43 protein-coding genes and 1 pseudogene are annotated in these 46,009 nt (G+C 68.0%); 21 read left to right on the top strand and 23 right to left on the bottom strand.

Going from position 1 to position 46,009, the window contains the following annotated elements:
- On the top strand, positions 1–221 hold a 221-nt coding region (locus tag AC1DWP_RS05365; RefSeq protein WP_477613400.1), incomplete at its 5' end, for a hypothetical protein.
- Positions 222–467: 246 nt separating this feature from the next.
- Entirely contained in the window at positions 468–926 is a 459-nt protein-coding gene (locus AC1DWP_RS05360) for an SRPBCC family protein (protein ID WP_477613399.1), read from the top strand.
- A 174-nt stretch (positions 927–1,100) separates the two neighbouring features.
- Here AC1DWP_RS05360 and AC1DWP_RS05355 read toward each other — a convergent pair whose 3' ends face one another.
- From AC1DWP_RS05355 to AC1DWP_RS05345, 3 genes are all read right to left on the bottom strand, one after another.
- Entirely contained in the window at positions 1,101–2,012 is a 912-nt protein-coding gene (locus AC1DWP_RS05355; protein WP_477613398.1) for an ATP-binding protein, read from the bottom strand.
- Positions 2,013–2,774: 762 nt separating this feature from the next.
- Entirely contained in the window at positions 2,775–3,527 is a 753-nt protein-coding gene (locus AC1DWP_RS05350; protein WP_477613397.1) for an AraC family transcriptional regulator, read from the bottom strand.
- Positions 3,528–3,568: 41 nt separating this feature from the next.
- Complete coding sequence (locus tag AC1DWP_RS05345) at positions 3,569–3,871, bottom strand: putative quinol monooxygenase (protein ID WP_477613396.1); 303 nt, start codon at positions 3,869–3,871, stop codon at positions 3,569–3,571.
- A gap of 556 nt (positions 3,872–4,427) precedes the next feature.
- On the opposite strand from AC1DWP_RS05345, the gene AC1DWP_RS05340 reads away from it, so the two are divergent.
- Both AC1DWP_RS05340 and AC1DWP_RS05335 read left to right on the top strand, forming a co-directional pair.
- A complete protein-coding gene (locus AC1DWP_RS05340; RefSeq protein ID WP_477613395.1) occupies positions 4,428–5,429 on the top strand; it encodes a serine hydrolase domain-containing protein in 1,002 nt (333 codons plus the stop codon).
- A 91-nt stretch (positions 5,430–5,520) separates the two neighbouring features.
- Positions 5,521–6,633 carry a TIR domain-containing protein gene (locus AC1DWP_RS05335; protein WP_477613394.1) on the top strand — a complete coding sequence of 371 codons (1,113 nt, stop codon included), beginning with the start codon at positions 5,521–5,523 and terminating at the stop codon, positions 6,631–6,633.
- 229 nt (positions 6,634–6,862) lie between these two features.
- On the opposite strand, the gene AC1DWP_RS05330 is transcribed toward AC1DWP_RS05335, so the two are convergent.
- Positions 6,863–7,159: an antibiotic biosynthesis monooxygenase gene (locus AC1DWP_RS05330; protein ID WP_477613393.1), complete on the bottom strand. Its 297-nt coding sequence runs from the start codon at positions 7,157–7,159 to the stop codon at positions 6,863–6,865.
- Positions 7,160–7,509: 350 nt separating this feature from the next.
- Between AC1DWP_RS05330 and AC1DWP_RS05325 the strand changes: the two genes are divergently transcribed.
- Positions 7,510–7,929, top strand: coding sequence for a Cif family virulence factor (locus tag AC1DWP_RS05325; protein WP_477613392.1), 420 nt, complete (start codon positions 7,510–7,512; stop codon positions 7,927–7,929).
- 155 nt (positions 7,930–8,084) lie between these two features.
- On the opposite strand, the gene AC1DWP_RS05320 is transcribed toward AC1DWP_RS05325, so the two are convergent.
- Positions 8,085–8,747 (bottom strand): ArsR/SmtB family transcription factor, encoded by a 663-nt coding sequence (locus AC1DWP_RS05320; RefSeq protein ID WP_477613391.1) that lies wholly within the window; start codon positions 8,745–8,747, stop codon positions 8,085–8,087.
- A gap of 108 nt (positions 8,748–8,855) precedes the next feature.
- Between AC1DWP_RS05320 and AC1DWP_RS05315 the strand changes: the two are divergent.
- The 4 genes and pseudogenes from AC1DWP_RS05315 to AC1DWP_RS05300 all read left to right on the top strand — a co-directional run bounded on the left by AC1DWP_RS05315 (position 8,856) and on the right by AC1DWP_RS05300 (position 12,659).
- Positions 8,856–9,628, top strand: a pseudogene (locus AC1DWP_RS05315) (methyltransferase domain-containing protein).
- Positions 9,629–9,649: 21 nt separating this feature from the next.
- Positions 9,650–10,003, top strand: a complete 354-nt coding sequence (locus tag AC1DWP_RS05310) for a cupin domain-containing protein (protein ID WP_057378039.1) — start codon at positions 9,650–9,652, stop codon at positions 10,001–10,003.
- A 32-nt stretch (positions 10,004–10,035) separates the two neighbouring features.
- Positions 10,036–11,409: an MBL fold metallo-hydrolase gene (locus tag AC1DWP_RS05305; protein WP_477613390.1), complete on the top strand. Its 1,374-nt coding sequence runs from the start codon at positions 10,036–10,038 to the stop codon at positions 11,407–11,409.
- Positions 11,367–12,659 (top strand): MFS transporter, encoded by a 1,293-nt coding sequence (locus AC1DWP_RS05300; RefSeq protein ID WP_477613389.1) that lies wholly within the window; start codon positions 11,367–11,369, stop codon positions 12,657–12,659. The genes AC1DWP_RS05305 and AC1DWP_RS05300 overlap by 43 nt, the downstream gene beginning before the upstream one ends.
- A 253-nt stretch (positions 12,660–12,912) precedes the next feature.
- On the opposite strand, the gene AC1DWP_RS05295 is transcribed toward AC1DWP_RS05300, so the two are convergent.
- The 6 genes from AC1DWP_RS05295 to AC1DWP_RS05270 all read right to left on the bottom strand — a co-directional run bounded on the left by AC1DWP_RS05295 (position 12,913) and on the right by AC1DWP_RS05270 (position 21,402).
- On the bottom strand, positions 12,913–13,137 hold the full coding sequence (locus AC1DWP_RS05295) for a hypothetical protein (RefSeq protein WP_477613388.1): 225 nt from the start codon (positions 13,135–13,137) through the stop codon (positions 12,913–12,915).
- A 372-nt stretch (positions 13,138–13,509) separates the two neighbouring features.
- A complete protein-coding gene (locus tag AC1DWP_RS05290; RefSeq protein WP_477613387.1) occupies positions 13,510–13,902 on the bottom strand; it encodes a cupin domain-containing protein in 393 nt (130 codons plus the stop codon).
- A 328-nt stretch (positions 13,903–14,230) separates the two neighbouring features.
- Positions 14,231–14,956 (bottom strand): maleylpyruvate isomerase family mycothiol-dependent enzyme, encoded by a 726-nt coding sequence (locus AC1DWP_RS05285; RefSeq protein WP_477613386.1) that lies wholly within the window; start codon positions 14,954–14,956, stop codon positions 14,231–14,233.
- 47 nt (positions 14,957–15,003) lie between these two features.
- Entirely contained in the window at positions 15,004–15,621 is a 618-nt protein-coding gene (locus AC1DWP_RS05280) for a TetR/AcrR family transcriptional regulator (RefSeq protein ID WP_477613385.1), read from the bottom strand.
- Positions 15,622–15,936: 315 nt separating this feature from the next.
- Positions 15,937–19,029: a DEAD/DEAH box helicase gene (locus AC1DWP_RS05275; RefSeq protein WP_477613440.1), complete on the bottom strand. Its 3,093-nt coding sequence runs from the start codon at positions 19,027–19,029 to the stop codon at positions 15,937–15,939.
- Positions 19,030–19,170: 141 nt separating this feature from the next.
- Complete coding sequence (locus tag AC1DWP_RS05270; RefSeq protein ID WP_477613384.1) at positions 19,171–21,402, bottom strand: FG-GAP-like repeat-containing protein; 2,232 nt, start codon at positions 21,400–21,402, stop codon at positions 19,171–19,173.
- 301 nt (positions 21,403–21,703) lie between these two features.
- Between AC1DWP_RS05270 and AC1DWP_RS05265 the strand changes: the two genes are divergently transcribed.
- From AC1DWP_RS05265 to AC1DWP_RS05255, 3 genes are all read left to right on the top strand, one after another.
- A complete protein-coding gene (locus AC1DWP_RS05265) occupies positions 21,704–22,252 on the top strand; it encodes an excalibur calcium-binding domain-containing protein (RefSeq protein WP_477613383.1) in 549 nt (182 codons plus the stop codon).
- Entirely contained in the window at positions 22,230–23,660 is a 1,431-nt protein-coding gene (locus AC1DWP_RS05260; protein WP_477613382.1) for a nuclease-related domain-containing protein, read from the top strand. The genes AC1DWP_RS05265 and AC1DWP_RS05260 overlap by 23 nt, the downstream gene beginning before the upstream one ends.
- Positions 23,661–23,728: 68 nt before the next feature.
- Positions 23,729–24,415 carry a DUF4230 domain-containing protein gene (locus tag AC1DWP_RS05255; protein WP_477613381.1) on the top strand — a complete coding sequence of 229 codons (687 nt, stop codon included), beginning with the start codon at positions 23,729–23,731 and terminating at the stop codon, positions 24,413–24,415.
- Between the two features lie 18 nt (positions 24,416–24,433).
- Here AC1DWP_RS05255 and AC1DWP_RS05250 read toward each other — a convergent pair whose 3' ends face one another.
- Entirely contained in the window at positions 24,434–25,186 is a 753-nt protein-coding gene (locus AC1DWP_RS05250) for a DUF5995 family protein (RefSeq protein WP_477613380.1), read from the bottom strand.
- Between the two features lie 151 nt (positions 25,187–25,337).
- On the opposite strand from AC1DWP_RS05250, the gene AC1DWP_RS05245 reads away from it, so the two are divergent.
- A complete protein-coding gene (locus tag AC1DWP_RS05245; protein WP_477613379.1) occupies positions 25,338–25,949 on the top strand; it encodes a hypothetical protein in 612 nt (203 codons plus the stop codon).
- Positions 25,946–26,812, top strand: coding sequence for a hypothetical protein (locus AC1DWP_RS05240; protein WP_477613378.1), 867 nt, complete (start codon positions 25,946–25,948; stop codon positions 26,810–26,812). Before AC1DWP_RS05245 ends, AC1DWP_RS05240 begins: the two co-directional genes overlap by 4 nt.
- Positions 26,813–26,829: 17 nt before the next feature.
- Here AC1DWP_RS05240 and AC1DWP_RS05235 read toward each other — a convergent pair whose 3' ends face one another.
- Complete coding sequence (locus AC1DWP_RS05235; RefSeq protein WP_477613377.1) at positions 26,830–27,594, bottom strand: hypothetical protein; 765 nt, start codon at positions 27,592–27,594, stop codon at positions 26,830–26,832.
- Positions 27,595–27,846: 252 nt separating this feature from the next.
- Here AC1DWP_RS05235 and AC1DWP_RS05230 point away from each other — a divergent pair, with 252 nt between their 5' ends.
- The 3 genes from AC1DWP_RS05230 (at position 27,847) to AC1DWP_RS05220 (ending at position 33,707) form a co-directional block, all read left to right on the top strand.
- On the top strand, positions 27,847–29,991 hold the full coding sequence (locus AC1DWP_RS05230) for an MMPL family transporter (protein ID WP_477613376.1): 2,145 nt from the start codon (positions 27,847–27,849) through the stop codon (positions 29,989–29,991).
- A gap of 148 nt (positions 29,992–30,139) precedes the next feature.
- Positions 30,140–32,029: a S8 family peptidase gene (locus AC1DWP_RS05225; protein ID WP_477613375.1), complete on the top strand. Its 1,890-nt coding sequence runs from the start codon at positions 30,140–30,142 to the stop codon at positions 32,027–32,029.
- 301 nt (positions 32,030–32,330) lie between these two features.
- The gene (locus AC1DWP_RS05220; RefSeq protein ID WP_477613374.1) at positions 32,331–33,707 is read left to right on the top strand and encodes an HNH endonuclease signature motif containing protein; all 1,377 of its coding nucleotides are present in this window, start codon (positions 32,331–32,333) and stop codon (positions 33,705–33,707) included.
- A 65-nt stretch (positions 33,708–33,772) separates the two neighbouring features.
- Here the strand turns inward: AC1DWP_RS05220 and AC1DWP_RS05215 are convergent, their stop codons facing one another.
- The 7 genes from AC1DWP_RS05215 to AC1DWP_RS05185 all read right to left on the bottom strand — a co-directional run bounded on the left by AC1DWP_RS05215 (position 33,773) and on the right by AC1DWP_RS05185 (position 38,970).
- Complete coding sequence (locus AC1DWP_RS05215; RefSeq protein ID WP_477613373.1) at positions 33,773–34,108, bottom strand: YciI family protein; 336 nt, start codon at positions 34,106–34,108, stop codon at positions 33,773–33,775.
- Between the two features lie 98 nt (positions 34,109–34,206).
- Positions 34,207–35,184: a TIGR03086 family metal-binding protein gene (locus AC1DWP_RS05210; RefSeq protein ID WP_477613372.1), complete on the bottom strand. Its 978-nt coding sequence runs from the start codon at positions 35,182–35,184 to the stop codon at positions 34,207–34,209.
- Positions 35,181–35,486: an ArsR/SmtB family transcription factor gene (locus tag AC1DWP_RS05205; RefSeq protein WP_477613371.1), complete on the bottom strand. Its 306-nt coding sequence runs from the start codon at positions 35,484–35,486 to the stop codon at positions 35,181–35,183. The genes AC1DWP_RS05210 and AC1DWP_RS05205 overlap by 4 nt, the downstream gene beginning before the upstream one ends.
- A gap of 151 nt (positions 35,487–35,637) precedes the next feature.
- On the bottom strand, positions 35,638–36,435 hold the full coding sequence (locus tag AC1DWP_RS05200) for a trypsin-like serine protease (protein ID WP_477613370.1): 798 nt from the start codon (positions 36,433–36,435) through the stop codon (positions 35,638–35,640).
- Positions 36,436–36,636: 201 nt separating this feature from the next.
- On the bottom strand, positions 36,637–37,554 hold the full coding sequence (locus AC1DWP_RS05195) for an RNA polymerase sigma-70 factor (protein ID WP_477613369.1): 918 nt from the start codon (positions 37,552–37,554) through the stop codon (positions 36,637–36,639).
- 14 nt (positions 37,555–37,568) lie between these two features.
- The gene (locus AC1DWP_RS05190; protein WP_477613368.1) at positions 37,569–38,534 is read right to left on the bottom strand and encodes an NAD-dependent epimerase/dehydratase family protein; all 966 of its coding nucleotides are present in this window, start codon (positions 38,532–38,534) and stop codon (positions 37,569–37,571) included.
- A 76-nt stretch (positions 38,535–38,610) separates the two neighbouring features.
- The gene (locus AC1DWP_RS05185) at positions 38,611–38,970 is read right to left on the bottom strand and encodes a MerR family transcriptional regulator (RefSeq protein ID WP_477613367.1); all 360 of its coding nucleotides are present in this window, start codon (positions 38,968–38,970) and stop codon (positions 38,611–38,613) included.
- 132 nt (positions 38,971–39,102) lie between these two features.
- Between AC1DWP_RS05185 and AC1DWP_RS05180 the strand changes: the two genes are divergently transcribed.
- Positions 39,103–39,525 (top strand): Hsp20/alpha crystallin family protein, encoded by a 423-nt coding sequence (locus tag AC1DWP_RS05180; RefSeq protein WP_477613366.1) that lies wholly within the window; start codon positions 39,103–39,105, stop codon positions 39,523–39,525.
- Positions 39,526–39,616: 91 nt separating this feature from the next.
- Here the strand turns inward: AC1DWP_RS05180 and AC1DWP_RS05175 are convergent, their stop codons facing one another.
- Positions 39,617–40,615: a hypothetical protein gene (locus AC1DWP_RS05175; protein ID WP_477613365.1), complete on the bottom strand. Its 999-nt coding sequence runs from the start codon at positions 40,613–40,615 to the stop codon at positions 39,617–39,619.
- Between the two features lie 305 nt (positions 40,616–40,920).
- Here AC1DWP_RS05175 and AC1DWP_RS05170 point away from each other — a divergent pair, with 305 nt between their 5' ends.
- From AC1DWP_RS05170 to AC1DWP_RS05160, 3 genes are all read left to right on the top strand, one after another.
- Positions 40,921–41,433, top strand: coding sequence for a hypothetical protein (locus AC1DWP_RS05170; RefSeq protein ID WP_477613364.1), 513 nt, complete (start codon positions 40,921–40,923; stop codon positions 41,431–41,433).
- 167 nt (positions 41,434–41,600) lie between these two features.
- On the top strand, positions 41,601–42,611 hold the full coding sequence (locus tag AC1DWP_RS05165; RefSeq protein ID WP_477613363.1) for an aldo/keto reductase family protein: 1,011 nt from the start codon (positions 41,601–41,603) through the stop codon (positions 42,609–42,611).
- Positions 42,612–42,687: 76 nt separating this feature from the next.
- Entirely contained in the window at positions 42,688–42,966 is a 279-nt protein-coding gene (locus AC1DWP_RS05160; protein ID WP_477613362.1) for a hypothetical protein, read from the top strand.
- Between the two features lie 10 nt (positions 42,967–42,976).
- Here AC1DWP_RS05160 and AC1DWP_RS05155 read toward each other — a convergent pair whose 3' ends face one another.
- Together AC1DWP_RS05155 and AC1DWP_RS05150 are read right to left on the bottom strand one after the other, a co-directional pair.
- Positions 42,977–44,659: an ABC1 kinase family protein gene (locus AC1DWP_RS05155; protein ID WP_477613361.1), complete on the bottom strand. Its 1,683-nt coding sequence runs from the start codon at positions 44,657–44,659 to the stop codon at positions 42,977–42,979.
- Between the two features lie 84 nt (positions 44,660–44,743).
- Positions 44,744–45,973 (bottom strand): matrixin family metalloprotease, encoded by a 1,230-nt coding sequence (locus tag AC1DWP_RS05150; protein WP_477613360.1) that lies wholly within the window; start codon positions 45,971–45,973, stop codon positions 44,744–44,746.
- Between the last annotated feature and the right edge of the window lie 36 nt (positions 45,974–46,009).

The following is a 46,009-nucleotide window of genomic DNA, read 5'->3' as shown; positions in this document are numbered from 1 at the left end:
TCGAGGGCAAGGCACTCGACGCCGACTCGGTGAAGTCCGGCGCCGGCGCAGCCAGCGCCCGCGAGGTCTCGGTCGAGGTCCACTCGTCCGCCGAGCTCCTTGAGAAGTTCCAGGGCATCTCCGCCGACGCCCCGATGTGCCTCACCTGCGGCACCAAGATGCGCCCCGCCGGCTCCTGCTACGTCTGCGAAGGCTGCGGAAGCACCAGCGGCTGCAGCTAACCCCCAGCCAGTCAAACAACGGTGGGCCCGGAGCGAGATCGCTCCGGGCCCACCGTGTGGGCCTGCCTCCCGCCTGGTCTGAGACGCATAGGAGCCGGTATGACGTACGAGTTGCCAGGCCCCAAAGTGCATTCCGTGCTCTGCTCCAGCGGCAGGAGACCTTCGCCTTCACTCCACCAGCGGGTAGCGTTGGGGTTGTGGATGGCGCTTGTCTTACGGCGTCCTTCCTGTTGTAAGGAGGCCGGGATGCCGAAGGTCGAACTGGACGTGGAGACGAGCGCCCCGCCTGAAGCCGTGCGGGCAGCCCTACTGGACTTCTCCGATCGACGGCCGGAGCTCTGGCCGGGCATAGAGCCCAGCCTCTACGAGGTCTACACGGTTGGCGATACCTTCGCCGACGTGCAGGAAGGCAGCAAGATGCCCGGGGCGACCATCTGGGCCAAGGAGCACTACGACTGGTCGGCGGGTGAGCTGGTCACGTGGACCGTTCGGGAGAGCAATTTCTGCGCTCCAGGCAGCTACGTTGCAGCCGCAATCGCGCCCCGAGGGGACGGCGGCACCCGCATACACGTGACGTGGAACCGTAGGCCAACCTCGATGGTCGGCCGGCTGGCCACCGTGCTGATCCAGCTCACCGGCGGCAAGCCAATCGCTGCTTCCATGCGCAGGGCGCTGGCCAGACTCGAGCGGCCACCGACGCCCTGACCGCTGTGCACGCGTTCGCCCCCGTCGAGTTCAGGTCGCCTACGGCTGAAGATTGAGAGCGCGCAGAGGCCGTTCGCAGATCCGCTAACACGTTCGCAAGCTGCTTGACCGCTTGGCGGCGGATTGACGCGGCTGGTCAGGGCGCAATTGCGGGGTGACGGGTGGACACGGCACTCACTGGGATGGCTGCGCCGGCTCGAGTACGAACCACACAGCCATCCCGCCTGCGTCCAATTGGGACCCCCACCTCGAGGAGAACGCGTCTACGAGCTGCAGCCCCCGGCCGTGGACGGCCAGCGGGTCCTGACTGACGTGGCTGGGGTCGATGACGACGTTCGAGCCGCTATCACGGACGGTCGTGGTAAGGACATCTTCGTCGAGGACGATGCGAAGCTCGCAGCCGGCATCGGTGTGGATCACGGCGTTGGTGACCAACTCGCTCAGGCACAGGAGGGCGTTGTCGATCGTGGCTCCATCGATGCCCCATGCGGTGAGAGTTCTGGACGCGAAGTGGCGCACGTGAGCGACTGCTCGGGGGTCGGCAGCCACGGAGTAGGTGGCTGCGTGTGCGCCCTCGGGCACCGGCTCCGTCTCCAGGGACATGCTGGCACGGGTGGTGGCCCGCTGGATTCGGCGGAGCTCCCCGCCAAGCCGCGCCCCCAGGTTCTCCAGGTCCATCAGCTGTGGCTGGTCGAAGGGCTGCGAAGTGTCGAAGAACAACGCGAAACCGCCCAGCATGTGACCGGCCGCGACGATGGGGACCGTTGCCACCCCTCGCGTGTTCGGAGGCTGGCGGTCGGCGAACCGCACATAACGGCCAGCCAGTTCGGCCAGTGAACCCAGCACAGCCTCCCCGGTGCGCACGGTGTGCGTCAGCGGGACCTCCTCATAGGCGTCGATCTCGCACCACGGGACGCTGCTTCCACCATCGCGGTCACTCGCGGTGAACAGCAGCCGCCGCCCACCGCCTTCCGCGAGTGCCAGCCCCGCCCGGTAGGCGCCCGGCACGTCGGCCAGCTGGGCGAGCGCGGACCGCGCCCACGTCTCCCCTTCAGGGACGGGTCTGCCTGCGACGTAAGGCGCCACTCCCGCAGGCTACCGACGTCCCACCCAAGCCCGAAACCCTGCGCCAGTACCTATGGTTCTACGTCACAACCGTCGTGGAGGGACGTTGATGAGGGCATAGGCCAAGAATCCTCCTCGGGAAGCCCAAAGCGTCCTAGCCAGGTCAGGTCCGCACCATCGGTCTGCTGGACACTTTCAGCGGCGGAGCAAGACGAGAACTCCCCCGTCAGCCCGGGCCGGCCGGGCCTCCACCCGAAGGAATGTGCTGGGCGCGCCAATCGGGCCCGTCGTTGTGACCGAACTCGATGAGGCCATACCTGCGGCAGGTGGATTTGACTGCGTTATCCGGGGACCGGTGGTGGTGCCATCGGTGACCAACAAGACGACACATCGCGCGCTTGACGTCCATGCCCCCAGTGTGAGGGCGTCGGCCCACCTGCACCAGCAGACGGGGAAACAGATCTACCCGATGGTCCCTGGACGCACGATGCCCAACTCTCGTCTTGGGATTGCCATGACGGAGACGTCAGCGTCCTCACCGTCCCACTTGAGATCACTGACGCCACACGGTGCCGGAACAAGCCGGCACCCAGCCGCGGGGACACCGCTTGTCGGCTCCATGAAGGCATATTCACCGCTCACATCGCGGCGGACAGACCTTTGGCTGCGCGTTCCTGACCGTGTCGACCGGACCCTGGAGCGTGGCCGTCGGCGTGGCCGCATGGTCTTGGTTGCCCCCAAGCTTGGAGCGGTCGGTTCGGCGAGGTGCGCTCGTTGCAGGGTTCAGCGGGTGAACGTGGCGCGGTACTCCGATGGTGTGCTCCCGGTGAGCTCGCGAAAGGCGGCGTTGAATCCCGACAGTGAGCCGTAGCCCACCTCGTGGGCGATCGTGGTGACTGGGGTGTCGTCGGCTGCGAGCCGTTCGACTGCCCGCAGGACCCGCATCCGTCGGAGGGTGGCACGCCAGGTCATCCCGACCTCGGCTTCGAAGCGGCGCGCCAGGGAGCGCGGTACGAGCCCGACCAAAGCCGCGACGGCCTCGAACCGGACCTCATCTGCGAGCCGTTCCTCGGTCAGCCGCAACGCGGTCCGCACCTCGGTCGAGCGCCCGGCCGGCATGACGACGGGGCTGGGTCGCTCGGCCAGCCGCCACACCACCGCAGCCAGCGCAGCGAACATGGTCCGGGCGTACAGGGGCAGCGGCTCGTCCGCCTCCGGCCACCCGCCGCACTCGGCAACGAGTGCCCGAGCCAGCGGGTCGAGGTCGAAGACCGTGAGGTCCTGCGGCGGTGGTGGCACGAAGTCGACATGGAAGAGGACCGACGCAGTCGTCGCCGGCTGCGGGATAGTGACCGTGGCCGGCCGCTCGGCGCGTAGCAGGGCGGCCCGGGCCGGGGGCAGCAACCAACGCTGCCCCTGGGCCTCGAGCCGCAGTGCGCCCTTGGAAGCACACAACAAGTAGTGCCGGTCGACGACCAGCTCGGTTGGCCCGGTCGGCGCGAAGGACCGGGTGAACGCAAACGCCTCACGGGTCACGGGTGGACTCCCACGCACCGATCGTAGGGACGCAGTACCCGTCAGGCGACGGACTCGACGAGTTCGGCGCGGAACCGACGGCTCACCGGCCCCTCGGTGACCAACGGTCGCAGGACGGCGTTGGACCGGGTGAAGGCGTCGGAGGCCAGGTAGGCGACGAACGACGGCTGGTCAGTCCACTCATGAACGACGGTCACGATGCGGTCGTCCTCGCGCGACTCGTAGACGCGAAAGGCAAGGTTGCCCGGCATCGAGCGGACCAGGGGCCGCTCGCTTTCGAGCTGGTCCAAGGCGAGGGGGCGGTCTGCTGCGGAGGTCCCGAAATCCAGGATGGCGATGAACACTTTGTCTCCTAAATGCTGCTGGTGTGGATGGCTGCTCCAGCCTCGCCTGCAGGACCCCGGGTCCGCCTCCGTACAGCGGACCCATACACACGGCTAACGGACACACCCACCCATCACCGCGAATACCGCCATCGGCGGACTAGTCGACATGCGGCGAAAGACCAACCCGGATCTCGCTCTGATGCGGCTGAGTGGCCGACGCACTAGGACGTGCCGCAAACTCGTGGACCCGCCACCAGTGGCGACGGCGCGCCGCCTCCACAACGCTCTGCGACCTCAAGATCCTGATGTCGGTACAGGCTGGCGGCCCTTCACGACGGCCCACGTCAGCGGGACACTTGGTGATCTGGAGGCGCGAATGATCTCAGCCAATCAAATATCCGCCGCACCGCCCATGCCGGCTCGGCAAAGGTCGGGCCGGTCGGTCATCGCCTGGCTGGTGGGGGTGGTCCTGGTCAGCGGCTGCGCAGGGACGGGTCCGGCCACAGACGTCAGGACGTCGGTCAGCGCAGGCCGGGCGTCCACCGCAAGGCCCGCGATACCGCACCCTGAGAAGTTGACCGCAGCCACTGAAAAATACCTGTCGAACATCCTGTCCCCAGCGACCTCCACTGTCCGCGCCGTTCTGGTCACCGTGGACAACCGCCCAATCGTGCAGCTCTACCGCTCCAGCACGCCGGCGCAGTCGCACGACGTGCACTCGGTCACCAAGAGCGTCATGGCAACCCTCGTTGGAATCGCCCTATCCGAAGGACGGCTGCACTCCCTCAACGACACGTTGGCAACGTTGCTTCCCCAGCACGCCGCTGACATGGATCCGACCGTGTCGGCCATCACCTTGCGCCAACTCCTCACGATGACAGCCGGACTGCCGCCGGACCTGCCCAACGGGGACCCACCCGCCTCAATGTCCGGGCCAGACTGGGTGGCCAATATCTTGCGGACCGGCACCGTCACGCCACCCGGCACAGCATTCGCCTACTCATCCGCTGGATCGCACCTGCTCTCCGCCATCCTCACCGACGCAGTGGGCGCATCCGCGCTGGAGTACGCCAGACCGCGACTCTTCGAACCACTCGGCATCGACACCCGCAACGCCTTCGAGCCGAACATCGAGGACCACGCAGCCATCGCGGCATACGACAAGGCGAACTTCGCGTGGCCGAAAGACCCCACCGGTATCCAGATCGGCTTTGGCGCCCTGAAAATGGCGCCACGAGACCTGGCCAAGCTCGGCCAGCTCTACCTCGACGGTGGCCAGTGGAACGGCCGCCAACTCGTCCCCAAGGCGTGGGTGAAGGACTCAACCACCGCGCAAGTCGCCACTCAAGGAACGAGTTTCACATTCTCGGAGAACTACGGGTACCAATGGTGGGTCACCAAGGAGAACGGCCGTCACGCATATGCCGCCGTCGGATTCGCAGGACAGCTCGTCGAAGTCGTCCCCGACCTGCGCCTGGTCGTGGTGACCGCCACCGAAGCTGGCGAAAACAACCTTCGTTTCGAGCACCTCCGCGGACTGGTGGCGGACGCGATCCTGCCTGCTGTTGGCGGTTAACCCGGAAGCGCCAACAGAACGCGAGCAGGACTGCCGACATGCGGCGATACGACGCAACAGGTCGCGCCATCAGCTGACGATCGCTGAGAAGGTGGCAGCTCGCCAATCCAGAGGGTCCAGTTCATTGGCGTTGAGCAGGACACGGACATGGCCATGCCACGACGCTGGGCGCAGGCAGTGCAGCTGGCCAACCGCCCGGCCCCGTGCCCGAGGCTGCTTCGGTGCGCTGATCGGTAGAGAGCCGGTCGACGTGAGAAGTGGGAGTACCCATGGCCAAGCCCCGCATCTTCCTGGGCTCGTCGGGCAGTCAGGCCAGACGCTCAAGGCTCTGACCCGTGGCCTCAAGGACGTAGCGAACGTCGAGCCGTGGACCGCGACCTTCAATCCTGGTACCACGACCCCTCGGACGGCTGGTCGAGCTGACTCGCGAGGTCGACTTCGCGGCCTTCGTCTTCGCCCAGGACGACTGGACCCGCGCCGAACCAACGCTCCCGACGCCGATGCAGCAGCCCAGGGGAAGGCCTCCCCACGCGACAACGTCGTCTTCGAGGCGGGCCTTTTTGGCGGTGTCCTTGGTATGGAGCGAACGTTTATCCTGCACGCCAATGGGGCAAAGTTGCCGACCGAACTGCTTGGGCTTGCCTGCGTCCGGTATGGCGACGCGACCAAGGCGGCCGAGGTCAAGTCCGTCAACCAGAAGTTGCGGAAGGCGATCGAGGATATCGGTGGACTGTCCCGGATCGTGGGTCTGTGGTGGCAGTTCTCGATGACCGAGCGAAGCACGTTGGAGCCCTCTGCGGTAAGCCTGTTGCAGATCTCACGGGACCGCGAACGCCTGCTAGAAGTGAACGGCCGCACCTGGCAGGAGGACGGCACCCTATCCGCTCGCTACTGGAGCGAGGCGACCAAGGAGATGAAGGACCCCGGCGGCATTTTCTACGCCTGGAAGGGCGAGCGCCCGCGTCACCCGAACGCACCGGCAATCCATGGAACGGGCGAGATCAAGCTTGAGACGGAAGACCGCGCCGTCGGCTTCTGGACCACCCGGTCGGACGACGAGCTCACGCTCAACGCTCGGACATCCGGCGTCTACCTGAGGGCAGACATCGATGATCTCAAGGTCCTTGACGGACGCGACAATCAGGCTCGTGCGACTCTGATCGCCGAGCGAATCCTGGACTGGAAGGCGCTCGCGATCTCCTGAGGCATCGTCGTCTCGCGCCGGCGCGGACCGCACGAGGAAAGGTCTTGTGGTCCACCACGGACCTCCGGGCGCCAGGCTTAGTGACTGGGCAGCGCTTTGAAACATGCCGCTCATCGGGGTGGTCTGACGGAGTCAGTGTGATCGGAGAGGGTAGGCAAGGCCTACGCCCGGCGCCAAGAGGCGCCTTGGCTTCGGGCCATTGGCTCGTACCGGGACCTGACGGCGTTGGTCAGGACAGTCGACGGCTGTCGACCAGGACATTCATGATTGCCAGGGACGGCTGGGCCGAGAATCGGCGGAACAGCATCGGAGCGGCAGGCGGGTCGGTCGCTGCGCGCATGGCATCAAGCGCGGCGAGGTCCCGCCACCGCGAATGAATCGCCCAGTGTCCCTTACCGTCGCCAAGCAACTGTGTCTCGAGCAGTCCGTCGGGCAGGTTTCCTGCCAGCAACATCTTGTAGGCGGCGATCAAGTCCTGGGCGCGGCCCTCGTGCACATTCGCGGTCACGATGGTAAGGATGTTCATGCCACCAAGGGTCCTCCACGAAACCACCTCGGAAACCGATAAGTAGCGTATGCGTCGACGCGGTGTCCGGGCTCAGTCGAAGCCTGCCCTCGGGGAGCTGGGGGCCAGTTCCTCGGACGCCGCTGGCTCGCTGGCGGTCCGATAGGACCGACCCCTCACCGCCCCCAGGCGTGTGCAGGCACAGCATGCGAGCCCCTCGCGCCCGGGCCAGATTCATCGGGTGGGGCTGGTCGGCGCAAGGCATCCGCTGGCCCGGATGGCCAAGGGGGGCTATTCAAGGGTTTCCTTGACAACTCCGTGTTCATGGATCATATTCAAAGGATCACTTGAATATGTCGGAGGTACTGATCATGACTGAGACCAAGGCAACTCGCGTCATGCCGAACCCGGTGGATCGAAGGTCGCCCGGCGGCCAGCTTCTGGAGGCTCTGGCCGCGCGGGACTTCGACCGCATGCCTGACTGCTTCGAGGCCGGCGCAAACATGCGAGCGATGCTTCCCAGCGGACCCACCGAGTTTCGCGGCGCCGCCCAGATCGTCGAGAACCTTCGGATCTGGTTCGGAGGCGCCCTCGAGTTCGAGGTGCTGGACGGTGCCGTCAGCGAGGTCGCTGGCAGGCCACACGTGACGTGGCGCCTTCGCATGCATCCGACGCCTTGGGGCGACGATGCCTGGCACGTCATCGAGCAGCAGGCCTACCTGCAAGCTGGCGAGCGCATCGCGTCGATCGACCTCCTGTGCTCGGGATTCCAGCCCGAGAACCGCATCTGACCGACTCCAGCCGTGACGATGTACCACATCCGTGGTCCGCAGGGACGGCTTCGCGTATTGGGTGGACTGGGTGACGAGGGTGTGAGTTGCTCAGAATCTTTGTGCCTATTGGGCGTGGACTTCTGCTTCGCGGCCTGGTCGGTGAACCGTGGTTCCTAGGGGCGGGCGACCGGGAGGCGGGCCGCGTTCCACTCGGGGAAGCCGTCTTCGAGTCGCGCGGCGGTCAAGCCCTGCCTGCTGAGCAGCCGGACTGCCTCGTCCGCATAGACGCAGTACGGGCCACGGCAGTAAGCGACAACTTGGGCGCCGTCGGGGATCTCCCCGAGGCGTGCCCGCAGGTCGTGGATCGGGATTGAGATAGCGCCACGGATATGGCCGCTGGCGTACTCGGGCTCGGGGCGCACGTCGAGCACGATGATGTCGCCGTCGCGCAGCCGTGCGCGCAGGTCGTCACGGCTGATCGTGCGGAGTTTGGTCCGATCGCCGAGATAGTCCGCGGCCAGCTGCTCGAGGCCCGCGACGTGCTCCTCGGCGGATCGCCGCATGGTGCGCCATAGCTCACCGACCAGCTCAGTGGACAGCGAGTAGTAGATCCGGGTGCCTTCACGGCGGGACCGGACCAGTCCCGCGCGCAACAGCCGCTGGAGGTGCTGGGAGGTGTTCGCCACACTCTGGTCGATCTCTTCGGCGAGCTCCTCGACGGACCGTTCGCCCTGAGACAGGACATCGACCAGCTCCGCGCGCCGCCCGTTGGCCAGCGCCTTGGCTGACTCCGCCAGGGCGTCGTAAAGAGCGGCCTTTGCACCAGGCTCCGGCATCTTGTCCCTTTCTGCGCACCAGCGTATTCAACAAGCCTCTTGACAATCGCTACTCTAGCGGAGTTCTATTCAAGATAACCATTGAATGCCCGGGGAGGTTGCGAGACGATGATCACCACCGTGGACACGAAGACGCTCGAGGCCAAGGTCAAGGACATGTACCGGCACGTGGCGCAGCAGCCCCACGACCGCTTCCACTTCGAGCTCGGCGAACCGGTCGCTCTGCGCGCTGGGTACGACGCGGACCGGCTCCCGGAGCTACCGGCTGGCGCCGTCGAGTCATTCGCCGGTGTGGGTTTCTTCTTCGACTTGGCCGACCTCAAGGTCGGTGAGACCGTGGTCGACCTGGGTAGCGGGTCCGGGATGGACGCCTTCTACGCAGCGCGGCTGGTGGGCCCCGCCGGGCTCGTGTACGGGGTCGACTTCACCGCCGAGCAGCTGGACAAGGCACGCCGGCTGGCCAACGAGCCGGTTTCGCTCAGGTCGAGTTCCGGGACGGCCACATCGAGGAGATCCCACTTGGAGATGGCACCGTGGACTGCGTGATCTCCAACGGGGTGATCAACCTCTGTCCGGACAAGAAGGCGGTGTTCGCCGAAGCCGCGCGAGTCCTGAAGCCTGGCGGGCGGCTCGTGATCGCGGACATCATCAGCGAGCAACAGCTCAAGGACTCCATCATCTGCAACGCCGACCTGTGGGCATCCTGCATCGGCGGCGCGGCCCAGCAGGACCGGTACCTGGAGGCCATCGAGTCGGCCGGCTTCACCATCACCCGTCACCGCGAGAACGCGTACGCGTTCATATCCGACCAGGCCCGCAATGCCAGCGCCAGGTACGGCGTCAAGAGCATCTCCATCCTCGCCACCCTGACCACCGATTAACCCACACCACCGGAGGAACCCATGTCCGACAAGCAGAACATCGACACCCCGCACGAGCAGCGCCCCTTCAAGGCTCACGGCCACCTGGATGTGGTCACCCTCGGCGACTTCACTCTCGGTCGCGGCGTGTTCGAACCAGGTTGGCGCTGGTCAAACGACGTCAAGCCCATCGCGGGCACCGACTCCTGCCAGACCCACCACACGGGAATCTGCCTTTCGGGAAAGATGACCGTCCGGTTCGACGACGGCAGCGAGGTCTCCATCGGCCCCGGCGACGTCGTAGACCTTGACCCCGGGCACGACGCGTGGACCGACGGCGACGAGCCCTGTGTCCTGCTCGACACCGGAATCAAGGCCTATGCCAAGCCCAGCTGAGGGGTTGACATGCAGATGGAGCCGGACAGCACATGACGCAAACCCTTACGCTCCCGATGGCCGACCAGGGACTGGGCAACACGGCATACCTGGTCGACCTCGGCGACGGCTGCGCCCTGGCCGTCGACCCCAGTCGTGACCTGCGTGCGTTGCAGGCGGCCGCTGACGCCCGGGGTCTTCGCGTCACCGTCGCCGCGGACACCCATCTGCACGCGGACTTCCTTTCCGGTTCCCGTCAGCTCGCTGCGACTACGGGCGCGACGGTGCTGGCCTCGGCCGCCGGGAACCGCAGGTACGACCACCACGGATTGAGCGACGGTGACGACTTCGACCTCGGGGGGCTGCGGCTGCGCGCCCTCGGAACGCCAGGGCACACCGACGAGCACCTGTCCTACCTTCTGCTGGATGGCGACCACCCTGTCGCGGTCTTCACCGGGGGCTCATTGCTGGTCGGAGCAGTTGCACGAACCGATCTTGTCGACCCTGACCGCACGATTGAGCTCGCCCGGGCTCAGTACCGGTCGGTGCACCGACTCCTGGAGCTTCCCGACCACGTCGAGGTGTGGCCAACTCATGGCGCTGGTTCCTTCTGCGCCGCACCCGGCGGCTCCGCCCGCACCAGCACCATCGGCGCCGAACGGGCCAACAACCCGCTGCTGTCCGCCGCAGACGAGAACGCGTTCGTCGCTCGGCTGCTCGCCGGGCTCGGCTCGTTCCCGCCCTACTTCCTGCGGTTGGCCGAGATCAACCGGCGCGGACCAGCGATCCTGCCCCGTCGGCTCGGGCTGGAGCAGCTCACACCACGGGCGGCCGTCGCGGCGCAGGCCGCGGGCGCCATGATCGTCGACGTCCGCCCAGTGACCGCCTTCGCCGCCGGACACCCCTCGGGCGCCCTCTCGATCCCGCTACGGCCCGCGTTCGCGAGCTGGCTCGGCTGGCTCGCACCCAACGACACACCACTCGTCGTGCTCCGCGAACCCGACCAGAACGTCGAGGAGGTGCTTTGGCAGGCCGCCAAGATCGGCTACGACAACATCATCGGCGAACTGGCCGGCGGCCAAGAGGCCTGGTCCGCCGCATTCCTGCCGACCCATTCAGTGCCGCTGGTCGAGGCAAGCGCCGGGATGAGCGCCGCGGCCACCGTGCGGGTCTTGGACATCCGTCAGGAGGCCGAGTACCGAGCCGGACACGTCCCTGGTGCCCTCAACATCGAGCTCGGCGACCTCCCCCCTGTGCTCGGCCACCTCGCCAACGTGCCAACCGTGGTCATGTGCGGGCACGGCGAACGTGCGATGGGAGCAGCGTCTCTGCTGTCAAGGGCGGGATTCACCCAGGTCGCCGTTTTTGTCGGCAGCCCTCAGCAATGGGCCACCGCCCACGGCGAGGACCTGGCCAGCGGCCCGTGAGACGGGCAGGGGGGTCGGCGTCTCCCGTCTTCGGTGTGCGAGCGAACGCTGCCCAGTTTGCTCTGCTGGTTGCCGTAAACGCTCTGGTCGGCGGAACGCTGGGCCAGGAACGCACCGTCCTGCCGCTCCTTGCGACTCAGGAGTTTGGGCTCGACTCCTACACTGCGGCGCTGACCTACATCCTCGCGTTCGGCCTGGCCAAGGCGTGCACCAACTACTTCGCCGGGACCTGGTCTGAGCGATACGGGCGAAAGCCCGTCCTGGTCGCCGGGTGGCTGGTCGCCCTCCCCGTCCCCCTGCTGCTCATCTGGGCCCCCGAGTGGTGGATCGTTGTCGGCGCAAACGTTCTGCTGGGCATCAGCCAGGGGCTGACCTGGTCCACCACGGTGATCATGAAGATCGACCTCGTCGGTCCCCGAAACCGGGGCCTGGCCATGGGCCTCAACGAGTCGGCGGGCTACCTCGCCGTCGCCGTGACGGCCCTGCTCACCGGCAACATGGCGGCACACCACGGACTTCGGCCCGAGCCGTTCCTGCTCGGCGTCGCCTACACCGCGCTCGGCCTGGGCCTTTCCACGCTCTGGGTCCGGGAGACTCGTCCGCATGCCGCCTACGAGGCCGCCGAGGACCCCACCACCAGCGACCTCACCAACCGGCAGGTGTTGGGCCTGACCAGCTTCCGTGAGCCCGCCCTCTCCTCGGCCAGCCAAGCCGGCTTGGTCAACAACCTCAACGACGGGCTCGCCTGGGGCCTGTTCCCCGTTCTGTTCATCTCAGCCGGAATCGGCCTCACTCAGGCCGGCTTGCTCGTCTCCCTCTATCCCGCTGTCTGGGGGGTGGGACAGCTCGTCACCGGGGCACTGTCAGACCGTTGGGGCCGCAAGCGCTTCATCGCCGGGGGCATGCTCCTTCAAGCGGCTGCTCTGATGGCCATCGCGACAGCCAACTCGCCGGTCCCGTGGGCCCTAGCGTCCGTGCTGCTCGGCATCGGCACCGCCATGGTCTATCCCACCCTGCTGGCCAGCATCGGCGACGTCGCCCACCCCGGCTGGAGAGCACGCGCCGTTGGCGTCTACCGACTCTGGCGGGACCTAGGGTTCGCCGTCGGCGCGCTGCTGACCGGCGTACTGGCCGACACCTTCGGTATCCGCCCGGCGATCTGGGCGATTGCCGCCCTGACCGCCGCATCGGGGCTCGTCGTCGCCAAACGCATGTACGAAACGTGCGCCACTTCACAGCATGACCGCTAGCTTTCGAGCAACTCTGACCAAGCGAGTCGAAGAACTGCGACATGGGACGGTGTCCCGCCCAGGCTCACAGCCTTGCGACGAAGGAGCCGCAAGGCTGTGAGCCCTGCTCGGCGAAGGCCGCTGCTGGTTTCCCACTTCGCGCGACTTCGAGCAATCCGAGGGGACGCGGCGAGTGCTCGCGCTGCGTACTACTGACCCAATGCATTCTGTCTCTCGACCGTCCGCACCGACCCCAGGCCGCAACCAGACTCGGTCACGAGGTCACGCACCCTCTCACACAGGCGTGGTGAGGGGGTGCGAAGAGGCCGATCACCTTGGCGTACGAAATCGGCCAGTGCTCACGTCCGTTGATGACGAACCGGGTCTCGTCCAGACGGAGCCGGAGCCAATCAATCTCGTCGAGTTCCCTGCCGGCGTTGACGACCAGCGGAAGCGACCGCAGCCGCTGATCGTGACGCAGCTGCTCCACGACGTTCATGCCCGCCGACGTCAGAAGCCGAGGTCGAGCACGAGCAAGTCGGGCGGCGCCTCTCGGCTCACGACCAGGGCCTTCGTGCCGGTGCGGGCAACGCGGTCATGGACCCGTGGTCGGTGAGGAAGACTTGGAGGACCTGCCCCACTGCACGTCGGCCTCGATCACGAGCACGTGGTGGTGGCGTCCGCGCTCAACGACTTTCGCAGGAGCTTGTCTATTTGGACCAACGTGGCAGGAGCATGAACAGGTCGACCGACTGTTCTGCTGGTGCTGCGGGAATGCGTCTAGGAGCGGGATCTGATCCGGTTCTGGTCCCATATGGAAGTCGGGGTCTGTGCCGGCTGCGCGCAGTGGCTGCACCGCCGCGCTCCGCCTCTATCCGAAGGGTGACTTCAGGTGGTGCCTTTCCATCAGTTCCGGGACCCAGGTGGGGTCAAAGAAGAGTCCGTAGGATGCGGCCAAGGGCGCAAGCGTCGCCGGATCCGGGTCGCCCGTCTCGAAGATCTCGGCGAGCTCGAGGAAGAAGCGTTCGAAACCGGCTGGCGTGATCACTTCAATCATCCGTGCCTCAGTCGTACCGGCGTTCCACATGGTGTGCACCTCACCTCGCGGCTTGCTGATGTAGCCGCCGGCTTGCAGGACCACCTCGTCCGGTCCCGACCTGAAGCCGATCTCACCGGCGGTGACGATCGAGAACTCGTCCTCTCTGGTGTGCACGTGAGGCGGGACAAGGGCTCCGACGGGGAACGGGTGCTCGACGATGGCCATCTGCCCCCCCGTCTGGTCACCTGTCAGCCGAAACCCGACTCCGATGGACCCGATGGATCGGTCTGGCCCATGCGGGGTGGGTAGCACGGTCAGGGGCAGTGCCCGTCCTCCCGCAGTTGCTTGCGTGAGTGTTGCCGGAGGCTCCGTGAGGCTCATTCGTGTCTCCTTGCTGGTCATTAGGCGGAACTGCGGTCAGTGAAAAGGGGGGGCACCGGCAGGGAGGACGTCGTGCTGGGAATATCCGTCAATGCTGTTGAGGACACTTCCGTGGTTGATCTGTCCCGTGCAGGTGTGTGTCGTTGTCTGATTTGGTTCGCTCAGGGGTGTCCTAGAAGGGCACCATCACCTTGAGCAGGTGGCTCGTCATGAGGTGCCCGGCGGTGCGTCCGGACAGGACTCGACAGAAGTCGACGGCGTCGAGAGTCAGCTCGAGCCCGTCCTCGCCCTTGGAGAATCTGCCACCGGCCGGGCCCGTGAGGTGTAGCCGGTAGGGACGGCCGTGCCGGTCGGCCCACTCCTCGACGACGTCGGCAACCAGCACACCGTCGTGGTCGGGTGTGAGTACCGGTGCGGTCCCTGTCGCTCGGCAGATGTCCATTCGGTGCATCCATGGGTCCCGGGTCAAGATCGTGTCGATGAGGTATCCGTTCGTCCAGCGCTCGGTCTTGCCGGCGACGTCTTGGGGATCCGGCAACTTCATTCGACGCACCAGGGCCGGGGTTCGTCGCCGCCCACGTGCGGCACGGGGACCGATCACCGCAAACCGATCAACCAGCTCATCCGTGGTGAGGTCGGCATGCTCCTCGACCTGCAGGGCAGTGAGGGCGTCCAGTGCTGGGCCGCCGCGACGCTTGGACACCAGGGACTGCCTCAGCGTCTCTTTCAGGCCTGTCGCCATGAGGGCCATCCCGGTTGTATGGCCCGCTATCGCCCTGACATCCCATTGCGGGCAGTCGGTGGCCTTGGTCCAGTCGTCTTGGGACAGTGAGCGCAGCAGGTCAAGGAAACGCTCGTACTCCGTCGTCGCGAGCCGCATCGCCGCATCGCGATCCATTCGTGGATAACGCGGCCCAGTTCCGGCCTGTTGATGGTCTGTCACGTTCATGGGGTCTTCCTCCTCCGTGGTGCACCAGGTCTGACTTCGGTGAGAAACATGTCGACAGCCCGGGGCAGAAGGCGCCGCCAACGCTCGCCCCCGGGATCGTTGGCGTTCTGCTGACTGGCCAGACCGGCGAGGGTCGCCGTCCACAGGTCGGCGGCGTCTGGGTCGGTGATGCCCAAGCGGTTCAGGAGACGGTACAAGCGCTCGATCGCCTGGACTGCGAACGCGTAGGATTCGGCGCTCGGCGTGAAGCCGGGGACGGGTCGCTGATTCATCAGCGCGTTCCGCTCCGGGTCCGCCGCCATCGCGTCGAGCCACGTCGTCGCCGCAGCCAGCAACGCTGCTCGAGGGTCATCAGGGAGATTGGGCTCCTGCGCCGCGGCGGTCGCGTCGAATTCCGCCCACGCCTGGCCAAACATCGCATCAATGATCGTGAGCTTGGAGTCGAAGTGGCCGTACAGCGAGGGAGCGCGCATACCCACCCGCTCCGCAACACTGCGCTGCGTAAGCCCGGACCAGCCCGACTGCCGAACCACCGCCCACGCGGCCTCGAGGATCTCGTTTCGCGTGGCTTGACGACGCCGCGACAGTCTATCGCTGTTCGGTTCTCCTAACATAGTTAGGAGAATGCACCTGGGATGTACCTCTCGTCAACACCTTGGATGGACGACTCGTCAATTGGGCTACGACCAAGTGACCACCCCTGGGCCGCGACTGGTCAGGGCCGCATCGCATCCCTTGCTGGACGATTCTTGCGGCACAGCGCTGTCTGCCGCGGGCGCGTCTTTGTGGGCGGTAGGCAGCGGCGCGGGACCCGCCCATTGTGGGCGGTAAGCAGCGGCCGCCGGAGGGCCCCGTGGGGACGAGCTGACCCTGCTAAACGTGGCTCGGAGCCTGCAAGCATGTGTAGGTCCTAAATGTGAGGTCGCGAATCATGCGACGACGCTGGCGGCAGCGAAGTCGGCGGCGGGCATAGGAGTTCGCAGGCGCCAAGTGATGCCTATTGGACGCTCGCCTCGGTGCTCGACGTAGTCGGCCTCGCCCAGGAAGAGGTACGGCGCTCCGGAGCCGAACTCCGTCACCTTGTTTGGCCGTGTGAAGAGGAGGACATGGCTGCCCTGCGAGTGATGATGTAGGTAGCGCTGACCGGTCTTTGAGCCGACTGTGGTGCCCGACTGCGATTCCCAGTGGAACAGTTCGGGACTGAGGGCGTAGTCCTGGTACATCGTCGTGGGGGAGTAGTCGGCCTCAGACTTGTGAAGCGTCACCAGGAACGCGTCCGCATTGGCGGCGGGCGCGAACAGAACGCCCTCGCGGAAGCTGTTCGGCTTGCGACCATCGATCGAGACGTAGTCGAGGGCGGCGACGAGTTCCTCTCGGGTGTACCGCGCGTGGACTCGCAGTGGGCGGAGGGCGAGTCCCCCTCCCGGACGCAGGCTTACACGCTCCGCATTTGCTAGCCCGAGGGCAACGACCTCCCGCAGGTCGTCTCGCACAGCAGGTTCCGCGCGCAAGGCCGCTAGGCCTTCGGAGTATGACTCGAAGCCGCCACCGTCGGGCCACAGTGAAAAGAACAGCATCCGCCCAAAGGCTTGAAGGGCCGCATCGGCGCTTTCGTATTGCGGCGCGTCATCAGCCAGCCATCGGAGGTATGCGGAGGCACGGTCCGGGTCGTCGACGTGGGTAAGGGCGCGAACGCGTTTGAGGAGGGCCGACTCCCACTGGCCGCCGGCGGCGACGGAGAGCCCAGCGTCCCTTCGCAGCCTCGTCCATGACCTGTCGCCTCGGACCACGTCAGATAGCTCAACGCCAGACTCCGCGAGGAAGTCGCTCAAACTGTCCGTGGAGTGAGCGCGCAACTCGGAGGTGAGCGTTGTCCAACGCTTAGCCACTTGACTGCGCACGTTCTCGAGAACCAGCTCCTGGCTCTGGCGATCGAGCACAATCTCCGTCCCCGCAGGCAGGAAGGGGAAGCCATGCTCGATATCGCGGACGAGCTGCGCTCGAGTGCTGCCGGTCATCGCACGGAAGCGCTGGTCGAATCTGAACTCCTTGCGGTGGTGACCTACGAAGTCCAGCGCCGTCAGCACTGCCTTGTCCTTCGCCCGACGAAGCCCGCGTCCGAGCTGCTGGAGGAAGACCGTCGAGCTCTCAGTCGGTCGGAGGAACAACACCGTATTGATGGCAGGGATATCGACGCCCTCATTGAATACATCAACGGTGAAGACGACCTGGACAGATCCATTCCGAAGATTCGCGATGGCTCCGTCGCGGTCATCCGTCGAGGTATCCCCGAGCACTGTCGCTGCCCGAATGCCGGCGTCGTTGAAGACCTGGGTCATGTAGTGGGCGTGGTCCCGCGACACACAGAACCCAAGGGCCTTCATGGATGTCAGGTCGGCGACCTTGTCCTGCACGGTCTTCAGGACGACGCGAGCGCGAGCGTCATTTCCGGTGAAGACGTTAGAGAGCTCCATCGCGTCGTAGGCACCGGCCCTCCAGTCGACGCGGGTGAGGTCCACGCCATCTGCGACTGCGAAGTAGTGAAAGGGGGTGAGTAGGTCAGCCTTGAGGGCGTCCCACAACCGAAGCTCCGCAGCGACGCGACCATCGAAGAAGGTGCGCACATCCAGCCCATCCCCGCGTTCCGGAGTCGCGGTCAAGCCCAGCAGCTCGCGCGGGTTGAGGTGGTTCAGGATCCGGCGGTAGGTCGTCGTCTGGGCGTGATGGAACTCGTCAACCACCACGACCTGAAAGGAACCGGGCGGAATGTTCTGGACGTCGTACGAGGTCAGCGATTGGACCGACGCAAAGACGTGTTCCCAGCGCTCTGGCCGCGCGCCGCCGACGTATAGCTCGCCGAAGTCTGGGTTGTTGAGAACCTCGCGATAGGTCCGCATGGACTGCTGGAGAATCTCGCGTCGGTGAGCGACGAAGAGGAGCCGTGGGAGGGCAGGCGCGACCTCGGCCAGGCGTCGATAGTCCAGCGCTGCCACGACGGTCTTGCCGGTGCCAGTGGCGGCGACCAGCAGGTTGCGGTGTCGCCCGTGCACGACGCGTTCGACTTCGAGCTGGTCGAGCATCTCTTGCTGGTAGGGGTAGGGCCGCACCTCCAGCCCGGACAGCGTGAGCGTCACCCTGTCATGGGTCTTGTGGCCTGACGCCTCCGCCAATGCGTCGTCGAGCCGGTCGCGGTCGGTATCCGGGTCGTAGGTCTCGAAAGTGCTGTCGTTCCAGTAGCTGTCGAACGTGGCGCCAAATTTTTGGAGCAAGGCGGGGGTGGCGATCGACGACAGCCGAACGTTCCATTCCACGCCGTCGAGCATGGCTGCGCGGGACAGGTTGCTGCTGCCGACGTATCCCGTGTCGAAGCCGGTGTTGCGGCGGAATAGCCACGCTTTGGCGTGGAGTCGGGTTCGCTGAGCGTCGTACTGGACCTTGACCTGCGCACCGAAATCACGCACCAGTCGATCGAGCGCCTCCCGTTCCGTCGCACCCATGTATGTCGTGGTGATGATGCGAACCGGCACGCCGCGGTCGTGAAGAGCTTTGAGCCTGTCGTCGAACAGCCTTAGTCCGTACCACTTGACGAACGCCATGATGACGTCCACGCGGTCGGCGCTCGCGAGCTCTGCGCGGACCTCGTGTCCCATTCCGGGTTCGCCTTGCGCGTTCGTCAGCAGGGCGGCATCGGACAGCGGAGTGGATGGCCGCTCCATAGAGGACTGAGCAGGCACGCCGGGCCTGGCATGACGGCTGACAGACATCAGGTGGCGAGGGCCGCCGGACAAGAGATCCTCGGAGTCGCCGAAGCGTTCGATGATCGAGTTGACCAGTTCCAGCCGGCGTTCAGGGTTTCGTTCACTCCGGAATGCGCGCAGGGCAACCGCCCGCACGTGCCGAGCCAGGACCTCAGGCTCATCTGCTTCGTCTATCGATGCGCGGTCGACTGTTCGGTCGTCAGTGCTGCTCAGTCTGGCGTCGAGGCCGCGAGTGATAAGGCTTTCATACAAGCCTTCCAGCAGGCTCTCGTCGTTCCCCGTCACGGGGGCAGCTTGCCAGGCGGGTGCGGCAATGTCCGGTCAATCCCGAAATGCGCTGGCTCGAGGGGAGAGCCTCGCGCTCACCGCCGCGGTGATCACGCGGCATACCTCGGGGGTGTTGGGTCAGCGCACTCCGGTGATTCTGGTGGTGGCGCCCCAGGGGGCGGTGAAGCGCTTGGGTGATGCGAAGGCGCCCTTGCCGGTCCCGGCATACACGTAGTCGACGTTGGCTGGGGTGCGCGCGATCAGGTCGGCCTTGCCGTCGCCAGTGAGGTCACCGGTCGAGAGCACCGTGTTAAAGACCTGCCAGCCGGACGAAACTGGGACTCCAGGCAAGTAACCGGTCGCGGTGGCGGTGGCCACTCCGGTGCCCTTGTAGAGGTAGAGCTTGCCCGCGGGGGTGCGGCCCAGGAGGTCGACGCGGCCGTCGCCGGTGACGTCCCCCGGGGTGATCATCTGGCTGAACATCTGCCAGCCGGTGCCGATCCGCCGCCAGGTGCCGGGGAAGCCGGTCTTGCCGTTGCCGGCGACCATCCACAGCTCGCCATTCGCCTTGCGCGCCAACAGGTCTGGCTTGCCGTCGCCGGTCCAGTCGCCAGGCGTCAGGATGTCGGTGTAGGCCGACCAGGAGCGCGAAAGCAGGGTGCTCCCAGGAAGGAGGCCGCCCCTGCCGTTGCCCTTGAACAGGTAGGCCGCGCCCGTGGAGGTGGTGGCGAGCACGTCGGCGAACCGGTCGCCGGAGAGGTCGCCGGGGGAGATGGCCTGGCGGTAGGCGTTCCAGCCGCTGCTGATCCGTACCGGCGTCCCGATGCCGCCGACCTTGGCGGGGTAGAAGTACAGATCGCCGGACGTGGTCCGGCCGATGACGTCGCCGCGTCCGTCGGCGTTGAAGCCCACGATCGCCTTCGCGGGCACGGGGGCAGCTGGCGGCGGGGGAGCCCCTGTCTTCACGTAGCTGATCCCCGACAGCGCCCGCCAGTCGTTGGCCGCGACCTTGCCAGTGACCGTGAGCAGAGCAGCCTTCTGGAAGCGCTGCACCGCACCAAGCGAGGAGGCGCCGAACGAGCCGTCTGCCGTGCCCGCGGCATACCCGCGCTTGTTGAGCTCGAGCTGGAGATCTCGGACTGGCCATCCGGTCGAACCCGTGGCAAGGGTGAGCGTGCCGTAGGCCGCGAACAGGTTCGCCGTCGTGACCGGCGCCGGACCGGCGGTTGACGAGTACTTCGCGTAGAGGGCGGCCTTGCTGCGGATGGTCGCCATCATCGGGTACAGGTTCTTGCCGGGGCAGGCGGTGTACGACGTGTTCTGGTGCGCGTTGACGGTCGAAAGGGTCGCCACGACGCCGGCAGCGAACTTGGTGCCCGTCCCGCCGGCCGAGGTCAGCTTCGTCGTGGCGGTCGGGTCGACGCCGTACTGCGACAGCTTCCAACCAGCGACCTTCGCGATCGAGTCGACCATGACGGCGGGCGCAGCAGTGGTCTCGTAGTTGCCGAGCGCGGCGACGCCCATCGTGTTGGTGTTGAAGCCCATGGCGTGGGCCCCCCGCACTGCCTGCGTGATGGATCCGGCGCGGCCCTCGTAGATCCGGCCGAACTTGTCGACGAGGAAGTTGTAGGCGATGTCCGACCAGCCGAGGCCCTTGGTGTCGTAGGCGTAGATGCCGCGGATCTGGGCGGCGGCGGTGGCTTCGGTGTAGTCGTTGGAGCTGGCCGTGTGGTGGATCGTGATCGCCTTGACGGTGGTGTTGTAGGTCGTCGACCCGCGCAGCGACTCGTCGGCGCCCCACTGTTTGCGAGTGATGATCGTCGGCATCGTCGCCGCGGCGGAGGCTGAGGCGGCGGGCGTGTGGGGCACGAGGTCGTCATCCGCGGACGACGACCCGGGGTTGATGGTGGTGACCCTGACGTCGGGCAGCGGCTGCCCGTTCGTCGTGTCCACCCGCACCTGGATCGCGGTCGCTCCGTCAGTGACGAGCGGGTTCGTGCCGAGGCGGGCCGTGCTCGACTCGGTGGTCCCGCCCTGCGGACCCTCGTCGGTCACCCCGGGCGTCTCCCAGTCGCTCCAGCCTGAGTCCTCTCGCACGCGCACCTGCACGATCACGTCGTCGCCGCTGAGCCCTGTAGTGCGCGCCCACGACACTCCCGCGACGGTGAACCGGGACCGCTCCTGCACCGGCGTGAGAGTGCTGGTGGCGTGGCCGGCACGAAGGACGCGGCGGTTTCGCAGCTGGCCGTTCGCCGCGGCGTCGATTCCGCGGACCGCAGTCGACTGCACATGTGGCGCGACGGGATGGGGCGTGTCCGTGGAGGCGAAGGACACCGTGGGGAGGGTCACGAAGACGGGGGTGATGGCCAAGACAGCGAGGGAGGCAGGCAGAAGGCGCACGTTGGAGTCCGGGGGGATCGTGGGGGACAGGAGGCTGGTGTGACGACAGTGAAGAGTGCCACCCGGTGCGGCGTGCTGTCGCATTCCTCCCGGAAAGCTGTCCGTTAGGACGATCCGACACCGGCGTGTCGTCGCGACGCGCCGCGTGCCACCAGTCCCGTTCGCCCGTGGCCCAGTCATCGTCCGTTGGGCCGGAAACACCCGAATCTCCAGATATGTCCTACGCCGGGCGCTAACTTCCCTCCAACCGGTCGTTCCTGAGGGGGATCCCATGAAGTTTGCCCGCACTGCCCCGATGATGCTTGCCGCCCTGCTTGCCGCTGCCACACTTGGCTCCTGTGCTGCAGGTCAGGATGGCGCAGGGAGCGAGGATCGACGTCCGGTCGCCCTGGTGGACGCACGGTCGTCGAAGACGCCCGCGCCGAGCACGAGTTCCGCGGCATCGCCGACGCCCGACGCACAGCTCCTAGCGGCAGCGGCTGCGGCCAAAGCGCAGGCTGAGGCGGAGGCCAAGGCAGCCGCCATAGCGAAGGCCAAGTCCGACGCGATCGCGAAGGCCAAGGCCGACGCGATCGCGAAGGCCAAGGCAGCGGCAATCGCGAAGGCCAAAGCTGCTGCTCTTGCGAAGGCCAAGGCGGCTGCGGCGGCCAAGGCAGCCGCGGCAGCGAAGGCTGCGGCCGCCGCCGAAGCGTCGGCCTCGGTCTACTACGAGAACTGCGACGCCGCCCGAGCTGCTGGAGCGGCTCCCGTGCACGTTGGGGATCCTGGCTACAGCCGGAAGCTGGACCGCGACGGCGATGGCGTGGGCTGCGAGAACTAGCGTGGGGCTTGAGGGAGGAAGCGCGGATCGTCGTGCTCGCGAACTCGCGGCACAGGGTGACGATTCCGCAAGGGCCTGGGCGGCTGGTGCTGAGGGCGAGCGACGCGTTGCCGAGGCTCTGGCTGGCCTTGGTGGGGGCTGGACTGTCCTGCATGATCGGCTGCTTCGTCCGGGGTTGTCCGAGGCGAATCTCGACCATCTCGTGGCTGGCCCTGCAGGCGTGCTACTGATTGACGCGAAGAACTGGTCCGGACACGTCACCGAGTGGGAGGGCGGCCTCTACCGTCACACCTTCGGTGCTGATGGCACGAGGCAGCACCAGTCCATGCACGAGCAGCTGGCGAAGGTGCACGGCATGGGAGCCCGCATGTCCGAGATTCTCGGGGCACCGGTCACTCCGGTTATCTGTCTGGCGGGCGCCGAAGCACAGCGCTTTGGCGAGCCACAGCAGGTTCGCGGTGTGTGGGTGGTTCCCATCGGACAACTTGCGGGCTGGCTGACATCGCGGACTGCTCGCATGGATGCGGAGACGGTCTCGAAGCTCTCTACGCGACTCATGACGGAGTTTCCGTCGACCACCACCGATCCCGAGCTCCTTGCGGCGATCGGGCGCGCCACGCTGGCCACGAGCAAGGAAGGGCGAGGTGCAATGCGCACGCGAAGGCCGCGAAATGGGGCTGGGGCTCAGGGCGTTCCACGGATCAGCGGGGGCTCCGGGCCGAGGCAATCCTCGGGCAGACGCGTCGTCTCCGTGTTGGGTCGCATTGTCGTCACCGGGCTGATGGTGGGCACCTTCCTGGTCCTCCTGAAGGTCTTACCCTCGCTGCTCACGTCCGGCGTCGAACGCATGGCCGAGCCGCAGGCTGGGAGCACGCCTTCGGCGACTGCGACTCGATCGGGTGCGCCGACTGCGATGTCGAAACCATCAGCCGGCTCGAAGAAGCAGCCGAGCCCAACACCCGCGAAGACAGTGCCCAAGGCCGTCGCGAAACCTGTGGGTCCGCCAGACTGCGCTGATGCCACTGGGGCGGAGATCGCCAAGATCATTGGGAGATCCGTCAAGCCTGTCGTCGTGTCGACTGGATGCGCTTGGGGGACGAGGCTTGATGATGCCTCAACGGTTTTGGTGACCATCAGGATGAGCGACGGACACGCGCGCTACGACACTCAGCTGGAGACGTCAGTCAAGCAGCGACGTGCCGTGTATGGCACCGCCTATGACGCCAGCTATGACATGGCCACCGCAGTGTGGATCGCGGCGGGGCAGCCCATCAGGACGGGCGCGCACGCAATCAAGGCCCGCGCCGACACCTACGTGTCGGTTGCGAGGACTGACCTGGGCGTGAGCGACGATCGCGGACGGGCCATGGCCCTGGCGATCGCTCGTGCCGCCAACACTCCCGACTAGGGAACCAAAACACGGCCGAGGGTCGCGCTGCACTGACGTGGTGCCCTTGCTCGGCTACCGTTCGCAGCATGCGCGATTTGTCCGACAAGTCGGCCCTCCTTGACCGCCGCTTCCGATTGCTGCCCACCCTTGCGGTGATCACGTCAGTCGTGGGGGCGGTCGTCATCGTGGCGTTGGTCGCCGCTGCGGTGGGCCTGCTCGCCGGCTGGCGGCCCTCGCTCAACCCGTTCGGCGACAAGACGACCGACCGCAGCGGGTCGCCGGTGCTCAGGTCGCTCACTGACATCAGCGAGTACCACGCGGTGACAGGGCACTACGAGACCGTCGTCGACCTCGACAAGGACACCAACCACCTGCCCGCCTGGGTCAGTGGCGAGCGGGTGCTCTACGTCGGCAAGGGCGACGTGGACGCGGTCGTGGACTTCGGCGGGCTCGACAAGAGCCGAGTCGTCGTTTCCGAAGAGACGAAGTCGGTAACGATCAAGCTGCCTGCACCCACCGCCGGCAAGCCCGTGCTCGACCTGCAGTCGAGCTATGTGGTCAGCCACGAGAAGGGGCTCATCAACCGGTTCCAGGGGTCGGACCTCGAGCGGCAGGCCCAGCTCAAGGCGATCAGCCAGATGACCGCAGCTGCCACAGGCGAGGACCTGCTGACCAACCAGGCCAAGGAGAACACGAGCAAGATGCTTCGCGGCCTGCTCGGCTCGCTCGGCTACACGACCGTCACGATCACCTACGACGAGGACCCACGCTGACCCACATCCCGCGCAACGTCAGGTGAGGGACGGCGGCGGGAGGGTCACCCCGAACCCAGCCACGGCCAACCGCAGCAACACCTGACCCGGCGCCAACAAGTCGGCGATGCGCGCGGCGCTCAGCACTTCGAGCTCTGCCAGCCGCGCGGCATACGCCTCCGGGCCGGCCACGCGCGCGTGCTGGAGTTCGACGGTGTTGTGCCAGACCTTCTGGCGCGCCTCGCGCAGGAATCGCTTGGAGCTCAAGCGGTTCAGCGGTTGTAGCACCCGGTCGACGAGAGTGCGCGTGGACACCACCCCGAGCTCGTCGTCCTCGGCGGCGACGCGTCCGGACAGCACCCCATCGATCCGCTCGTGGTCACGCGCGCGCCGCGCGACGACCCGCGGGTCGGCGAACTCCGCGTCGCTGATCACGGCCAGCAACGCCTGCGGCAGGTCGTAGTTGATGTGCGCGTTGATGCCGAGCAGAACGTGCCGGAGCGCAGGCAGGGACTCAGGCGCGGAGAAGGCCAAGCGCCAGGGCCGTGGCACGGAAGGACTCCCCGCAAGGTCGAGGTCGAGCGCGTCCAGGTAGAGGTCGGCGAACACCACGTCCCACCGCTCGACCCACTCCGGGTCCTCGAACTGCGCGTCCGCGATCGCCTTGCCCACGGCCAGTGTGGTCCGGCGGTAGGTCTCGAGGAACAGTCGCTGCGCGGTCCTTTCGGGAGGCATCCGGACGAGCCGGGCATCCATGGCGGCAACGACTGTTTCGATGTCGCGTTCGGGCATCTGAACCCCCTGACCGGACGGGCGTGCGCGACTATTATCGAGCCGTGGGGCCGGCGGTCGCCAGCGCTCGTGTTGGTGGTTGGTCAGCGGCTCGCGTGGGGGGACGTCAGCGGCTGGGGACGGACGCCTCCCGCCGGGAAGCAGGTGCGGCGTGGCAAGTCGACACAGTCTCAGTCGCCACAGTCCTCGTGACTTCGACCCCGTCGCCCTCGGGCGCCTGGAGACCCAGGCGTGGGCGAGCTACTACCGACGCGAGTGGGGCCCGGCCCTGCGGGCGTTCGTCGGCATGGTCGACCAGGGATTCGGCCTCGGACCGCGGCTGACGTTCGTCGCGGCGTGGCACGTCCTGCGCGCCAACAAGGCGTGGGCACCGGTGCCCCACAACGATCCTGACGCCGCGCGGGCGTCGATGCGGCGGTTCTACGAGCTCGTCCTCGCGCACTCGGACCTGACCTTCGACCCGCAGCGGGCATCGGAGCTGGAGGTCGAGTGGTGGCGGATCCACCGGGCCCACCAGCGTGCGGACTCCGCGACCCGGGGCGAGCTCGAGCATGCCCTGGTTGAGCTGTACGCCCACGTCTACTCGGCGCCCCGGTCGACGATGCGCGAAGCCGCTCGATGGCGGGCCGAGGCGATGGACCTGTCGGACGCGTGGGTGGCCGCAGGGTGCGACCTCGCCGACCCGCGACTCGCCGCCGAACGGCGCGCCCTGGTGGCCTCCTACGCAGCCCTGCTCGACTCGGTCTCACGGGTGCCGGCATGACCCGCGACGACCGGGTGCTCACCACCACCCGGGGCCTGGCGGCCTTCATCGCGCCGTTCCTGCTCGTGGCTTTCATCCTGCTCTACGGCTTCCCCGGCGACACCGCCCGCCTCTGGTCGTGGACCATCCAGGCACACATGACCTCGATGTTGCTGGCATCGGCTTACCTCGGCGGCTGCTACTTCTTCCTCCGCGTGGTCCTCCTCGAGGCCCATTGGGCGGCGGTGCGCGCGGGCTTCGTCTCGGTCGCCCTGTTCGCGACGCTGCTCGGCGTCGCCACGATCATGCACTGGGACAAGTTCTCCCACGACACGGTCGCGTTCTGGCTGTGGGCGGGGCTCTACTTCACCGCTCCCTTCCTGGTCGCGGCGGCCTGGCTCACCAACCAGAGGTATGCCGCGGAGCCAGCTCCTGACGCACCTCGCCTCGGCCGCGTGGCACGACGGTTCGTGGCCGACATGGGAGGGCTCGCGGTCGTGACCGGGCTGGTGCTTTTTGTCGCGCCGGCCTGGGCGATCACCGTCTGGCCGTGGCCGCTCACCCCGCTGACGAGTCGGGTGGTGGGCGCGACGTTCTGCCTGGGTGCTGCGGGGCTGGGGGTGCTGGTCGACGACCGCTGGGAGTCGGTGCGGCTGATGCGACGGGTGCAGCTCGTGATGTTCGCCCTGATCCTGGTGGCCGCCGTGCGGGCGAGGGACGAGTTCTTCACCGACCGTCCGCTGACCTGGGTGATGGCAGTGGGCTTCGTCGGGCTGTTCGCGGCCTCAATCGTGTCAGCAGTGCGGGACCCGGGTCGTCAGGGGAGTCGTGGTCGACACGAACGCTCTCGCGCGCGGTCGGCCGGGTCCTTGGCGGATGAGTAGGGGGCGCCCAGCGTCGGTCAGGCGAAGTCGACCAGGTCCATCCCCAACTGCGAGAAGCTGTAGGCGGCGATCGCGAAGTAGAACGTCCGGGCTGCGAAGGTCCCCACTGGCGAGGACGCGATCGGCCGGTGGAACAGTCGGCGCGCGACGAGCAGGACGGCGATGATCGCCGCGACCGTCGGGACCACGGCCACGAGCGGGTTGGCCGCGATCAGCACCAGGAGCACAAGCGGCAGGACCCACGCCGTCCTGCCTCGACGGGTCCACGAGTCCCGCTCCGCGACCTTGTCGACCAGCAGCGCGACGCCGTAGCCGAAGAGGAACGGCAGGGCGATGAAGAGCGCGAGGGCGAAGGCCTGCGGCTTGAGCGCGTGGAAGTCGATGCCGTCGTAGTGGATGGTCCCCGAGCCGCCGATCGCGGCGCTGGTGAGGGCGACCGTGAACCGGCGAAAACCCGGCGAACCGATCAGCCACGGCGCCACCGCGATGTAGGCGGCCGTCCCGATCACCCCGAAGGCGGCCCCGAGAACGGCAAGGTTGTAGGTGCCCGACAACGTGAACCGCCCGATGATGAAGCCGTCGTCGCTCAGCACGCCCCGCACGTAGTCGGGGGAGGTGAAGCGCAACAGGAACATCGCGAGCCGGCCGCCCAGCCCCAGGCACACCAATCCCCACCCGATTCCCACCACCCCGACAACCCGGAGGATCTCGAGCAGCTCGTGGAGGTATGTCGGTGGGTGCTGGTCGTCCCACCGCCCGTCGACGGCGAGGGTGCTGGCCATGGTGTCCCCTCTCCGTGCTGCTTCCTCCACGGTAGGTGCAGCAGGCCCACGCCCGGGTCGGCCATTGGTCGTAGCCGCGCGGCATACGACCCGAAATGCCCGAAAGCGTCTCAGGGTCAGCCCTGACCGTTCCCTGAGACCAACCTCACTGCGCGCGAAAGCCGTTGTACGACACCACGAACGCGGCTTACGGTGGAGCGAAACTGCGCCGAGCTGGGAGGTGCGACACCGGGTAGGGGAGAGGCGACAGCGATGGCACAGACACGGATCGGGGACGTCGGGCGGTTGGCGTGGTTCCCGTCATCGAAGGTGACCAAGTGGTTCGTCCTCGTCTTCTGGCTGGCGGTGCTGGCCGCGGCGTTCGGACCCGCGGGAAAGCTGCAGGGCGCCCTCAACAACGAGGCGGTCGCGTGGCTGCCAGCGGATGCGCAGTCGACCCAGGTGGTCAAGCAGATCGAGGCGTTCCAGAGCAAGAACGAGTTCCCGGCTGTCATCGTCTACGAGCGGCCCGGCGGGCTGACACCGGCGGACACCCAGTCGGTCACCGCCCAGGTCGCGAAGTTCAACGCCCTCGAGCCGGTCCGCAACGACTCCGTGGGCCCGATCCCCTCGCAGGACGGCAAGGCCCTGCAGGTGATCGTGCCGATCGACGCCGGCGATGCCGGGTGGGACTCGCTCGGCGCGACCGTGAAGGACCTGCGCGCCATCGCCCAGGACCGACCGGACGGACTGTCGATGCTGGTCACCGGCCCGGTCGGCTTCTCGGCGGACTCGTCGGAGGCGTTCTCCGGCATCGACGGCAAGCTGCTCTACTCGGCGATGACCGTCGTCATCATCATCCTGCTGCTGACCTACCGCAGCCCGGTCCTGTGGCTCATCCCGGTGATCTCGGCGGGCACCGCGCTCTTCGTCGCCCAGGCCGTCATCTACTTCCTCGCCAAGGACGACACCCTGACGGTGAACGCGCAGAGCTCGGGCATCCTCACGGTCATCGTGTTCGGGGCGGGGACCGACTACGCCCTGCTGCTCGTTGCCCGCTATCGCGAAGAGCTGCGTCGTCACGAGGACCGGCACGAGGCGATGGCCTTTGCGCTGCACCGCGCAGGGCCCGCCATCTTCGCCTCCGGCGCCACCGTCATCGCCGGCATGCTGTGCCTGCTGTTCGCGACGATGAACTCCACCAAGGGCCTGGGGCCGGTCGCGGCCATCGGCGTCGCGGTCGGGCTGCTGGTCATGCTGACGCTGCTGCCGGCGCTGCTCGTGGTCTGCGGGCGCTGGATCTTCTGGCCGGTGCGTCCGTCGTACGGCTCCGTCGACCACACCCGTGACGGCTTCTGGGCGCGGATCGGCGCCCGGATCGCCCGCGCCCCGCGGCGCACCTGGGTCGTCACGTCCCTGCTCCTGGCCATCGCCTCGCTCGGCATCCTCCAGCTGAACGCGGTCGGGTTGCAGAACAAGGACGCCTTCTACGGCACGCCGGAATCCGTAGTGGGAGAACAGGTCCTGGCCCGCCACTTCCCGGCCGGCGCAGGGTCGCCCGTCATGGTGCTGTCCAACGCCGACCAGGCCGCCGCCGTCGTGACCACCCTCAAGTCGGTCAAGGGCGTCGCCACGGTCGGTGACCCGGTGACCAAGGGCAACCTCTCGCTGATCCAGGCGACCCTCACCGACGCCCCTGACTCCGACGCGGCCACCCAGAGCGTCGACCGGATCCGCACCGCCATCGCCGAAGTCCCGGGGGCCAAGGCGATCGCGGGTGGTGACACCGCCACTCGAGCCGACACCCTGCGCGCGTCGGCCGACGACAACCTGCGGATCATCCCGCTCATCCTCGGCGTCGTGCTGCTGATCCTGATCCTGCTGCTGCGCGCCATCACCGCACCGCTCATCCTCATCGGCACCGTGGTCCTGTCCTACGGCGCGGCAATGGGCTTGTCGGCGTTGATCTTCCGACACGTGCTGGGCTTCGCCGGGGCGGACTCGTCGTTGCCGCTGTTCGTCTTCGTCTTCCTCGTCGCGCTCGGGATCGACTACAACATCTTCCTCATGACCCGCGTCCACGAGGAGGCCAAGGACATCGGCACGAGACGTGGCGCCCTCGTCGGGCTCGCCGCGACCGGTGGCGTCATCACTTCCGCCGGTCTCGTCCTCGCGGGGACGTTCGCGGTGCTCGCCACCCTGCCGGTGGTCACCTTCGCGGAGATCGGGTTCGCCGTAGCGCTCGGCGTCCTGCTCGACACGCTCGTGGTCCGGTCCGTCCTCGTCACGGCGCTCAACCTCGACGTGCGCGGGCGCATGTGGTGGCCGAGCAGCCTCTCCTCGCGTGACGCCTCGCTCGACGCTACGACGCCGACGGCCCCGGAGGAGACCGAGGCCACGCTCCAGCCCACCCACTGAGCAAGGTGAGGTATGCCGCGGGGCCGGGCCCCGCGGCATACCCCTGCCTTGGCCTGGGAGCCGAGGTCAGGAACCCGCGACTGGGACTCGCGTAACCCCGAGCCTGCGCGTCGCGTTAACGGTGCACCTACTGCTCCGTGGAGGAACCATGCTTCGCACGTCCCACCGCGCCACCAAGGCCGCGCTCACCGGCGCGACCGCCCTCGCCCTGATCGTGACTGGCGGGTATGCCGCGGGGGCGGCTTCCGCGACCACCGTCACCCTCCCTGCTGGGGTCGTTGGGGGAGACACCCCGGGCTTGGCCAGGCTGCTCGACAACGGCACGCCGAGCGGACGCGCGATCGCGACGTTCGACGGCATACCCACGGCCACCCAGGTGACCGCTCTCAAGGCCCTCGGCCTCACCGTGCAGCCCATGAAGCGGCTGCCGCTCGCGCTGGTGAGTGGCACGGTGGCGCAGTTCCGGTCGGCGGTGACCACGGGCGTGGCGAACGACGTCTATCCCGACGAGAACATCCAACTGCTCGACACCACGTCGTCTGATGCGATGGGTGGCGCCGCGCTGCGGGCCAAGGGACTCACGGGCAAGGGTGTCACTGTCGGGGTGGTCGACTCCGGTTGCGACGCAACGCATCCCGACCTCGCGCACCGCGTGAAGCACAACGTCTCGCTGGTCAGTGGTGAGTACGCCAACCTCCCCGCAGACTCGTCGACCACGCTCGTCGTGCCGGCTGACCAGGGGCCGTACTCGAACACGGATCTCGGGTCGGGGCACGGCACCCACGTGGCCGGGATCATCGCTGCCGACTCGAGCTCGGTGACGGACGGTTCACGCTACGGCGTGGCCCCCGAGGCTGAGCTGGACTGTTTCGCGATCGGCGCGGTCCTGTTCACCACGGCCGTCGTGACCGCCTACGACTACATGCTCGACCAGCCCGACCTGCTGGGCATCGACGTCGTCAACAACAGCTGGGGCAACTCCTACCGCCAGTTCGACCCGCGCGACCCGGTGGCCGTGGCGACGAAAGCCGTGGTGGACCAAGGCGTCACGGTCGTCTTCGCCGCCGGGAACTCGGGCTCCGAGAACGTCGAGCTGAGTCTCAACCCGTTCAGCCAGTCGCCCTGGGTGATCTCGGTCGCGGCTGGCTCGGTGGACCGGCACCGCGGCGACTTCTCGTCGAACGGCCTCACGCACGACAACTCGCAGCCGACCGGGATCACGGCCGGTGGCCACACCACGTACACCGGCGACCGCATCGGTCTCGTGCACCCGGACGTGACTGCACCTGGTGTCGACATCTCATCGACGTGCGACACGACCGGCACCGTCGTCGGCCCGTGCCCGCCGGGGGAGAACACCACCGCCTCGGGCACGTCCATGGCCTCGCCTCACATCGCGGGCGCGGCGGCGGTGCTGAAGCAGGCGAACCCGGCCCTCACGCCCGACCAGGTGCGGCTCGCGCTGCAGGCTACGGCCAGCCCGGTCACGAACGACGACAACACCGGCACGCTGCCGTTCTGGCAGATCGGCTACGGCTATGCGAACCTCGACAAGGCCGTCGCCCTGGTGAGTGGTCGCAGCTGGGCCAAGGACCTCGCCCGGGCCAGCGCCCAGGCCGACGCCCGCGTCCTGGCCGAGGACGGCTGGAAGGTCGCGCGCGGTGACTTCTGGACGTACGACAGCCCGCGCGCCACCGTGGGCGGCACCGACAGCCACACCTACACGGTGCCGGTCGGCTCTGGCGTGAGTTCGCTCAAGGTCTCGCTGTCGCACCCGTCGCTCGCAGCGGTGGGCATCAACGGCACGAGCTACACGGTCACGTTGAAGGACCCGTCCGGGGCTGTCATCGGCACGTCGACCGAGTCGTTCACCGAAGGGGCTGGGACGGCGACCGTCCAGGTGCCTGTCACCTCGGCGGGGACCTACACGTTCGACGTCGTCGGCAACTACGCCGTCTCCGACCCCGACACGCTCGACTCCGACAGCGTCGGTGGACGGATGGTGACCCTGCACGTGGCCCAGCTCCAGAAGGGCTGAGCCGGCTGGTTCCGATACGGCGCTGTTGTCCGGTCCCGCTGAAGGTTCGCTCTGAGCGGAAGGTTGTCCACAGATCGCCGGGTTGGGCGCCGGCGACAGCCTTGATGCCGCGGACCTGTGGACGGGCAACGCCGATACGGCGCCACAACGGCGCCGTATCGGCGTCGTTGTGGAGATACGGCGCCGTATCGGCGCCGTGACGGCATGCCTGGCTGAAAGATCGAAAGGTATTGAACAGCAAGCGAATTCGCGACGGGTGGATTCGCTTGGGTTGTCGGTAGGTCGGTCTAGCGTTGGGGTCATGGCAATCGCACCCGATGGCACGACGCGAGGACGGGCACCCCACGCTCGACCGGTGCTGGATGCTGCCCGGGAGTCGCGCGATGCGTTGGCTGGCGCCGGGGCGGGTCAGTTGTGGGCGTTGTCGGACGGCGAGGTCGAGGACGCCATGGCCACCCTCGGGCAGCTCCATGCAAGCACCGAGGCCCACTTGGCGGCGGTGCTGGTGGAGGCGAAGTCGCGTGGGCTCGGGGTGGGCGAGGGGTGGGGGGCTCACGACTGGGCGCGGCTGAGGGCGCCGGGGTTGAGCCCGCGGCTGCTGTCCGACCTGGACACTGTCGCGGGCTCCTACGGTGAGCCTCGGTTGGCGGGGGTGCAGGAAGCCCTTGCCGAGGGACTGGACCCGGAGGCGACCGATGCGCTGCCGGTGGGCAAGGCGGCCATGCTGGTGCGGTTCCACGAGGGTGTCCGCGGCATGGCCGACCCCGTCGAGCTGGAGGACGCAACCCAGCACCTGCTGACGGGGTCGCGCGGATACGACGGGATGTCAGAGAAGTCGCTCGCCATCGGGGTGCGCCGGACTGCCGACATGATGCGACCGGACCGGCTGATCGAGCACGACGCGGAGGTGAAGCGCGCGCATCGGTCCCTGGTGAAGGGCAAGGGCCCGATGGGGATGTGGCGCTACACGATGCTGCTGGACACCGAGGGCGCCGCGATCGTCGACGCGGCGGTCGATGCGCTGGCCAAGCCGCAGACCGACCCCGAGACGAAGGAGCGCGACCCGCGCACGCCCGGCGCGCGACGGGCGGACGCGTTGGTCGAGCTGGTCCAGCGGGCCGTGAGCGCCCCGGAAGGTGTGCCCCGCCAAGCCAAGACCAGCGTGGTCGTGACCATCGGCCTGGACGAGCTGCAACAGACCTGCCGCGGGGCTGGCCTCACAGTGGAGGGAGAACCCCTGTCCATCGAGACGATGCGTCGGCTGGCCTGCGACGCCGAGATCGTTCCGGCGGTGCTCGGTTCCAAGGGTGAGACTCTCGAGCAGGGCCGGGCCGTGCGGCTGTTCACCCAGGCCCAGATCCGCCACCTGTGGCTACGAGACCGGCACTGCACGTTCCCCGGCTGCACCAAGCCGCCGACCTGGTCTGACGCTCACCACCTCATTCACTGGGCAGATGGCGGTCCGTCCGACGTCGAGCACGGGGCGCTGCTGTGCCAGCGACATCACACGGTCGTGCACAACCACCGCTACGCCGGCGAGGTCGTCTCCGGCCCGAACGGTCCGTTCGTGCGGTGGGACCTGACGCCCGGCTCCTACGACACCTACCTCGAGGAATGGCGCGCCAGCCGCGCGTCAGAGCTCGATCCCGGCCGGAGCGAGACGCCGCCCCGACCATGAACCCGCTTCGCACCTCGCACGGCTCGTGCGGGGTGCGAAGCATGCCTGCGGGAGTGCCCGATCGGTCACATACCGGGGACGGGCTGGGCCTCGTGCACCTCGATGGTGCAACCGCCGGGCATGTTCAGGTGCGGGTGGCCCTGGGCGAGGGCGAGGGCGGCATCCAGGTCGGCGGCTTCGATGATGCTGTAGCCCACGACCTCGCGGGTGCTGGGCGAGGTGCCTTCGGGCGTGACCTGGACGCCGCCTGCGAGCGGGGTGCCGAAGTCGACCATGCCGTCGCCGACGCGGCCGGCCCACTCCATCCACTGGCCCATGACGGCTTCCATCTCGGCGGGGTCGGAGGGAGTGTTCTCGGCAGGGGTGGTGGGTGCGTGGTAGAGGAACAGGAACTTGCTCATGACTGGTTCTCCTTGAGTTGCGTGCTTGCCGCGGGGGGTGGCGAGTCTGACGGTGTGCGGTTGTGGGGACTGGTGAAGCGCCGGAAGGTGACAGGCCGTCAGGCGGGGATGCGCGTGCGGCCGGCGTAGGCGGCGAACCGCTCCACCGCGTCGGCATCCGCGGCTGGGGTGATCTCGTCGGCGAACGAGCTGCCCCGGCCCTGCGCGATGACGTCCCGCGTGAGGTCGTGGATGTAACCGGCGACCTCGTCGGAGACGCGCAGGTCCTGACCGGAGGCCTGGGCGAGGTCCCACCCGTGCAGCAGCAGCTCGAGCGGCAAGATGCTGGCCAGGAACATCGCGGGCACATCCGCGCCTCCGGGGCCGGCGACGGTTCCGTCGAGGTCGATCCCGCGCCAGGCGTCGATCGCCTGACCGGCGAGCACCGAGACCTTGTCCTCGAGCGAGCCGTCGGCGGGGACGGTCAGGTTCGCGCCCGCCATTCCCCCGAGCTGCACGAGGGAGCCGAGGAGGTGATCCGCGAGCTCGTGCGCAGTGAAGTCCGCGCACGGCGTGGGCTTGGGGCGGTCGGCCGGCGTGAGGTTGCGCAGGACGGGCTGGATGACAGCCAGGGCCGCCTCGGCCGCCACGAGGGGAGTGAGGTTCTCGGGTGCCCACGCCCACTCGTCCGCACCGGCGTCGCCCGTCGCGGTGAGCCGCTCGAGCCGCTCGAAGAAGTGGTTCCAGCCCTCGGCGTGCATGACGGCCTGCTCCTCGGTGAGTCCCTCGTGCACCAGCGTGACCAGGGAACCCTCGGCCGCCGGCTCGATGGTCACCGTGACGGTCGACGCGTCCTTGGGCAGGTCGGGGTTGCCCTCCCAGCCCCAGCCGAACACGACCCGGCGGCCCGGATCGACCTCGTGGTAGGTGCCCTCGGCGATGTGGCCGGGCGTCACCGTCCACCGGTAGGAGCCCCCGGCGCGCAGGTCGACGGTCGCCGACACGGTCTGCCACCGACGCAGCCGCTCAGGCTCGGTGATCAGCGCGAACGCCTCGTCGGGGGAGACGGGCAGGACGGCGGTCTTGGTGAAGCTCACGGGGTTCCCTTCATCTGGTGCGCGTCAGCGACGAGCAGGTCGAGTTCGGATGTCCAGAACCGGTCGATCTCGGCCTGCAACCGCTGCAGCCCGCTCGGCACGACCCGGTAGGTCCGCGTGCGTCCGACCTTCTCGGCCTCCACCAGCCCAGCGTCGGCGAGCACCAGCAGGTGCTGGCTGATCGCGGACCTGGTCACCGGGAACTCGCCGGCCAGGTCCGTGACGCCCCGTGGCCCGCGGGCCAGGAGCTGCAGGATGCGGCGGCGAGTCGGCTCGGCGGCGGCGGAGAGAGGATCATTCACAACACGCAATACGTTAGTCGTGACTAACGCATTCTGTCCAGCCCGTGACGGCTGGGATCCGCTGGGACAGCCCGAACCTGCGCGGGCGGTCGAAGGAGAGGTATGCCGCGCGGCGACCACGCGGCATACCTCTCCCTTGGGGTTGCAGGGGTCAGGGAGGGGTCAGGAACTGGCTGAGGAAGGCCCGTGCCGCCGGGGTGTCGAGCCGATAGCTCCACAAGGTCGTCTCGCAGTCGAAGCCGGCGTTGAGGTGGCGGGTGATGGCGCCGACCACCTCACGGCCGCCCACGGTCACGATGTTGGGCCCACCCGAGTCGCCGTAGCAGGCGCCGCCGTTCTTCTGCTGCGACACAATGAAGCCCGGCTGCAGCGTCTGGAACTCCAGGAGAGTCGTGCGGCGCTCGTTGGTGAAGGTGAAGATCCGCGGTCGTTCCACGGTGGTGGCGCCGTAGCCGACGATGCGGATGGGGTCGTGCGCCTCGAGCTGGCCACCCTTCTGGAAGGTGACGAGCTCGTCGAGCTTGGGCAGGTTCATGGGGGAGCGGTCGGTCACCGGACTCGTCAGGACGATCACGCCGACGTCGTGCGGGTCACTGCTCGGGGTCGAGCCGACAGCGGTGTTGTGGTGGGCAATCCCCGCCAGCGTCGGCGAGGCGTCGGTGATGACAGGGTCGAAGCTGACCATCGCGGGGTCGCCGTCCGGGATCTTGAAGATCGCGAAGCAGTGCTGTGCGGTGACGAACACCGTCGGAGCCGCCAGGAAGCCACTGCAGCGCGCCTGCAGGTGCCCGAGGCCGTCCACCTGGACCAGGGCACCGGTGCTGCGATGGGTGGTGTCGAGGGTGCCGTTGACGATCGCCGCCGCGGGGGAGGCAGCCAGGCCGAGACCGGCGCAGAGCACGGCGCCCAAGGTGGCGCTGGCGGTGACCAGGGCGGTGGGACGCTTCATGGCTGCCTCCTCCTCCGGCGACACCGGCGAGGGCAGGTTCCTCGGGCCCTGCCGCCGCCCCGACCGTACGCCGGCAGGGGCGGCCCACGCCTCCTACCAAGTGCGTAGGGTCGCCTTGACCCGCGGCCCTTTGCGCGCGGCATACCCGGCTTGATCCGGGTTGCTCCGACTGGCTGGGGATGGCGATGTATGGACTGGCCGTCAGCGGGCGGAGCGGAGGATGGCGACCGCGTCGCCGACCGGGCCGAGGTGGCCGAGCTTGTCGGGGTTGACGATCGAGCGGATGCCGATGATCTCGCCGTCGACGATCTCGAGGGCCCAGACACCCAGGATCCGCTCCTGGTCGTCGACGTAGATGGCTCCGGGGTCACCGTTGATCTCGACGGGCCGCATCGACACCTGGGGGAACCGCGCCAGCGCGCGCAGCCAGTTGGTCAAGGTGTGCGCGACCCGGCTACGACCGCGCAGCGACCGGGCCAGTGCCGGGACCTTGCCGCCGCCGTCGCCGGTGAGCTCGACGTCGTGGGCGAGCAGCGCCTCGAGCCCGGCGAGGTCACCGTGTTCGGCGGCCGCGAAGAACTTCGTCGCGAGCTCGCGCTGCCGTTCACGGGTGGTCTCGAACCGCGGTCGGCGTGCCTTGACGTGCTGTCGGGCGCGCGTGGCGAGCTGGCGCACGTTGTCCTCGGTCTTGCCCACGATGTCCGTGATCTCGGGGTAGCCGTAGCCGAACACGTCGTGCAACAGCAGCACTGCCCGCTGTTCGGGGGACAGGCTCTCGAGCAGCACCAGCATCGCCAGCGACAACGAGTCGGCGGTCTCGGCGTGCGCGGCCGGGTCGTCTGCGGCGTCGGTGACGATCGGCTCGGGGAGCCACTCACCGACATAGCGCTCGCGACGGGCCCGGGCGGAACGCAGCTCGTTGATCGCGAGCCGGGTGGTGATGGTGGCGACGAAGGCGCGAGGCGAGGCGATCTCCTCACCCGCCTCGAGGGACTGGTGCACCCGCAACAGCGCCTCCTGGACCACGTCCTCGGCCTCGGACACGCTGCCGAGCATCCGGTAGGCGATGGCGAACGCAGTGGGACGCAGCTCGTCGAGCAGTGCCTCCCGATCGCTCACGGGGTCTCCTGCACTCACGTCGTCACCTGGCTCCTGGTGCCCGGTGCCGTGCGCAGGTCACCGAAGCCTTCGCGCCAGCTCGGGTGCGACGGACTCCAGCCGAGCTCGCGCTTCGCCTTGGCGTTGGACGCCCCGCGCAGCTCGGTCATCATCACCGCTCCGATCTCACCGGTGAGCAACCGCCCCACGAAACGAGGCACGCGCATCGGCTCCTTGGCACCCAACGTACGCGCCAGGACCGGCAACCACTCGGCCACCGGCGCGGGCTCGTCGTCGACGACGTTGTAGACCCCCCGACGACCGTGGTTGATCGCCGCGACCGTCGCCTCGGCAGCGTCCTCGATGTGGATGAACGACCACACGCCCGCGCCGTCGCCCACTACGGGGAACTTGCGCCGGCGGACGGCCTCGGTCTGTTCGCCGTCCGGTCCGAGCGAGGTGCCCGGCCCGTAGAAGCCGCCGTAGCGGAGGACGACTCCCTCGGTCCAGGTGGCCGCGAGGACGGCGTCCTCGACGTGGCGGATCGCCGCAACCGTCTCGCGCATCTCCTTGGCCGGGCCCGGTCCGAAGGAGTCCTCCTCGGTCTTCACCAGACTTCCCGTGCGTTCGTATGCCGCGAAGAAGCTCTGCGCGACGAACCGCTTCACGCCGACTGCCTGGCCGGCCGACAGCAGGTGGTCCGTGCCCTCGGTCCGCAGCCGGTTGGTCATCGCGAAGGCGCGGTCGAAGTGCCGCAGGTCCATCGGGCCGATGGAGGTCAGCTGGTGGACGATCACGTCCGGCTGCACCCGGGCCACGGCCTCGGCGACCTGGTCGGCGTCGAGCGCGTCGGCCAGCACCGGGACGGCGCCCAGTTCGCGCACCAGCTGCTGGTGGGAGGCGTGGTGCGTCATGCCGTACACCTCGTGACCCGCCTCGACCAGCCGTGGCACGAGCTGGCGGCCGATGGCTCCGGTGGCTCCTGCGACGAAGACCTTCATCATTCACTCCCTTGTCCCATGAAAACGATCGCTGTACCCATCAAGACAGGACAGCCTTCGGAGCTGTGACAGCTGGTCAGGTGTCCTGGGCGGGAGTGTCCCCATCGCCGCGCAGGCGCTCGTTGTCCCGCAGGAGGTCGGAGTTGCGCGCCCGCAGCCTGCGGTTGCGCGTGGCGAGGTCCGCGTTGTCGTCCTGGAGCTCCAGCACCATGGCCACAGCCGTGAGGGGGATCCCGGACTCGGACAGCTCGCTGACGCGGGCGATCCGGGCGAGGTCGGCGTCGCTGTACCGGCGCGTGCCGCCGGCCGTGCGTTCCGGGCGGACCAGGCCTCTCTCCTCGTACAGGCGCAGCGTCGGGATGGGCACGCCGGCGAGGTCGGCTGCCACAGAGATCGTGTAGACCGGGCGGTCGGAAGGGCCCGTCGCAGCGGTCATACGACCCTCGATCGAGGGCTTGACAAATCCCGTGCCAGAGATTTACAAAATCTACAGAACATGACTGAGATTCTAGTGGATCGAAGTCGGGTTCGGCAGAACAGGACCCTCACAACACTGGAGGTGGTTGAGATGCTCATGCGGACTGACCAGTTCCGCGAGCTGGACCAGCTGGCACAGCAAGTCTTCGGGACGATGGCTCGTCCCACGGTGATGCCGATGGATGCGTGGCGGCAGGGCGACGTGTTCGTCGTGGAGTTCGACCTTCCCGGCGTCGAACCGGACTCGATCGACCTCGACGTGGAGCGCAACGTGCTCACCGTCAAGGCCGAGCGCGGTCGGCTCTCCGACGAAGCCGAGACGATCGCCACCGAGCGGCCGCGCGGCGTGTTCAGCCGACAGCTCTTCCTGGGCGACAGCCTCGATGTCGACCGCGTCGAGGCGGCCTACAGGGACGGCGTGCTCCGGCTGACGATCCCGGTCGCCGAGCAGGCCAAGCCCCGCAAGATCGAGATCAGCTCGGGCGAGCGGCGCCAGCACGCGATCTCCGCCTGAGGTTCCGACCCGCGACGGGTTGTCCCCGCCGACCGCACGGTCGGCGGGGACCCCACTGCGCTCAGCGCTGGGCCCCTCAGCGCTGGGCTCGTCAGCGCTGGGCGACCGATGCGACCGGGCGGCCCGCCGGCAGCACCACGTCGGACCGACGGGGCAGCCACCGCACTGCGGCGGCCGTCGTCGGGTTGGAGCCGTACGCGAGCATGGCCAGGAAGACGCCGTAGACCGGCAGGTGGCCCACCAGCTCGGTCTGGCCGAACAGGATCAGGGTGGCGTTGAACGGCACCATCGCGACCAGCACAGCGACCTGTGGCAGCGCCCCGGACAGCACCAGCAGACCGAACAGCAGCTCGATGCTCCCGGCGATGACGATGAACACGTCAGTGGGCACGTGCAGCCCGACGAGGCTGAACACGTTGAGCGCCGGATAGTGCTCCAGGGTCTCGCGCGCCATCGTCGGGTTGGTGAACTTCTCGGTGAACGCCAGCGCGATCAGCGCGACACCCACGCCGGCCCGCAGCGCGAGCAGCGCCCACCGCAGCTGGGCGTCGGACAGTGTCGTGGCGCCGTGACGGTTCACCCCCGCCGGGGCGATGACGAGGAAGGCCGCAACGGCCGCGATGTTGGCGCACTCCAGGAGCGCCATCGGCCCGGTCAATGCCGCCATGATCGGCCCGAGCGCCAGGGTCAGCGCGGCTGCCGGACGCTGCTGGAACCCGGTGATCAGCCACATGCCGAGGGCGGACTCGAGCAGCAGGAGGATGCCTCCGCCGGTCGCGTCCAGGTCGTCCACGGCGGGCGTGACGAACGCGCCCGAGGCAGCAAGAGCGAGTAGGGCCACGCCGAGGTGAATCCCGAGCAGCCGCGGCACCCAGGGCACCAGCCGTCCGACACCACGCAGCACGGGCAGCTCGGGGCGGTCGAGACGCAGCGCCACCCTGCGCCACACCACGGTCACCACGACCACCGCGGCCGTCAGCGCCAGCGGCAGGGGCCGCAGGAAGAAGCCCCAGTCGGCGGGCGCCGAGTCCACGAACCAGCGTTCATGGGTGGGAAGGACCATCGCGGGCAGGGCCAGGACGGAGACCATGTGGCAATTCTCCAGGGGACTCGAGGTGGGCCGGGACTCGGGGGTGGCGTGCGCGGTGAGGCGTGGAAGAGGCGCACGTCGCCCGGCCGCCGGGGTGGACGGCATACCGAAAGTACGGTGCGCGACCGCACCACACCCGGGCCCTAGGTCCCGACCTCTCTCGCTGGGCTGCTACCGCATCCGGCGTACGGGCTCCGTCACCCTTCGGCGGGATCCGGCCGTGGATGCGTCCACCTAGCGTCGAGGGGCGCTGCGGCCGACATCCGGCCCGCGCGAGAGATTCCCACGAGGATGAGGAGAACCCGATGAGACTTGCCCGCATCGCTGCTGGTGCAGCGCTGGCCGCCGTCACGGCGCTGCCCGCCGGCTCCGCCTCCGCCGAGGAGCTGGCCCCCCCGGAGATCGCCTGGGTGGGGGACCACGTGGTGGCCAACGGGAGCAACGCCTACATCCAGGCCAAGTTCCGCTGCTTTGGTGGGGAGACCGGAACGCACCTGTGGGCCTCGATCAAGCAGGGCGGCCCCGACCCAACCGCTGAGGGTTCGGGGATGACCTCGGACGCCTGGTACGACACGAACTACCAGTACGCCAACAACCCCGCCGGTCAGACGATCCAGTGCGATGGGAAGTGGCACGTCAACCGGTTCACGGTCAAGCTCGTCGACCACCCGTTCGGCACCGGCTACGTCTCGGGTGAGCTCGCCAAGGGCGCCGCGTGGGTGCAGTTCTGCGTGTTCGACTCCAGCGCGACGGACGATAACTTCCCGACCGGGTTCGCCTACAACTACGGCTGGCGGACCGTCATCGCCCAGCACTGAGACATCCAGAAACAGGCACGCAGGCTGCCGAGGAGGGTACGCCGGGTGGTGACCACCCGGCATACCTGCCTGCGGGCGGGGGAGGGGGCGGGGCWGGGGGCTGGGCGGGGCGTGGGCAGGGGGTGGTCGATTGCGCACGATGCCACGCCGCGGCATACGGTTGAAGCATGGACTACCGATACCTCGGCAACAGCGGACTCAAGATCTCCGAGATCACCTACGGAAACTGGCTCACCCACGGCTCCCAGGTCGAGAACGACGTCGCAGCGCAATGCGTGGCTGCCGCCCTCGACGCGGGCATCAGCACGTTCGACACCGCGGACGTCTACGCCAACACCAAGGCGGAGACCGTCCTCGGCGAGGCGCTGAAGGGTGAGCGACGCGAGAGCCTGGAGATCTTCACGAAGGTCTACTGGCCGACCGGCCCGGGTGGGAAGAACGACACCGGCCTGTCGCGCAAGCACATCATGGAGTCGATCAACGGCTCGCTGCAGCGCCTCCAGACGGATTACGTCGACCTGTACCAGGCGCACCGCTACGACACCGAGACCCCGCTCGAGGAGACGATGCAGGCCTTCGCCGACGTCGTCCGCCAGGGCAAGGCGCTCTACATCGGCGTCAGCGAGTGGACGGCCGACCAGATCCGCGAGGGCGTCGCGCTGTCGAAGGAGCTCGGCTTCCAGCTCATCTCGAGCCAGCCGCAGTACTCGATGCTGTGGCGGGTCATCGAGGGCGAGGTCGTGCCGACGTGCGAGGAGCTCGGCGTCAGCCAGATCGTCTGGAGCCCCATCGCCCAGGGCGTGCTCACCGGGAAGTACCAGCCGGGGCAGCAGCCGCCGGCGGGCTCGCGCGCCGCCGACGAGAAGGGCGGTGCCGACATGATCAAGCGGTTCATGAACGACGACGTCCTCACCCGCGTCCAGGGGCTCAAGCCGATCGCGGACGAAGCCGGCCTGTCGATGGCGCAGCTCGCGGTGGCCTGGGTGCTGCAGAACCCCAACGTCGCGGCCGCGCTGGTCGGGGCATCGCGTCCGGAGCAGGTGCACGAGAACGTCAAGGCTGCCGGTGTGAAGCTCGAGCCGGCCGTCATGAAGCAGATCGACGACGTCCTCGGTGACATCGTGGAGCGCGACCCGGGCAAGACGAAGGAGACCGCGCCGCAGAAGCGCATCGCCTGAGATCCCCTTCGCTACACCATTCGGCCTCCCTCGATCGACGGAGGCGCAACCGCTCGATCGGGGTCACCATCACCTCATGGGTGATGGTGACCGGATCGACGCGGGGACCACCTGGGTGGTGTACGACGGGGCTCCCTTCGTCGACCCTACCGTCGGGCACCAGGGCACGTTCGTCGACGTGTGCCTCTCGCTCAACGAGGCCGAGCTCGTGCACCTGTGCGACTACTGGGAGTGGCGGGCGGACCTCGCGACCCGCGACATCGACCGTTGGTGGTGCTGGACCGTCGTCCGGTTCGGCCGGGGCCTGCTGGCCGGGCGGCGCGAGTCGCGCCCTCGTCCGCACCAGTGGTTCTGAGCAGCGCCCCTCAAGGCCTGGGGTCGCGGTCGGTGGCCGCCTGCCTGGCGATTCGGCTGTCCGTGCGCACGATCGACACGACGAGCGCGGCGCCACCCAGGGCGGCCAGCAGGAAGAACACCATGGCGATGGCGGGATAGCCGAGGATGCGGTTCTCGGTGGGCACCTGCATCATAAGCGCCGCGCCGACCACGAGGGCCGCCATCACGATGCCCATGGTCAGGCGGTTCGCGAGCCGCTGGAGGACGTGCAGGAAGCGGGCCTCGTCGAGGGCGTCCACCCGCAGCGAGAACTTGCCCTCGGCGAGGTTCTCCATGATCGCGTTGGCGCGGCTGGGAAAGTTCGCCGTGAACTCCTTGGCATCGATGGCGGCAGCCATCAGCCCAGACGCCGAGACGTTCAGGCCGCTACCCATGATGTCGGCGACGTTCTCGCGGATGGCCGCGGCGGGTGCGAAGCTCGGGTCGAGGTGCTTGGTCACCTGGTCGAGGTTGAGCAGGGCCTTGGCCACCATGGTCATCTCCGGTGGTGGGCGCAGACCGTGGACGCCCGACAGCCGGCTCAGCTCCATCAGGACGGCACCCGCCTGCACCTGGTCGCCCAGTGACACCGCACGCGACACGAGCGCCGCCACCTCGTCGCGGAACTGCCCCGCGTCATAGCCCTCGAGCGGTTCCCCCATGGAGGCGAGCACCGTTGCCACGTCTTCGCCGTCGGCGTCGCCAATCGCCAGCAGCAGCTTGACGATCTTGTCCTGGACACGCGGCGGGACGTTCGCGACCATGCCGAGGTCGATGAGGCCGAGCCGACCGTCCGGCGTGAGCAGCACGTTGCCCGGGTGCGGGTCAGCGTGCAGGAAGCCGTCCACGAGGATCATCCGCAGGTATGCCGCGAAGAGCTCGCGCACGAGCGGCTCACCGTCGATGTCCAGCATGCCCAGTGGGCCGATGTCGGTGACCTTGCGACCGGGCACGAGGTCCATCGTCAGGACCCGACCGCTGGTGTAGTCGGCCACGGGTTGAGGGACCACCAGCCGGGGGTAGTCCGCAGTGAGCTCGCCCAGGCGTACCAGGTTGGCCGCTTCCCGCTGGTAGTCCAGCTCACCCGCGAGCGAGCGGCGGAAGTGCGTGAGCAGCTGACCGAAGCCGTAGCGACGTCCCAGGTCGGTGTGGTCGTCGGCGAAGGCGGCGATCTTGCCGAGCGCCTCCATGTCGTCGCGCACCACCTCCCGCACTCCTGGGCGTTGCACCTTGACCACGACCTCCCTGCCGCTGGGCAGGACCGCCCGGTGCACCTGACCGAGGGAGGCAGCGGCCAGGGGAGCCTGGTCGAACGAGGCGAACGCATGCCGGATCGAGACACCCAGCTCGTCCTCGATGATCTGCTGGACCTGCTCGTAGGGGAACGGCTCGACCTTGTCCTGCAAGCGGGTCAGCGCCTCGGTGTAGGCCGGCGGCAGCAGGTCGACGCGCGTCGACAGCAGCTGGCCCAGCTTGACGTACGTCGGACCCATGGCCTCGAGGTCGTCGGCAAGGGACTCGGCGGCGGACGTGTCGCCGGCCGGCCGCTCGTCCTCGACGAGGAACTCGTCGAACCCCGCGCCGCTGACCAGGTCCGATCGGCCGTGACGGACGAGCATCCGCGCGAGTGCGGCGTATCGGACTGCGTTGGAAGGGTCGAACGGAGATCTCATGGCGCCATCTTGGCAGGCCGGGCCCCCTGCACTCGCACACGCCATTCCCACAGGTCAGAGCCTCGGCCGGAGAAGCCTGAACCCTCAGCCGGAGAAGCAGGGGCCTGAGCCGACCAGGCGCAGCCCTTCGAGGTCGCCGGCTCCGAATCCGGTCTGGCCTTCCATCGACGCGTACATCAGCTGGCGACGGTCCGTCACGTGCCCCAGGCCGACGAGATGACCGAGCTCGTGCATGACGATGCTGCGCGCGCCGACCCGGCCGCCGGGCTCGTCGAGGATCTGTTCGAACGCGGGGGCGTCCAGCAGCACGGCACCGGTCACGTAGTGCTGGTCGGCCCGGTCGCGGTAGGGCGCCATGACCGGACCCCCGACGCCGACGACCCGGCCGGCCAGCTCGGAGTTGGCGCTGTCGTGGGTCCAGGCGACGAGGACCGGAGCCCACCGGTTCCCGTAGAGCCGCACATCGACACTGCGCCGACGGATGGTCGGCGTCTCGCTGGTGCGACCGTCGACCGTGATGACCAGGCCGGTCGCAGCGCTCACCTGCGCGGCAGCCTCCCTGATCAGCTGGTCGCCGCCCCGGGGGGACTCGGCGCCGTTCACCACGAGGTGGATCGGTCTGCACGGGTCGAACCCGACGGGTCGTCCCGACGTCGTGGTCGCGAGGAACGTGTAGGCGGTCGACGTGGAGCGTTGTCTGGGCGACGGACGCAGACGGGACTTGCCCGCGTCGGAGGGTACGGGTGGGGCCGCGCCGTCTGAGTCAGGCGGCGCGACCGGCGTGATCGGGGACCCCATCGCGATGTCACCGAGCGACGAGCCCCTGCCCTTGCCGAAGGCGTCCGCTCCCGCGCTCCCCGGCAGTAGGCGCGGGATCCCGACGACGGCCAGGGCAGCCAGGAGCAGCGCGACCAACACCTTGGTGGCGGTGCTGGAACCATTGCGTCGCGGTGGTCGCGTCACGCTGTACCCGACCACGCCGTAGTCCGTCTCGTGGTCACCCACGGGGGATGGCGCCGCCACGGCACCGGGCGGAGGCGCGACGCTGGTGGGAGTCTCCGCGCTGGTGGGCCTGCCGGCGCTGGTGGAAGTCTCGCTGGTGGAAGTCTCGCTGGTGCTGAGGTCCGTGCTCGGCACGGCGGATGCACTACGGGTCCGCGGTCGTCCTGCCCGCAGGTCGTCCAGACACCGCAGGCAGAGCAGCTCCCTGGCCGTCGGGTCGAAGCCGGCCTGCATGCCGCGCGACAGCGGCTCACCGCACCCGCAGTGCGCCGACACCTCGAGCCGCCACAGCTCCACCTCGTCGAGCTCCACGCCGTTCCTTCCCACATTCGCCGGGCACCTTCGCCC

This window comes from Pedococcus sp. P2_F6 (assembly GCF_056403675.1).
This window is presented reverse-complemented; position numbering and strand designations above follow the sequence as displayed.

Coding starts and splice junctions, on each gene's coding strand:
- AC1DWP_RS05360 (WP_477613399.1), top strand. CDS start 468: ATGCCGAAGGTCGAACTGGACGTGGAGACGAGCGCCCCGCCTGAAGCC.
- AC1DWP_RS05330 (WP_477613393.1), bottom strand. CDS start 7,159: ATGAACATCCTTACCATCGTGACCGCGAATGTGCACGAGGGCCGCGCC.
- AC1DWP_RS05325 (WP_477613392.1), top strand. CDS start 7,510: ATGACTGAGACCAAGGCAACTCGCGTCATGCCGAACCCGGTGGATCGA.
- AC1DWP_RS05320 (WP_477613391.1), bottom strand. CDS start 8,747: ATGCCGGAGCCTGGTGCAAAGGCCGCTCTTTACGACGCCCTGGCGGAG.
- AC1DWP_RS05310 (WP_057378039.1), top strand. CDS start 9,650: ATGTCCGACAAGCAGAACATCGACACCCCGCACGAGCAGCGCCCCTTC.
- AC1DWP_RS05305 (WP_477613390.1), top strand. CDS start 10,036: ATGACGCAAACCCTTACGCTCCCGATGGCCGACCAGGGACTGGGCAAC.
- AC1DWP_RS05300 (WP_477613389.1), top strand. CDS start 11,367: ATGGGCCACCGCCCACGGCGAGGACCTGGCCAGCGGCCCGTGAGACGG.
- AC1DWP_RS05295 (WP_477613388.1), bottom strand. CDS start 13,137: ATGAACGTCGTGGAGCAGCTGCGTCACGATCAGCGGCTGCGGTCGCTT.
- AC1DWP_RS05290 (WP_477613387.1), bottom strand. CDS start 13,902: ATGGCCATCGTCGAGCACCCGTTCCCCGTCGGAGCCCTTGTCCCGCCT.
- AC1DWP_RS05285 (WP_477613386.1), bottom strand. CDS start 14,956: ATGGATCGCGATGCGGCGATGCGGCTCGCGACGACGGAGTACGAGCGT.
- AC1DWP_RS05280 (WP_477613385.1), bottom strand. CDS start 15,621: ATGTTAGGAGAACCGAACAGCGATAGACTGTCGCGGCGTCGTCAAGCC.
- AC1DWP_RS05265 (WP_477613383.1), top strand. CDS start 21,704: ATGAAGTTTGCCCGCACTGCCCCGATGATGCTTGCCGCCCTGCTTGCC.
- AC1DWP_RS05260 (WP_477613382.1), top strand. CDS start 22,230: ATGGCGTGGGCTGCGAGAACTAGCGTGGGGCTTGAGGGAGGAAGCGCG.
- AC1DWP_RS05255 (WP_477613381.1), top strand. CDS start 23,729: ATGCGCGATTTGTCCGACAAGTCGGCCCTCCTTGACCGCCGCTTCCGA.
- AC1DWP_RS05250 (WP_477613380.1), bottom strand. CDS start 25,186: ATGCCCGAACGCGACATCGAAACAGTCGTTGCCGCCATGGATGCCCGG.
- AC1DWP_RS05240 (WP_477613378.1), top strand. CDS start 25,946: ATGACCCGCGACGACCGGGTGCTCACCACCACCCGGGGCCTGGCGGCC.
- AC1DWP_RS05235 (WP_477613377.1), bottom strand. CDS start 27,594: ATGGCCAGCACCCTCGCCGTCGACGGGCGGTGGGACGACCAGCACCCA.
- AC1DWP_RS05230 (WP_477613376.1), top strand. CDS start 27,847: ATGGCACAGACACGGATCGGGGACGTCGGGCGGTTGGCGTGGTTCCCG.
- AC1DWP_RS05225 (WP_477613375.1), top strand. CDS start 30,140: ATGCTTCGCACGTCCCACCGCGCCACCAAGGCCGCGCTCACCGGCGCG.
- AC1DWP_RS05220 (WP_477613374.1), top strand. CDS start 32,331: ATGGCAATCGCACCCGATGGCACGACGCGAGGACGGGCACCCCACGCT.
- AC1DWP_RS05215 (WP_477613373.1), bottom strand. CDS start 34,108: ATGAGCAAGTTCCTGTTCCTCTACCACGCACCCACCACCCCTGCCGAG.
- AC1DWP_RS05200 (WP_477613370.1), bottom strand. CDS start 36,435: ATGAAGCGTCCCACCGCCCTGGTCACCGCCAGCGCCACCTTGGGCGCC.
- AC1DWP_RS05190 (WP_477613368.1), bottom strand. CDS start 38,534: ATGAAGGTCTTCGTCGCAGGAGCCACCGGAGCCATCGGCCGCCAGCTC.
- AC1DWP_RS05185 (WP_477613367.1), bottom strand. CDS start 38,970: ATGACCGCTGCGACGGGCCCTTCCGACCGCCCGGTCTACACGATCTCT.
- AC1DWP_RS05180 (WP_477613366.1), top strand. CDS start 39,103: ATGCTCATGCGGACTGACCAGTTCCGCGAGCTGGACCAGCTGGCACAG.
- AC1DWP_RS05175 (WP_477613365.1), bottom strand. CDS start 40,615: ATGGTCTCCGTCCTGGCCCTGCCCGCGATGGTCCTTCCCACCCATGAA.
- AC1DWP_RS05170 (WP_477613364.1), top strand. CDS start 40,921: ATGAGACTTGCCCGCATCGCTGCTGGTGCAGCGCTGGCCGCCGTCACG.
- AC1DWP_RS05165 (WP_477613363.1), top strand. CDS start 41,601: ATGGACTACCGATACCTCGGCAACAGCGGACTCAAGATCTCCGAGATC.
- AC1DWP_RS05160 (WP_477613362.1), top strand. CDS start 42,688: ATGGGTGATGGTGACCGGATCGACGCGGGGACCACCTGGGTGGTGTAC.
- AC1DWP_RS05155 (WP_477613361.1), bottom strand. CDS start 44,659: ATGAGATCTCCGTTCGACCCTTCCAACGCAGTCCGATACGCCGCACTC.